Origin of the sequence: Micromonospora sp. NPDC050784, assembly GCF_044456765.1 — a bacterium.
Lineage (GTDB): Bacteria > Actinomycetota > Actinomycetes > Mycobacteriales > Micromonosporaceae > Micromonospora > Micromonospora foliorum.
In genome coordinates, this window is sequence record NZ_JBITGG010000014.1 from 56,202 (window position 1) to 113,349 (window position 57,148).

General features: G+C 70.3%; 52 protein-coding genes (2 of these 52 only partly in view). 21 read left to right on the forward strand and 31 right to left on the reverse strand.

Annotation, left to right across the window (positions count from 1 at the left end):
- Together ACIBD9_RS19935 and ACIBD9_RS19940 are read left to right on the forward strand one after the other, a co-directional pair.
- Window positions 1–120: the end of a protein kinase gene (locus tag ACIBD9_RS19935; RefSeq protein ID WP_396719596.1), read on the forward strand. Its footprint begins 1,167 nt before the window's first position; the window shows 120 of its 1,287 coding nt (coding positions 1,168–1,287); its start codon lies beyond the left edge, outside the window; it ends in the stop codon at window positions 118–120.
- Between the two features lie 84 nt (window positions 121–204).
- Entirely contained in the window at window positions 205–1,995 is a 1,791-nt protein-coding gene (locus tag ACIBD9_RS19940; protein ID WP_396719598.1) for an extracellular solute-binding protein, read from the forward strand.
- 95 nt (window positions 1,996–2,090) lie between these two features.
- Here ACIBD9_RS19940 and ACIBD9_RS19945 read toward each other — a convergent pair whose 3' ends face one another.
- The 10 genes from ACIBD9_RS19945 to ACIBD9_RS19990 form a co-directional block, all read right to left on the reverse strand.
- The gene (locus tag ACIBD9_RS19945; protein ID WP_396719600.1) at window positions 2,091–3,107 is read right to left on the reverse strand and encodes a hypothetical protein; all 1,017 of its coding nucleotides are present in this window, start codon (window positions 3,105–3,107) and stop codon (window positions 2,091–2,093) included.
- A complete protein-coding gene (locus ACIBD9_RS19950) occupies window positions 3,104–3,985 on the reverse strand; it encodes an ABC transporter ATP-binding protein (protein ID WP_396719602.1) in 882 nt (293 codons plus the stop codon). Before ACIBD9_RS19950 ends, ACIBD9_RS19945 begins: the two co-directional genes overlap by 4 nt.
- Window positions 3,982–4,371 (reverse strand): GntR family transcriptional regulator, encoded by a 390-nt coding sequence (locus tag ACIBD9_RS19955; RefSeq protein ID WP_366341689.1) that lies wholly within the window; start codon window positions 4,369–4,371, stop codon window positions 3,982–3,984. The genes ACIBD9_RS19950 and ACIBD9_RS19955 overlap by 4 nt, the downstream gene beginning before the upstream one ends.
- A 135-nt stretch (window positions 4,372–4,506) precedes the next feature.
- Window positions 4,507–5,331, reverse strand: coding sequence for a 5-deoxy-glucuronate isomerase (gene iolB / locus ACIBD9_RS19960; protein WP_396719604.1), 825 nt, complete (start codon window positions 5,329–5,331; stop codon window positions 4,507–4,509).
- 44 nt (window positions 5,332–5,375) lie between these two features.
- On the reverse strand, window positions 5,376–6,560 hold the full coding sequence (locus tag ACIBD9_RS19965) for a glycoside hydrolase family 88 protein (RefSeq protein WP_396719606.1): 1,185 nt from the start codon (window positions 6,558–6,560) through the stop codon (window positions 5,376–5,378).
- Between the two features lie 84 nt (window positions 6,561–6,644).
- A complete protein-coding gene (locus ACIBD9_RS19970; protein ID WP_396719607.1) occupies window positions 6,645–7,322 on the reverse strand; it encodes a hypothetical protein in 678 nt (225 codons plus the stop codon).
- Between the two features lie 5 nt (window positions 7,323–7,327).
- Complete coding sequence (locus ACIBD9_RS19975; RefSeq protein WP_396719609.1) at window positions 7,328–8,224, reverse strand: carbohydrate ABC transporter permease; 897 nt, start codon at window positions 8,222–8,224, stop codon at window positions 7,328–7,330.
- Window positions 8,224–9,087: a carbohydrate ABC transporter permease gene (locus tag ACIBD9_RS19980; protein WP_396719611.1), complete on the reverse strand. Its 864-nt coding sequence runs from the start codon at window positions 9,085–9,087 to the stop codon at window positions 8,224–8,226. Before ACIBD9_RS19980 ends, ACIBD9_RS19975 begins: the two co-directional genes overlap by 1 nt.
- Window positions 9,088–9,203: 116 nt before the next feature.
- Window positions 9,204–10,508 (reverse strand): ABC transporter substrate-binding protein, encoded by a 1,305-nt coding sequence (locus tag ACIBD9_RS19985; protein WP_396719613.1) that lies wholly within the window; start codon window positions 10,506–10,508, stop codon window positions 9,204–9,206.
- A 43-nt stretch (window positions 10,509–10,551) separates the two neighbouring features.
- Window positions 10,552–12,549: a DUF2264 domain-containing protein gene (locus ACIBD9_RS19990; RefSeq protein WP_396719615.1), complete on the reverse strand. Its 1,998-nt coding sequence runs from the start codon at window positions 12,547–12,549 to the stop codon at window positions 10,552–10,554.
- Between the two features lie 401 nt (window positions 12,550–12,950).
- Between ACIBD9_RS19990 and ACIBD9_RS19995 the strand changes: the two genes are divergently transcribed.
- From ACIBD9_RS19995 to ACIBD9_RS20010, 4 genes are all read left to right on the forward strand, one after another.
- Entirely contained in the window at window positions 12,951–14,090 is a 1,140-nt protein-coding gene (locus ACIBD9_RS19995) for a substrate-binding domain-containing protein (protein ID WP_396719617.1), read from the forward strand.
- Between the two features lie 1,184 nt (window positions 14,091–15,274).
- Window positions 15,275–15,478 (forward strand): hypothetical protein, encoded by a 204-nt coding sequence (locus ACIBD9_RS20000; RefSeq protein WP_396719619.1) that lies wholly within the window; start codon window positions 15,275–15,277, stop codon window positions 15,476–15,478.
- Between the two features lie 196 nt (window positions 15,479–15,674).
- A complete protein-coding gene (locus ACIBD9_RS20005) occupies window positions 15,675–16,283 on the forward strand; it encodes a response regulator transcription factor (protein WP_396719621.1) in 609 nt (202 codons plus the stop codon).
- A 120-nt stretch (window positions 16,284–16,403) separates the two neighbouring features.
- Window positions 16,404–16,988, forward strand: a complete 585-nt coding sequence (locus ACIBD9_RS20010) for a response regulator transcription factor (RefSeq protein WP_387174906.1) — start codon at window positions 16,404–16,406, stop codon at window positions 16,986–16,988.
- Window positions 16,989–17,008: 20 nt separating this feature from the next.
- Here the strand turns inward: ACIBD9_RS20010 and ACIBD9_RS20015 are convergent, their stop codons facing one another.
- From ACIBD9_RS20015 to ACIBD9_RS20035, 5 genes are all read right to left on the reverse strand, one after another.
- A complete protein-coding gene (locus ACIBD9_RS20015; RefSeq protein WP_396719623.1) occupies window positions 17,009–18,790 on the reverse strand; it encodes an ATP-binding cassette domain-containing protein in 1,782 nt (593 codons plus the stop codon).
- Entirely contained in the window at window positions 18,787–20,514 is a 1,728-nt protein-coding gene (locus ACIBD9_RS20020; RefSeq protein WP_396719625.1) for an ABC transporter ATP-binding protein, read from the reverse strand. Before ACIBD9_RS20020 ends, ACIBD9_RS20015 begins: the two co-directional genes overlap by 4 nt.
- A gap of 72 nt (window positions 20,515–20,586) precedes the next feature.
- Window positions 20,587–20,706 (reverse strand): SapB/AmfS family lanthipeptide, encoded by a 120-nt coding sequence (locus ACIBD9_RS20025; protein WP_013734295.1) that lies wholly within the window; start codon window positions 20,704–20,706, stop codon window positions 20,587–20,589.
- Window positions 20,707–20,711: 5 nt separating this feature from the next.
- On the reverse strand, window positions 20,712–23,309 hold the full coding sequence (gene lanKC / locus ACIBD9_RS20030; RefSeq protein WP_396719627.1) for a class III lanthionine synthetase LanKC: 2,598 nt from the start codon (window positions 23,307–23,309) through the stop codon (window positions 20,712–20,714).
- Window positions 23,310–23,441: 132 nt separating this feature from the next.
- Window positions 23,442–23,987, reverse strand: a complete 546-nt coding sequence (locus ACIBD9_RS20035; RefSeq protein ID WP_396719629.1) for a carboxymuconolactone decarboxylase family protein — start codon at window positions 23,985–23,987, stop codon at window positions 23,442–23,444.
- 468 nt (window positions 23,988–24,455) lie between these two features.
- Here ACIBD9_RS20035 and ACIBD9_RS20040 point away from each other — a divergent pair, with 468 nt between their 5' ends.
- From ACIBD9_RS20040 to ACIBD9_RS20055, 4 genes are all read left to right on the forward strand, one after another.
- Entirely contained in the window at window positions 24,456–25,034 is a 579-nt protein-coding gene (locus ACIBD9_RS20040) for a hypothetical protein (protein WP_396719630.1), read from the forward strand.
- Window positions 25,035–25,301: 267 nt separating this feature from the next.
- On the forward strand, window positions 25,302–25,907 hold the full coding sequence (locus ACIBD9_RS20045) for a lytic polysaccharide monooxygenase (RefSeq protein WP_396719632.1): 606 nt from the start codon (window positions 25,302–25,304) through the stop codon (window positions 25,905–25,907).
- A gap of 288 nt (window positions 25,908–26,195) precedes the next feature.
- The gene (locus tag ACIBD9_RS20050) at window positions 26,196–27,353 is read left to right on the forward strand and encodes a glutathione-independent formaldehyde dehydrogenase (protein ID WP_396719634.1); all 1,158 of its coding nucleotides are present in this window, start codon (window positions 26,196–26,198) and stop codon (window positions 27,351–27,353) included.
- Window positions 27,354–27,529: 176 nt separating this feature from the next.
- Window positions 27,530–28,651, forward strand: coding sequence for a hypothetical protein (locus ACIBD9_RS20055; RefSeq protein WP_396719636.1), 1,122 nt, complete (start codon window positions 27,530–27,532; stop codon window positions 28,649–28,651).
- A gap of 58 nt (window positions 28,652–28,709) precedes the next feature.
- Here the strand turns inward: ACIBD9_RS20055 and ACIBD9_RS20060 are convergent, their stop codons facing one another.
- From ACIBD9_RS20060 to ACIBD9_RS20070, 3 genes are all read right to left on the reverse strand, one after another.
- The gene (locus tag ACIBD9_RS20060) at window positions 28,710–29,885 is read right to left on the reverse strand and encodes a zinc-dependent alcohol dehydrogenase (protein WP_387174924.1); all 1,176 of its coding nucleotides are present in this window, start codon (window positions 29,883–29,885) and stop codon (window positions 28,710–28,712) included.
- Window positions 29,882–30,370, reverse strand: a complete 489-nt coding sequence (locus tag ACIBD9_RS20065; RefSeq protein WP_387174927.1) for a hypothetical protein — start codon at window positions 30,368–30,370, stop codon at window positions 29,882–29,884. The genes ACIBD9_RS20060 and ACIBD9_RS20065 overlap by 4 nt, the downstream gene beginning before the upstream one ends.
- A gap of 155 nt (window positions 30,371–30,525) precedes the next feature.
- Window positions 30,526–31,368 carry an aldo/keto reductase gene (locus tag ACIBD9_RS20070; RefSeq protein ID WP_396719639.1) on the reverse strand — a complete coding sequence of 281 codons (843 nt, stop codon included), beginning with the start codon at window positions 31,366–31,368 and terminating at the stop codon, window positions 30,526–30,528.
- 230 nt (window positions 31,369–31,598) lie between these two features.
- Between ACIBD9_RS20070 and ACIBD9_RS20075 the strand changes: the two genes are divergently transcribed.
- The 6 genes from ACIBD9_RS20075 to ACIBD9_RS20100 all read left to right on the forward strand — a co-directional run bounded on the left by ACIBD9_RS20075 (window position 31,599) and on the right by ACIBD9_RS20100 (window position 36,688).
- Window positions 31,599–32,180 (forward strand): type 1 glutamine amidotransferase domain-containing protein, encoded by a 582-nt coding sequence (locus ACIBD9_RS20075; protein WP_396719641.1) that lies wholly within the window; start codon window positions 31,599–31,601, stop codon window positions 32,178–32,180.
- Between the two features lie 212 nt (window positions 32,181–32,392).
- Complete coding sequence (locus ACIBD9_RS20080; RefSeq protein ID WP_396719643.1) at window positions 32,393–33,382, forward strand: SRPBCC family protein; 990 nt, start codon at window positions 32,393–32,395, stop codon at window positions 33,380–33,382.
- Window positions 33,379–34,554 carry a zinc-dependent alcohol dehydrogenase gene (locus ACIBD9_RS20085; protein WP_396719645.1) on the forward strand — a complete coding sequence of 392 codons (1,176 nt, stop codon included), beginning with the start codon at window positions 33,379–33,381 and terminating at the stop codon, window positions 34,552–34,554. Before ACIBD9_RS20080 ends, ACIBD9_RS20085 begins: the two co-directional genes overlap by 4 nt.
- A gap of 191 nt (window positions 34,555–34,745) precedes the next feature.
- Window positions 34,746–35,375: a TMEM175 family protein gene (locus tag ACIBD9_RS20090; RefSeq protein ID WP_396719647.1), complete on the forward strand. Its 630-nt coding sequence runs from the start codon at window positions 34,746–34,748 to the stop codon at window positions 35,373–35,375.
- A gap of 73 nt (window positions 35,376–35,448) precedes the next feature.
- Entirely contained in the window at window positions 35,449–35,856 is a 408-nt protein-coding gene (locus ACIBD9_RS20095) for a DUF2267 domain-containing protein (RefSeq protein WP_396719649.1), read from the forward strand.
- A gap of 118 nt (window positions 35,857–35,974) precedes the next feature.
- Window positions 35,975–36,688, forward strand: a complete 714-nt coding sequence (locus ACIBD9_RS20100) for a hypothetical protein (protein ID WP_396719651.1) — start codon at window positions 35,975–35,977, stop codon at window positions 36,686–36,688.
- A gap of 55 nt (window positions 36,689–36,743) precedes the next feature.
- On the opposite strand, the gene ACIBD9_RS20105 is transcribed toward ACIBD9_RS20100, so the two are convergent.
- Window positions 36,744–37,832, reverse strand: coding sequence for a glycosyltransferase family 4 protein (locus ACIBD9_RS20105; RefSeq protein ID WP_396719653.1), 1,089 nt, complete (start codon window positions 37,830–37,832; stop codon window positions 36,744–36,746).
- A 424-nt stretch (window positions 37,833–38,256) separates the two neighbouring features.
- On the opposite strand from ACIBD9_RS20105, the gene ctaD reads away from it, so the two are divergent.
- Complete coding sequence (gene ctaD / locus ACIBD9_RS20110; protein WP_396719655.1) at window positions 38,257–40,263, forward strand: cytochrome c oxidase subunit I; 2,007 nt, start codon at window positions 38,257–38,259, stop codon at window positions 40,261–40,263.
- Window positions 40,264–40,336: 73 nt separating this feature from the next.
- Here the strand turns inward: ctaD and ACIBD9_RS20115 are convergent, their stop codons facing one another.
- Entirely contained in the window at window positions 40,337–41,347 is a 1,011-nt protein-coding gene (locus tag ACIBD9_RS20115; RefSeq protein WP_396719657.1) for a mechanosensitive ion channel family protein, read from the reverse strand.
- Window positions 41,348–41,574: 227 nt separating this feature from the next.
- Here ACIBD9_RS20115 and ACIBD9_RS20120 point away from each other — a divergent pair, with 227 nt between their 5' ends.
- Window positions 41,575–41,919: a hypothetical protein gene (locus ACIBD9_RS20120; protein WP_396719659.1), complete on the forward strand. Its 345-nt coding sequence runs from the start codon at window positions 41,575–41,577 to the stop codon at window positions 41,917–41,919.
- Window positions 41,920–41,940: 21 nt separating this feature from the next.
- On the opposite strand, the gene ACIBD9_RS20125 is transcribed toward ACIBD9_RS20120, so the two are convergent.
- The 11 genes from ACIBD9_RS20125 to ACIBD9_RS20175 form a co-directional block, all read right to left on the reverse strand.
- Window positions 41,941–43,593 carry a serine/threonine-protein kinase gene (locus ACIBD9_RS20125; RefSeq protein WP_396719661.1) on the reverse strand — a complete coding sequence of 551 codons (1,653 nt, stop codon included), beginning with the start codon at window positions 43,591–43,593 and terminating at the stop codon, window positions 41,941–41,943.
- A 68-nt stretch (window positions 43,594–43,661) separates the two neighbouring features.
- Window positions 43,662–44,390: an anti-sigma factor domain-containing protein gene (locus ACIBD9_RS20130; protein ID WP_396719663.1), complete on the reverse strand. Its 729-nt coding sequence runs from the start codon at window positions 44,388–44,390 to the stop codon at window positions 43,662–43,664.
- Window positions 44,387–45,004 (reverse strand): sigma-70 family RNA polymerase sigma factor, encoded by a 618-nt coding sequence (locus ACIBD9_RS20135; RefSeq protein ID WP_396719822.1) that lies wholly within the window; start codon window positions 45,002–45,004, stop codon window positions 44,387–44,389. The genes ACIBD9_RS20130 and ACIBD9_RS20135 overlap by 4 nt, the downstream gene beginning before the upstream one ends.
- A 60-nt stretch (window positions 45,005–45,064) precedes the next feature.
- Window positions 45,065–45,808: a class F sortase gene (locus ACIBD9_RS20140; protein ID WP_396719665.1), complete on the reverse strand. Its 744-nt coding sequence runs from the start codon at window positions 45,806–45,808 to the stop codon at window positions 45,065–45,067.
- Complete coding sequence (locus tag ACIBD9_RS20145; protein ID WP_396719668.1) at window positions 45,768–46,556, reverse strand: hypothetical protein; 789 nt, start codon at window positions 46,554–46,556, stop codon at window positions 45,768–45,770. Before ACIBD9_RS20145 ends, ACIBD9_RS20140 begins: the two co-directional genes overlap by 41 nt.
- A gap of 135 nt (window positions 46,557–46,691) precedes the next feature.
- Window positions 46,692–48,272, reverse strand: coding sequence for a molybdopterin-dependent oxidoreductase (locus tag ACIBD9_RS20150; protein ID WP_396719670.1), 1,581 nt, complete (start codon window positions 48,270–48,272; stop codon window positions 46,692–46,694).
- A gap of 2 nt (window positions 48,273–48,274) precedes the next feature.
- On the reverse strand, window positions 48,275–48,913 hold the full coding sequence (locus tag ACIBD9_RS20155) for a fasciclin domain-containing protein (RefSeq protein WP_396719672.1): 639 nt from the start codon (window positions 48,911–48,913) through the stop codon (window positions 48,275–48,277).
- Window positions 48,914–49,079: 166 nt separating this feature from the next.
- Window positions 49,080–50,003 (reverse strand): serine hydrolase, encoded by a 924-nt coding sequence (locus ACIBD9_RS20160; RefSeq protein WP_396719675.1) that lies wholly within the window; start codon window positions 50,001–50,003, stop codon window positions 49,080–49,082.
- Window positions 49,996–50,610 carry a hypothetical protein gene (locus ACIBD9_RS20165; RefSeq protein WP_396719677.1) on the reverse strand — a complete coding sequence of 205 codons (615 nt, stop codon included), beginning with the start codon at window positions 50,608–50,610 and terminating at the stop codon, window positions 49,996–49,998. The genes ACIBD9_RS20160 and ACIBD9_RS20165 overlap by 8 nt, the downstream gene beginning before the upstream one ends.
- Before the next feature lie 146 nt (window positions 50,611–50,756).
- Window positions 50,757–51,257 (reverse strand): SigE family RNA polymerase sigma factor, encoded by a 501-nt coding sequence (locus ACIBD9_RS20170; protein ID WP_396719679.1) that lies wholly within the window; start codon window positions 51,255–51,257, stop codon window positions 50,757–50,759.
- Window positions 51,250–52,134: a hypothetical protein gene (locus ACIBD9_RS20175; RefSeq protein ID WP_396719681.1), complete on the reverse strand. Its 885-nt coding sequence runs from the start codon at window positions 52,132–52,134 to the stop codon at window positions 51,250–51,252. The genes ACIBD9_RS20170 and ACIBD9_RS20175 overlap by 8 nt, the downstream gene beginning before the upstream one ends.
- 461 nt (window positions 52,135–52,595) lie before the next feature.
- Here ACIBD9_RS20175 and ACIBD9_RS20180 point away from each other — a divergent pair, with 461 nt between their 5' ends.
- The 3 genes from ACIBD9_RS20180 to ACIBD9_RS20190 form a co-directional block, all read left to right on the forward strand.
- Window positions 52,596–52,850, forward strand: coding sequence for a three-helix bundle dimerization domain-containing protein (locus ACIBD9_RS20180; RefSeq protein WP_387174962.1), 255 nt, complete (start codon window positions 52,596–52,598; stop codon window positions 52,848–52,850).
- Between the two features lie 247 nt (window positions 52,851–53,097).
- Window positions 53,098–57,012 (forward strand): Pls/PosA family non-ribosomal peptide synthetase, encoded by a 3,915-nt coding sequence (locus tag ACIBD9_RS20185; protein WP_396719683.1) that lies wholly within the window; start codon window positions 53,098–53,100, stop codon window positions 57,010–57,012.
- Window positions 57,009–57,148, forward strand: the beginning of a protein-coding gene (locus tag ACIBD9_RS20190; protein WP_396719685.1) for a M1 family metallopeptidase. The gene runs 1,201 nt beyond the window's last position; 140 of the gene's 1,341 nt are visible here — the first part of the coding sequence; its start codon is at window positions 57,009–57,011; its stop codon lies beyond the right edge, outside the window. Before ACIBD9_RS20185 ends, ACIBD9_RS20190 begins: the two co-directional genes overlap by 4 nt.

Consider the following 57,148-nt stretch of genomic DNA (forward strand, 5'->3'; position numbering starts at 1 on the left):
TACGTCGCGTCGAGCGCGGTGGGCCCGGCCGCCGCGGTCGGGGCGGTGGCCTTCGTCGTGGTCTACCTGGTTCGGCTGCTGGTCGCGACGGCGATCGGGAGACGGTCCGACGACGAGTGAGCGGTGCGTCGGGGTCGGGGGCGCCGACTGGCGCCGGATCGATAGGTTGACTGCCACCAGCCCCCCGCCGAGGAGGACGTCCCGATGGCCCCAACCGCTAGGCGTACGCGGCAGTGGTTGCCGTACACCGCTGCCGTCACCGCCGGGCTGGTGGTCATCGCCGGGGCGTTCGTGTTCGTCCGGCAGCGCGAGGCGGGCAACGAGGGGGCCGGCACCGACTGTGCCACCATCCTCCAGGTCAACTCCTCCACGGAGAAGGCGGCGCTGCTGGTCGACCTGGCCGAGCGCTACAACCGCAGCGACCGGTCGATCGATGGCGGCGGCTGCGCCCAGGTGCACGTCAGCGCGTTGAACTCGGGCAAGGCCACCGAGGCGCTGGCCACCGGCTGGACCCACACCGGCCTGCCACAACCACAGGTCTGGCTGCCGACGTCGAGCCTGTGGACCGGCCAGCTCCGGCTGCTCGACGAAGCCGCCGGGCGGGAGCTGCAGACCCCGGACCACTACCCGTCGATCGCGAACAGTCCACTGGTGATCGCAATGCCGCAGCCCAAGGCCGAGCTGGTACGCCAGCGCGGGCCGCTGGGCTGGGGCGAGATCCTGGGCCTCTCCGGGCGGGACGGGTGGGCGGACTTCGGCAAACCGGAGTGGGGCCGCTTCACCTTCGGCAAGGACAATCCGAACCTGTCCACCTCCGGGCTGGCGGCGACGATCGCCACCTACTACGCGGCGGTGCAACGGGCCAGCGACCTGACCCGGTCCGACCTGGCCAACCCGACGGTCACCCAGTTCGTCCGCCGGATCGAGGCCAACGTGTCGCACTACAGCGACGACTCGGTGGACCTGCTGCGCAGCCTCGCCGAGGCGGACCTGGCCGGCGGGGCGGGCAGCACGGACGACATGAGCGCCATCGTCCTGCAGGAGGAGCTGGTTGACCTCTACAACACCGGCGCGCTCAGCCCTCGGCAGGACGGGCAGGAGCGGGGCCGCCGGCCGAACGTCCCGCTGGTCGCCGTCCACCCCAAGGAGGGCACGTTCAACCTGGACCACCCGTTCGTGGTGCTGCCCTCCGCCGATGAGCGGCAGCGCGCGGCGGCGACCGACTTCCAGAAGTTCCTGACCGAGGACGACCAGCAGGAGAGCTTCGCCCGCCTCGGCTTCCGGGACCACGAGCGCCAAGCCTCTGCGGAGCTGCTCGCCAGCGTTGGCGCCGAGCCCAGCGGCGGGCTGACCTACTTCGAGCCCCCGGATCCGGAGGTGGTCGGCGCGATGCTGGACGGCTGGCGCACGCTCCGCAAGAAGGCCAACATCCTGATCGCCCTGGACACCTCCGGTTCGATGCAGGCGAAGGTCGGCACCCGTACCCGCTTCCAGGTCGCCTCGGCGGCGGCGGGCAAGGGCCTCGCGCTGCTCAACGCCGAAGACCGGGTGGGGCTCTGGTCGTTCTCCTCGGAGACCCAGCAGCGGCCGGAGAGCCCCTACCGGGAGGAGGTGCCGCTCGGCGGGTTCGACCAGAAACGGATCAACAGCAAGATCGCCGGCCTGCACGTCGAGGGCGGCACCGCGCTCTACGCGACGGTCCGGGCCGCACACCGAGAACTGCTCGACCGGTACGACCCGCAGCGGATCAACGCGATCGTGGTGCTGACCGACGGCAAGAACGAGTACAGCCGGGACAACGACCTGGCCCGGTTGCTCGCCGAGGTCGCCCTGGACCCGCGGCGTCCGGTGAAGGTGTTCTGCATCGCCTTCGACCGGGAGTCGGACTTCGCCACCCTTGACAAGATCGCCAAGGCATCGTCGGGCAAGGCCTTCGACGCCACCGATCCCGCCAAGATCGACGAAGCGTTCGTGAAGCTGGTCAGCAGCTTCTGACGCTCCCCTGGCCTACGCCTAGGTGTCGCGGCAGAAACCATGGGTTGACAGGCCGGTGGGGGCAGGCGCTCCGCCCGCCCCCACCGGCTGTGCCGTCACACCAGTCGGCGGCGGACCCACCAGAGGGAGAACAGGGACAGCACGACGGTCAACGCGACCAGCACGCCGAACTCCCGCCATTGCAGGTTCCAGAACTTCGAGCCGGGCACGTAGGTCACTTTCAGGCTGAGGTTCTGCTCGCCCAGCCATCTCTGGCACGCCCCGCGCCCACCGGGCGCCCTCGGCCCGCACTGGGTCATGTCGGCCGGACCAGTGAATTCCGCGCCGGTCGAGGTGATCGTGGTGCTCGACACGATCCAGTCACCCCTGCGGTCCGGCTGGGCATGGACCGTCATCCGACCGGTGTCGGAGCTCATCGAGATCCCGTAATCACCGTCGAACTCCAGAGGGCTGACCGTGGTGACGGGCTGAGCCAGCCAGGGGCGCACCACGAACGGCGCGGCGATCTGGAGGCTGACCACCACCAGCAGGGTCACCGCCATTGCGGCGAGGGTCCGCCGCAGCAGCAGCCCGGTGGCGACACCCACCACGAAGGCCAGCGTCGCGTAGCCAATCGGCACAATCCCCCGGGCCGCGAACACCAGCGGGTTCATCCGGTCCGCCGAGGCCCCGTCGATCGGCTGCGCCCACTCGGTCAGCACCAGGCTGAGCAGGCCGGCACCGAGTGCGGCGGCACCGCAGCCGGCCGTCAGTTTGACCAGCAGCCAGCGGCCGCGGCTGACAGATTGGCTGAAGACCATACGGTACGTGCCGGTCTCCAACTCCCGGGCCACCAACGGCGCGCCCCAGAAGATGCCCACCAGGGCGGGCAGCAGGTACAGGGCCCCGATGGCGGCGATGTGGAACTCACTGGCCCATCCCGGTTGCAGCGCCTGGAGGAATGCCTCGCCGGCGTCACGGCAGGCGTCGCCCTGGCAGCCGGTGTACCCGGTCTGCGTGGCCAGCTCCGTCACCTCCGTCCAGGTCAGCGCCAGACCGGCAAGGAGCACCAGCAACAGGGTGCCGGTGGCCAGGGCCGGGGTCCGGAACTGTCGCCAGGTCATCCAGATCATCGCTGTCCCTCCAGAACCCGGTTCGGCCCGTCGCCGGCGGCGCCGCTCATGTACGCCAGCACGATGTCCTCCAGGTCCAGCCGGTCGACCTGCCACGTCGGGTCGACGATCGGTGCGGTGCTGCGCACCACCAGGGTCGACTGCACCTCGGTGTGGCTCTGCTCGACCAGGGCCCGCCCGGCGCCCAGGTCCGCGGTGTCGCGCCGCTGCCCGACCAGGCGGTGGTGGGTGGCGAGCAGGTCGTCCACGTCGCCGGCCACCCGTACCCGGGAGGCGACCAGCACGATCAGGTGGTCGCAGACCCGTTCCAGGTCGGCGACAAGGTGCGAGGACATCACGATGGTCATGCCCTGCTCGGCGGTCAGCTCCATCAGTCCCTGTAGGAAACTGCGCCGGGCGAGCGGGTCGAGTGCGGCCACCGGCTCGTCGAGCAGCAGCAGATTGGGTCGCTTCGCCGCGGCGACGGTCAGGGCCAGTTGGGCGCGCTGGCCGCCGGAGAGCTTGCCGGCCTTCTGTGTCGGGTCCAGGCCGACCTGGGCGATCCGCCGTTCGGCGAGCGCACCGTCCCAGGAGGGGTTGAGGTGCGCGCCCATCCGCAGGTGATCGGCGACGGTCAGGCCGGCATAGACCGGGGTGTCCTGCGCGACGAACCCGACCCGGGGCGACCCGCTGACCGGTCGCTCGCCGAGCACTTCGATCCGCCCCGAGGTCGGATCGAGCAGCCCACAGGCCAGTTGCAGCAGCGTGGACTTGCCGGCGCCGTTCGGCCCGACCAGGCCCACGACGTGGCCGGACGGGATGTCCAGACTGCAGTCCTTCAGCGCGGAACGCCGTCCGTACCGCTTGCTCAGACCGTCGGCGGTCAGGGCACTAGTCATCCTCGGGCCTCCGAAAAGACCCGAAAGCTGCTGAGGAAGAGCGCCTCGATGCTCTCGTCGTCCAGGCCCGCCTCCCGCGCCTCGGTCAGCCAGCGCGTCAGGTCCCGTCGCAGTGGCTCGTGCTTGCTCAGCGAGTCGCCGCCCAGCGTGCGGGTGACGAACGTGCCCAGTCCTGGCCGGGCCGTGACCAGGCCCTCGTACTCCAGCTCGCGGTACGCCTTGGACACCGTGTTCGGGTTGATCGCGACCCGGGCCACGACCTCCTTCACGGTGGGCAGCTTGTCGCCTTCGTTGAGAACCCCGAGCCGGAGCGCGTGCCGTACCTGTCGGATGAGCTGCATGTACGGCGCAACCCCGGACCGTGCGTCCAGGTGAAACTCGATCACCTCATCACCCCATTCTACTAGTTACCTAGCACAATAGGGCCACGGGTGGTCCGTTGGCTACCGAATGACGTCACGTCGGAACGTCCGGCCACCCCCAGGTCGACGACGACGTTGCGATGGGTCCCACCAATGTCACTACAGGCCCAGGCTCCCCAGGGTCGGTACGGTCTGGCCCACCCAGGCGAGGTCGGCGTCCTCGCGAGCACCCTGGGTGCGTTGTGTGCCGGCCAGGAACCACAGGAAATAGGTGGTGTAGCCGGGTGCGCTGACCACTGTGTGGTACCCCTCGGGCATCATCTGCATCACATGGTTACGAATGGTGACGTTCTCCTCGTACCCGTCGTCGGTGTAGACCCGGCTGATGCCGAACCCGTTCGCTGGGTTGACGCGGTAGTAGTACATCTCCTCGTGTGCGGCCTCGGCGGGCAGGTCGTCTACCTTGTGCCGGTGCGGCGGGTAGGTGCTCCAGTTGCCCGAGGGCGTGTAGGTCTCGCCGACGATGAGCCGGCGGGCGGGCAGGTCCGGCTGGGAGATCTCGGTGAGGATCTGGTGGTAGGTACGGCCGAAGTTGGCCGCTCCCCAACGACCGCTCGCGACCTGATCCGGTGCGATGACGTAGGGGTCTGTGGCCAGTTCGCTGGGTGCGCTGGGTAGGGCTATCTCCACGGCGCTGAACGCCTCGACGGTCACCGAGGAGCCGGCCGGGATGTAGACGGAGTGCGGCTTGCCGGAGAAGACGTCCGGACGCTGGCCGACCTGCGGGAAGTGGCGGCCGGCGACGGTGAAGCTAGCCGTTCCACCGAGGATGACGGCCAGGATCTCCCGATCACCGGACTCGCCGGTCCAGGACTCGCCGGCCGACAGCCGCAGCAGGGTGAAGTCCAGCAGCCGGCAGGGATTGACGGGCAGGGTGTTCCGGCCGTCGGCGGCGGGAATGGTGCAGTGATAGCGGTAGTCCATGGTCACCTTTCGGGATGCGGGGCGGTGCGGGTCGGTCGCGGCGGTCACCAGGGGCTGATCCAGCCGGGGACGGTGGCGCGGGTGAGGGCTTCCAGGTAGAAGTAGTCGCCCCACAGGGTTCCCTCGTCGACACCGACGCTCTTGGGCTTGTCGTAGACGCCGTGCAGGATCAGCGCGTTCGAGACCGGATGGCCGCCGGTGGAGTAGTGGTCGATGAGCGAGCGCAGGATCTTGGTGGCGGCTGTCCGGTACCGGTCGGCGCTGGCCGTGTCGGTGAGGCCGTCGGCGAGTTCGACCAGGCCGCAGGCGGCGATGGCCGCGGCCGAACTGTCCCGCTCCTGGCCGCTGCCGTCGCCGAACTCCAGATCCCAGTACGCGACGTGGTCGTCGGGCAGGTGGGCGAGGAAATGGTCGGCGCAGGTCCTCGCGGCGGCGAGCAGCGCGGGGTCACCGATGTGCCGGTGGTTGAGGCTGAACCCGTAGATGCCCCAGGCCTGCCCGCGCGCCCAGCAGGAGTGGTCGGCGTGGCCCTGTTCGGTTTCCCCGCGCAGTGGCGCGCCGCTGTCCGTGTCCCAGTAGAAGGTGTGGAAGGTGGTGCCGTCCGGGCGCAGGATGTGCTGGCGCAGTTGAGCGGTGTGCCGGCGGGCCGCGGCGGCGTAGCGGTCGTCGCCGGTGGTCTGGCTGGCCCAGAAGAGCAGCGGCGTGTTCATGAGACTGTCGATGATCGTGCGCCCGCGTTGGCGCGGGTCGTTCAGGTCGCCCCAGGCCTGGATGATTCCGGCGGGTTCGAGGACCCGCGTCATCAGGTGGTCGGCGGCGGCGAGAGCCGCGTCTCGGGCCTGCGGGTCGCCGGTACGACGGGCCGGGGTGACGCAGGCGAGGGTGTAGAGGAACCCGAGGTCGTGGGTGTCCAGGTCGATGCCGTGGGTCATCCGGGCCGCGAAGCTGTCCACGTGGGAGAGCGCTGCCCGCAGGTGCCGTTCGTCGCCAGTCAGGTCGTGTGCCAGCCAGAGCATGCCGGGCCAGAAGCTGGTGGTCCAGCCGACGTTGGCGCCCTCGGGCTGGCCAGCACTCGGTGGCCGGAGCGGGTAGCGGTTCGCGTCGGTGGTGTCCGCGGGGTACCGGGCGCCGAAGGTGGCGATGTTCGCGTCGACGGTACGTATCGCGGCGGCCACCGCGGCCGCCATGGCCTCTGCGTCGGAGTTGGGACGGACGTCGGTCGCCGTCATGGATGCTGTTCTCCCTCGTGGGTCCGGTCCGGTGCCGGGCAGGTTTGTCGTCGGCGTCCCGGCTCGGTGGCCGGAACCTGGTGTTCAGGTGGTCTGGGGTGTGGTCGTCGGTGGGTCGAGGGCGGCGCGCAGGGTGAAGCGGCTGTTGGCCCAGACGACGTAGAGCAGTGGCGCGGCGGCGAGGCCGAGCGCGATCGCGGGGCGGGCCGCCAGGATCTGGGCGAGCAGCACGAGCACGAGCAGCGACGCGGCACTGAGGTACCACCGGCGCACCGCCAGATACACGCAGGCACGAGCCACGTCACGCAACCGCGCGGCGGGTCGGTCGACGATGGTCACCAACCCGAGCAGCGTGGTCGCGACGGTGAGGACGATCAGGGTCGCGAGGACCGGCAGGGCCAGTGCGCCGACCCGGTGGCCCCAGGCGGCGCGGGCGTCGACGGCGAGCACGACCAGGGTGGTCATGGCTGCCGCCGTCCAGAGCATCGCCGGCCGGGCGGTGGCTCGCCAGGCACGGCCGTAGGTGCGCAGCACGCCGCCGGAGTCGCCGACGGAGTAGGCGGACATGACCGCGAAGACCGCACAGAGCCCGGGCGCACAGAGCGGGGCGGTCAGCGCGTACAGCGGCCAGGAGCGCGCCGCCTCGGTGGTGAACGCGAGCGTCACCAGTGGCAGGCAACCGAGCACCAGCAGCAGGTTGGTGACGAGCGCGACGTAGATCCCGTCGAAGACGGCGGTGATCGTGTTGTGGCGCGAACGCATGGGCCTCAACCCTTCAGTCCGGTCGAGGCGACGCCCTCGATGAAGTAGCGCTGGCCGAGCAGGAAGATGACGGCGACGGGCAGCACGGACAGCACCGAGCCCGTCATGATCAGCGCGTACTCGGCGTTGTACTGGGAGATGAAGGTGTTCAGCCCCAACTGGATGGTGCGCAGCTCCGGACTGCGCAGGTAGATCAGCGGGCCGAGGTAGTCGTTCCAGGTGGTCGTGAACATCAGCAGGGCGAGGCTGGCAAGCGCCGGCCGGGACAACGGCAGAATGATCCGTCGGTAGATGCCGTACTCGCTGAGCCCGTCGACCCGCGCCGCTTCGCTGAGCTCCTCGGGGATCGTTTCGTAGAACTGCTTCATCAGGAACACGCCGATCGCGCCGAACGCCTGTATCGCGACGATCGACCACAGCGTGTTCGACAGGTGCATCTTCGACATGAGGATGAACTGCGGGATCATGTACGACTGCCAGGGCACCGCGATCGTCCCGACGTACGCCAGGAAGAGCAGGTTACGGCCGGGGAAGCGGACGCGGGCGAAGCCGTAGGCCGCGAAGCTGCCGGTGAACACCTGCAGGAAGGTGACGGTCACTGACAGCAGCAGGGTGTTCCGCAGCCACGTCGTCATGTCCGAGCGCTGCCAGATGTCGACGTAGTTTCGCCACACCACGGGGTCGGGAAGCCAGGTGATCGGGATGGTGAAGACGTCGTTGTTGGTCTTCAACGACGCCACCACCATCCAGAAGAACGGCAGCAGCAGCCCGACCGCCGCGAGCACGAGAACGGCGTACCCGACGAGCCGCCAACCCCGGGACCGGACCGGCCGGCGGGGCGCGCTGCGGTTGTCTGGCGCGGCGACGGCCGGGGTAGGCAGGGAGAGGTCGGTAGCGGTCATCAGCTGTTCCTCCGCTTGTTGACCCAGAACTGGATGACCGTGATGCCGAAGCAGATGGCGAACAGGACGATGGAGACCGCCGAGGCGTAGCCGAACTGGTTCTCCTCGAAGCCCTTCTGGTAGATGTACTGCGAGAGCACCAGTGTCGACTGGCCCGGTCCGCCGCCGGTCATCACGAGGATGAGGTCGAAGACCTTGAAGCTCTCGATGGTGAGCAGCACCGTGACGAAGAAGGTGGTGTGCCGCAGGCCCGGGAGGGTCACGTGCACGAACCGCTGCCACGGTGAGGCGCCGTCGGTCTCGGCCGCCTCGTAGAGCTGGGCCGGGATGGTCTGCAGGCCGGCGAGGAACAGCAACATGTAGTAGCCCATGTACCGCCAGGTGCCGACGATGATGACCGCCGGCATCGACCAGGTCGCCGACGCGGTCCAGCCCGGCGGATTGTCCACCCCGACGGCGCCGAGGAGAGCGTTGATCGGGCCGTACTCCGGGCTGAACAGCTGGTTCCAGACGACCGCGATCGCCACGATCGAGGTGATGTAGGGGAAGAAGGCGACGGTGCGGAAGAACCGTACGCCGCGCAGTTTGCGGTTGAGCAGCAGCGCCAGCCCGAGTGCTGCCGCGAGGGTCAGCGGGATGTGGAAGACGGCGTAGTAGACGGTGTTGCGCAGCGCGGTCCAGAAGCTCGCGTCGCTCCACATCCGCCGGAAGTTGGCGGTGCCCGTCCACTCGGCCACCCCGAAGACGTTCCAGCTGGTGAAAGCCACGTAGAACAGCACGACGACGGGTAGCAGGGTGAGCACGGCGAAGCCGACGAAGTTGGGCAGGATGAACGACCAGCCGGCGACCGTGTTGCGCGACACCAGCCGCCGGTTCCTGGGTCTCGTGCGCGGCAATGTTGCCATAGGGAGTCTCCGGAAGCGTTCGGCGTGGCGGCGGGGCCGGCGTGCGATTCAGGCGCGCCGGACCCGCCGTCAGCTCACTGGTTGAGGACCTCGTTCTTCGCGCGGGTCTGCGCCTTGCTCAGCTCCGCGTCGACGCCCTTGCTGTCGGAGAGGATCGCCGAGTGCGTCTCGTTGAGGAGGTTCTGCAGGCCGGCGGTGTGCTTCGACACCGGGTTCTCCGGCTTGACGGTGTGCTTGGCGTAGGCGAACTTCGACAGGTCGTCCTGCGGTACGCCGTCCAGCCCGAACAGCGTCGCGGTGACCGCGTCGGTGACCTGGGCCGGAGTGATGCCGATCCCGGCCAGCGCCTTGGCGGCGTCCGGGCCGGCCGCGTACTGGAGGAAGGCCTTGGCTGCGGCGGCCTTGGACTTGCTGATCTTCGGGTTGATACCCAGGCCGGTCGGGTCGCCGAAGGTGACAGGTGTGGCGGAGGTGCCGGTGGTGGACTTGTCGAACTGTGGGGCCGGGGCGATCCCCCACTGGAACTTGTCGGCGTCACCGCTCTGTCGCTGGTTGAGCAGCGTGGCCACGTACCAGGTGCCCATCAGCAGCATCGCCGACTGCTGCTTGCCGAACTGCGCCTGGTAGGTGAGTTTGTTGGTCTTCGCCGTGCCGAAGGTCGGCTGCGCGCCGGCCGCCTGCAGGTCCAGTGACCGCTCGTAGTACGGCTTCAGGTAGCCGAAGTCACCGGAGAGCAGGTCCGCGTTGGGGGTCTGGGCGAGCGCGAACCCCTGCACTGTCGACTGGAAGGTGTGCTGGTACGCGCCTGTCGCGTTCGAGCCGGCCCCCTTCAGCCCGGTGTGCAGTCGCTTCGCCGCGTCGGTGTAGTCGTCCCAGGTCCAGCTGCCGTCCGGCGGCGCCACCTTCGCCTTCGCGAACAGGTCCTTGTTGTAGAACAACACCCACGAGTCCTGCCGGTACGGCACCGCGTACGCCTTGCCGTCCACCTGGTACGGCGCGAGCGCCGGGCTCGAGCCGAGACCGGAGGCGGCGTCGGAGACGTCGAGCAGCTGACCACCGCTCTGGTAGGTGTAGAAGTTCTTGAGGGTCTTCATGACGTAGACGTCCGGGGCGGTGCCGGCGGCCAGGTCCGTGATCATCTGGGTGTCGTAGTCGTTGCCCGCGGCGTACTCCTTGAGCTGCACCGTCACGTTCGGGTGGGTCGCCTTGAAGCCGTCGGCGAGCGTCTTGAACTCGGGCGTGGACGACAGGGTCCAGCCGGCCAGGGTGATGGTCACCGGGGCATTGGGGTCGACTGGCTCGTCTCCGCCGCCGCAACCGGCGAGAACGAGCGTCAGGGCCGTCGCAGCGCTGATGACGGCCGGTATCGCACGCTTCATCCCTCTCTCCTTCGGGTCAAGGGGCCCGGACGGGCCCGCACTGCTACCAGGACGCCTGGGTGGGCCTGGCCTGCTCCGTGTCCAGACGGATCAACGTGCTGATTCCGTCGGGCCAGTCGACCGCCAGGTGGAGGCCGTGGCCGTCCTCGTCGATCACGGCCTGGCATGCCTGCCCGGCCGTGGCCACCGGCACCCTGGACAACTCGGTGAACGTGGCGACCCATGCGCGCGGCCGGACGGGGTGGTCCAGCCAGGGCACGACCAGCCCACCGGCCAGGGGCCCGCCGTGCGGAACGGCGGTGACACCGGCCGTTCCGCCACCGTGAACGCTGTCGAGCCGGCTGGTCAGGTCGGCCCCGGTCACGACCGCCACACCGCCGCCGGCGGTGGCCGTCGCATCCCCGGCAATGGCCCAGCCGCCGATCCGTAGTCGCAGCGCGCCCGCCTCGACGCCGTCGGCGAGGCCGTCGACGCGGGTCAGACGTACCTCCCAGGGGCCGCGGACCAGCGAATACACCGTGAGGTGCCCGGCCGGTCGGTACCGGCCCACGCGGCCGCCGCCGTGATCGCGCTGACCCGGATCCGGGTCGACCCAGTGGGCGAGGGCACGGGACCCGGCCACGCCCACGCCGTCGGTGTCGACGCGAACGGTCAGCAGGCGCATGCCGGTGCGGTGGGTGACCCGGCCCGCGTCGTCGACGAGAGTGACGGACTGGTCGAGCGGACTGGCCCAACCGCTGTCGTCGAGGACCGGGGTGGTGGCGGTGGAGTAGCCCAGTCGGGCGTAGAGCGGGGAATCTGAGACGGTGGCACCCTCGACGGCGTGGTCGGTGCCGTGGTTGACGACGCGGACGATGCCGTCGGCGCGGGTGCCAGAGACCAGCCAGCCTGGCGCGTGTATCGCCCGCACCGCGTCGCGCTCCTCCACCGGCAGCGGCTCCTCGGAAGCCGTCCACACCGGATGGTCGGCGGGTAGCGCGATGCCGAGCAGGCCCTTGCTGGCCCAGTACGGCGAGCCCGGCCCGGAGTACGACTGGGCCAGACGCGGCCACGGCCCGTGCCAGCCGAGGGTGAGCAGGCCTCGTTCGTCCAGGGCGCCGTTGGCGACGAAGTGACGCACGATGCGGGTGGCCGCGCCGCGCAACCGGCCGGGGCCGACCGAGGGCACGCCGGCGATGGCGCCGACCCAGAACGGCGCCGCCGCGGCGAAGCGGTAGGTCAGGCTTCGCCCCTGGATCAACGGTGAGCCGTCGGCGCCCACGAGTGCGACCGCGTCGCTCAGGAAGCGGTCGAGGCCGGCCAGGTCCCGTTCGCGGCGCTGCTCGGCCAGGTCCGCGGCGCCGGCCATCCGGGCCCACAGTGTCGGGTAGAGGTGCAGGGCCCAGCCCACGTAGTGGTCGTAGGCGCGGTGCGGCCCGTCGGACATCCAGCCGTCCCCGCGGGCGAAGCCGTCATGGGTGGTCAGGTCCTCGTTCATCTCGTCGAGCGAGTGCGGCCCGCCCACCGAACGCAGAAACGTCTGTACGACCAGCCGGAACCAGACCCAGTTGATCCGTGGGTACGTGTCGTCGCCGACCGCCGGGCGCAGATAGTCCACTACCCGCTCTCGCACCGGGGACGGTAGCCGATCCCAGATCCACGGGCGGGTCATGTCCAGGACCAGCGCGATGGAGGCCGCCTCCACCTTCGCCTGGGGGTGCTCGTCCAAACGCACCCAACGGTCGGGAGAGCTCGGGTCGGTGCCAGCGGTGATGCCTGCCGTGTACCGGTCCACGAGCTCGTCCAGGCCCACGCCTCGTGCACCCGCGATGCGGAACCCCGCCAGCAGGAACGTGCGGGCGAAACCCTCCAGTCCGTCGACGGCCCGTCCGTAACCGCCCTCCGGTCCGGGAAAGGTGACGAGGGCGTGTCCGGGCGACGCGAACGGCCGGGCGGCGGCGAGCATCCGGTCGGCGAGGGCCAACCAGTCATCCCGGCTCCAGGTCGCGGCGGTAGCCACATCCGAGTCCGCCGCCACCTGGCCCGTCGTTCCGAACATCATCCGTGGTCCTGTCGCATCGATCCGTCTCCGTCGACTGTGGCGAGCGGGGCGTTGCCCATGAATGTGACGCGCAGGCATCCGCAGGGTTTCCGAAGTAAAACGCTCACAAAGGAGCAAGTCAATGCCGTTCCCAAACCGATGTGGACACATCTGATCAAGAGCGCGCGCATGACCGCCTTGACACATCAAATGCTCTGATACGATCACAATCGTTCATAGCCGCTCTACCGTCCGAGGAGTCATGACCGTCGCAGGCGGAGCACGACTCCTATGCTCTTGAACGGATGGGGAGATCAACCGATCCGGCTCGCGATCGTCGTCACCGCGTTCGACAGGGCCGGCGAGTTCGCCCGCACCAGGCAAGAGCTCTCGCCGCACGAAGCGTTTCCCGGAGGTCCCCCATGACCAAGGACAGTCCTGCCGTCGCCACGGCGGAGGGGTCCCGAGGGCCGCTTCAGGTCGCCCGCCGCCAGCAACTGTTGGCAGCCCTGCAACGCGACGGCTCGATGCGCATCTCTGACCTGTCCCGCGTGCTTGGCGCCGCGCCGGTCACCATCCGGCGCGACATTGCGGATCTCGCCGCCGAGGGCTTGGTCCGCCGGGTCCACGGTGGGGTCGCCCTGATCCTGCCGGACGACGTCCCGGCAGCCGACGAGCCACCCGCCGCAGGCCCGGCCCCGCTGGTCGGGCGCGCCCTCGGCATGCTCGTACCCTCATTGGACTACTACTGGCCGGACGTGGCTCGCGGCGTCGAGGGGGCCGCCCGCGAACTCGACATGCGCGTGGTTCTGCGCGGCTCCTCCTACGACAGTGAGGACGACCAGCCGCAACTGGCCCGCCTGGTGGAGCGGATGGGCGTCGACGCGCTGATCATCGCGCCGAGCATGGACGCACCGACCGCCGAGCGCACCATCGAGTGGCTCGACCAGGTCGGCGTCCCGGTCGTCCTGCTGGAACGCACCGCCACGGTAGGCAGCCACCATGCCGTCATGGAGTCGGTGGTCACCGATCACGCGCTCGGTGCGGCCATGGCGGTGCGGCACCTCACCTCGCTCGGACACCGCAAGGTCGGGTTGGTGCTCGACGCCAACAGCCCCACCAGCCAGCACGTACGGCGCGGCTGGCTCGACGCCACGACCGAGTGCGGCCTCGACCCGGACGCCACGGTGGTGGCTCTGGTACCCGACGCACGGTCACCGGAGCGAGACAGCGTGCTCAACAGCATCCTCGACCAGTGCCAGGCGACCGGGACGGCGGCGTTGCTGGTGCACGCCGACGCCGAGGCGATCGCGCTGGTGCAGCACTGCGAGGAGCGGCACCTGTCCGTTCCCGGTGACCTCTCCATCGTGGCGTACGACGACGAGGTCGCCGGGCTCTTCAGCCCGCCGCTGACCGCGGTCCGACCGCCGCGACGCTCGATCGGACGAGCCGCCGTGCGTCTCGTCGCCGACCGGCTCGCCGACCCCGACCGTCCCACCCACCGGGTCGTCATCAGCCCATCGCTGCGGGTTCGGGGGTCGACCGCGCCGCCACCCGCGTAGACGGTCTTCCCGGGTGCGGAACGTTCGGGCAGGGCAGGCCAGGGTGATCCGGACCGTTTCCCTGACGCTGACGGGTCGGCCGTGACCCTGGTCCTGGCCGCCGGTGGACTCGCGCCCGGGGTCCGGTGGCCGGCCGCACCCCGCCGAGGAGCGCGCATGTCACCGGATGCGATTACGTGAGCGCATCGCTACTATGGGTCAGCAATCCATAGGGAAGGGGTCGTGCCCGCGTGCGAAGTCCCGTCACCGAGACCGCGTCGGCGTCTGCGCCGGGCCGATCCGCGCCGCTTGTGGCAGGCCGGCTGCGCAGGTTCGCCCGGCGGCTGGTGCTGATCGCGGTCGCCGTCGGGGCCGGTTTCGTCGTGGCCGCCCTGTTCCAGGGCCCGGCCGAAGCCGACGGGTTGCGCAGTGGGTCCGGTGACGAGCCTCATCGGACGGTCGGAGGTCTGGTCGAGTCGGTCGCGCGGCTCACGGTCGCCGAGCGCCCCAGCCAGGACCGCCCGCGAGCCGCGGGTGCCGATGACCGTCGCAGGGACAGGCTCGGTGCCCGGCTGGCAGGGTCCACCGGCGTCGTCGCCCCTCGCGAGGCCTCGACGGGGCCTCGGTGGTTGACGGGCGCGTCGCCCGAGCCCGTGTCGCTGCCCCGGGTCGGCGGCCCCCTCTCACCCCACGCGGCGGCGGAGCGCGAGAAGCTCCCGCCGGCCTCGGTAGCTCGCGCGGCTCACCGTGTCGACCGGTCGCGGCCGGCCGCTGATCCACCACGACGGCCAGCCACCGCCGTACCCGAGCCGCCCGCGCTGCCCGGGCCGGGCGATTCGCCCGTGGTGGGCCTGATCACCGCCCCGCTGCCGCACGTCGTCGACATCCTGAGCACGGTGCCGATCCGGCCAGTCGTCATGGCACTTCGTTGTGTCGCCGATGCCGTTCTGCCACCCGCTCTCGGCGAGGTGATCGTTCCGGCGGCGACACCTCCACCGCCCGCTCCCCCAGCGGTCGGACCGCCCGCCGTGCCGGTGACTCACCCGACGCCCGCACCGACAGTTGCGACGCCACCGACGGATCCGGCGCCTGCTCCGGTACGCGCCGCGGCGCCGCCAGCCCCGGCCGCGCCACCGCGGTTGTCCGTCCTCGGCCCCACGCGTGCCACGGCCCCGACGGGGCGCCTCGCCGCACACCCGGCACCGGTGGACGCGGAGGATGAGCTCTCCGGCCAGCCCGTCGCGCCCGCCGACCAGGATGCCGCTGGCGTCGACAACGGATCGACGCCCGGGCCGGGGCTGGTCCGACCGCTCGACCGGCAGTCGCACCTCGGTGCTGGGCAGCCCTGCGATCTCGTGCCGCTTCTGGTCGACACCCGAACTCCGTCGGCGATCGCCCGCCCGGGCTGAGGCGGGTCGACCGACCCCGGTGACTGGCCTCGGCGGCCTGTCCCACCGCTTGTCGGTCGACCAGTGCCTGCGCCCGTCCGCCGTGACGGTGCCGCGGGCCGATGCCCACCCGTCTGTAGCGCACGACCGCCCTGACCAACCGTGGATGTTCCGGGATCGCTGGCCGTCGTGACGCGTAGCTGAGATCGGAGAAAACGTGGTGATCCACGTTGTCATCGCCGAGGACATGGGTTTGCTCCGCGGGGCGCTCTGCGCCGCGTTGTCACGCGAGGAGGACATGGAGGTGGTCGCCGACGTCGAGGGTGTCGGCGAGCTGTTGACGGTGGTCCGGCGGTGCCGACCGCAGGTGGTGGTGCTGGCACTGACACCGGAGCTGCCCAACCCGGTGGAGGTGGTCGCCCGGATCCACGTCGAGGCGCCGCACGCCGCTGTGCTGGCGATGAGCCCCCGGTGGAGTCCGGCGCTGGTGGAGGCGGCGCTGGCGGCCGGCGCGCGCGGCCTGGTCGGGAAGGACAGCTCACTGGCCGAGTTGGTGCGGGCGATCCGCGCGCTCGCGGCCGGGGAGCGGGCGATCGACCCGGCCGCGGCGGTGGCGGTGCTGAGTCCCCCGCAGATGCCGTTGACGCCCCGGGAGATGGACGTGCTGCGGATGGCGGCCGAGGGTCTGCCCCTGAAGGAGATCGCCGTCCGCCTCTACCTGGCACACGGAACGGTGCGCAATCACCTGTCGGTGATTCTGCGTAAGACCGGTGCCCGCAACCGGTTGGAGGCGGTGTCGCGCGCACGGCGTAACGGCTGGCTGTGACCGTCGGGGGCGGGTCCGGTGGAGATGACCGGACCCGTCCCCGTCACCGTGCGGCCCCGCCGCACCCGTGTTTGAATGTTGACGTTGTGTAATCACCATCGGAGTGCGGGAAGGTTCATCGTGATCCGTACCCTGCTCGCCTTGGACGGTGCCCTGGTTCTGGGTGCGCTGTCGTTCGTCCTCGCCGCCGAGGAGGACATCCGTGTCGTGGCGGAGGTCGATCGCGGCGACGCGGTCTCCGCAGCCGTCCGCGCCCAACGCCCCGACGTGGTGGTGGCCGATTTCGACTTCGTCGAGGGAGTCGACCCCGACCACCTCGGCCGGTGCCCCGTGTTGGTGCTGGCCCACCCGCATCGGGCCCGGCGACTGCGAGGCATGTTCTGCCCGACCAGGGCGGTCGGCCTCCTGCGCAGTGACGCCGCCCCCCAGCGGGTGATCGACGGGATCCGCCGGCTCGCCCGCCGGGAGCCCGTGCTCGACGCGGATCTCGTGGTCGCGGCGCTGCGCTCGGACGGCCCACTGACCAGCCGCGAGACGGAGGTGTTGAGGCTGACGGCCGCGGGAGCGCCGGTCGCGGAGGTGGCGGCGTCGCTCGGGCTCACCCGGGGCACCGTGCGCAACCATCTCGGTCGGATCGCCCGTAAGGTGGGTGCGCGTACCCGGGTGGAGGCCGTGCGGATGGCGGGCGAGGCGGGCTGGATCTGACCGGCGCGGTCGCCCGGGGTTCAGCCCTGCCGCGTCGGCGCCGCCGGGAGTGGCACTGCCGACTCGTCCCAGCAGCCGACGAGCATTCGGTAGGTGGCCGAGCGGGTCAACAACTGTTCGTGCGTCCCCAGCACGGGCTCGTCGCCGTCGAGGACCAGCACCCGACCGGCCCGCAGCGCGGAACTGATCCGGTGCGCGATCACCACGAGACTGCCGGGCCGCCGGGCGAAGGCCGCCTCGACCGTCGCTTCCAGCGCCGGGTCCAGGTGACAGGTCGCCTCGTCGAGGATCACCAGCGGGGCGGGCGCCAGCCAGGCCCGGACCGCCGCGATGAGCTGCCGCTCGCCGGCGGAGAGCAGGGCCGGCGCGACCGGCGCGCCCAGGCCGCCCAGGCGGGTCGCCAGGGCACGCGCGCCGAGCGCGTCGAGAGCGACCTCCAGGGTGTGGTCGTCGGCGTCCGGCCGCAGGTAGCGGAGGTTGTCGGCGAGACTGCCGGTGAACACGTACGCCTCCTGGGGCACCAGCACTCGCATCCGGGCGAGGACGGCCGGCTCGACCTCGGCGACCGTCGTGCCGGCCAGGTGGACCGTGCCTGCCTGCGGCGGCACCAGACCGGCCATCAGGGCGGCCAGTGTGGACTTGCCCGCACCGCTCGGCCCCACCACGGCGAGATGGTCTCGCTCGGCCAGGGTCAGCGAGAAGTTCCGCAGGATGGGCCGGGCGTGCGGACCGTAGCCGAAGGTCAGTTCCCGGACCTCGACGGCTGACGAGCCGTCGGCGGGACCGGTGGACGGCCGGCAGCGGGGCGCCCGGGCGGCGGCGGGGACCGACGGGCGCCCGTCGTCGGGGACCGGGTAGGTGCGCAGGATGTTCTCCAGGGTGACCGCGTACCGGAGCCCGCCGCCGCCGAGACCCTGCACCAGGGTGTGCAGGGCCGGTTGCAGCCCGGTGGAGACGTAGATCAGCGCCCCCAGCACCGCACCGGCGGTGAGACCCCGCTCGACCAGCCACGGGGCGGTCACCATCAGCACCAGCAGTGGCAGCCAGCCGCCGATGCCGAGGCTGAGGCTGCGGATCGCCGCCATCCGGGCGAGCATGCGTTCGGCGGCGGCCTGCGCCGACACCCAGCGCTCCACGTCGGCCGTCACGCGGGTCTGGGCGCCGCAGGCCAGCACGTCACGGTGACCGGCCAGCGCGGTCGCCGCCGACTGGCCGAGCTGCTCACCGGCCCGGACGTATGCGCGCTGGTGCGTGACCATCGCCGGCAGCGCGGCGAGGAACACGCCCAGCCCGACGACCAGCGGCACGGCGGCCAGCGCCGCCACCACCGGTGCCAGGGCGAGCAGGCCGAGTAGGGCCGCGCCCGCGGAGAAGAGGAAACCGCGGGTCACCATCAGCAGACCGGCGAAGGTGTCACGGACGATCTCCATCTGGTGGGTCAGCCGGGTCACGGCCGCGCTGTCCGGACGGCCACCCGCCCGGGTGGCGTCGCGTAGCGCACCCCGGACCACCTGAGCCGCCACCTCGTCGCGGAACGGCTCGACCACGGCGCCGAGGCTCCGGTACGTCCGACCGGTGGCCGCCGCGCCGACCAGCACGGCCACGGCGAGGACCCCCAGCCAGGCCAGGCCGTTGAGGAGCCGTCCCGCCAGGAAACCCTCGTCGACGGCGCGGGCGACCAGATAGCCGGCCAGCAGCGCGGGCAGCGACTCGACAAGCGACCAGCCGCCGAGCCCGGCCAGCTCCCGCCGGCGGGCCCGCAGCGCCCGCCAGGTCACTCGGCGTACGCCGGGACGGCTCACGGCCCACCGCCGGCCGGCTGGAAGACCGCCCGGTAGTCCGGGTCGGCCCAGAGGTGCCGGTGCGGTGCCAGGCCGCGCAGCCGTCCGCCGTCCAGCCAGGCGACGAGGTCGGCCGCCGCGGCCGCCGCGGTCCGGTGGGTGACCACCAGTCGGGTACGCTCCCCGGCCCGCCCGAGCACCGCCTCGGTGATCCGGTGTTCGGTCGCGGTGTCGAGGCTGGACGTCGCGTCGTCCAGGATGAGCAGCCGCTCGGCGGCGAACGCGCGGGCCAGGCCGAGGCGCTGGGTCTCGCCCCCGGAGAGCGGTGTGTCCACCAGCGGGGTGCGGTAACCGCCGGGCAGACGGTCGATCACGTCGGCGACCGCCGCCATCCGGGCCGCCCGCAGAACCGCCGGCGTGGCCGGGCTCCGATCGGCTGGCGGCGCCGCCGCGTCGACCGGCAGCGCCAAGCCGATCGCGTCGTGGACTGTCGCGCCGATCAGCACCGGCCGGTCGAAGGCGTAGCCGACGGCTCGACGCAGCGCCGCCGCGTCGAGGTCCCGCAGCGGCACACCGTCCAGTCGCACCTCACCGCCGTCGGGGTCGTACAGCCGTCCCGCCACGGCCGCGAGGGTCGACTTGCCGGCACCGGACGCTCCGACGACGGCCACGGTTGTGCCGGCCGGCACGTCCAGGTCAATCCCGTCCAGGATGGTCCGGCCGTCGTCGGCGTACACGCACACCCCGCGCAGTCGCAGGGCGCCGCCGCCGGGTGGAAGGAGCCGATCGCCGGCACGCGTGGCAGGTTGCGTCAGCACCTCGGCGACCCGGTGTGCTCCCGCGCGGCTGCGGACCAGATGGTTCAGGGTGGCGAGCACCGCACCGAGCCCGGCGCCCATGGCCGCGTACCGGACCGCGGCGACCAGTTCACCCGGTGTGAGCCAGCCTGTGGTCAGGGCGTACCCGCCGACCGCGATGACGCTGAGGTTCAGCAGCGGCGCCACGGCCGAGGTGCGCGCACTCGCCCGGGCCAGCAGGTCCCAGGTGCGCCGGCCGTGCAGGTCCAGCTCCGGCAGGGCCGCCAGCACCCGGTCCTCCTCGCGACGGGTGGTGCCGGCGGCGGCGATGGTCCGGGCGCCGCTGAGCGACTCCAGCAGTCGGCCGGCGATGGTGCCGAGCACCCGTTGGTACCCGGCGGTCGCGGCGGAGGCGTCGGCCACGAAGGCGCGCATGAGAACGGCGAGCAGGCCGAGACCGGCGAGCAGGGTGACCCCGAGGACCGGTTCGATGATGGCGAGCGCGACGACGCTGCCGAGCGGTGGAAGCACCGCCACGCTGGCCAGGACCACGGCGTTGCCGGCCTGTCCCGCGTCGGCGGCCTGGCCGACCAACCGGCCGACGAGATCCCCCACCGGGTGCCGGCGGGTCGCGCGGACGTCCACGTTGAACAGGTGACGTAGGAGACGCCGGCGCAGCCCGGCGGTGGCGCGCGCCGCGCCGAACCCGCTGGCCAGGTCCGTCAGGGTGTCGACGCAGATGAGGACGACGACCAGGGCGCAGGCGGACACCGCCCACCAGCCGGAGCCGCCGGCGAGGGCGGCGTCGACGGCGCGGCCGAGGGCCGCGGGTAGCAACAGTTCGGCGGCCGCGCCGAGTAGCGCGACCGCCGCGAGTCCGGCGGTCCAGCCGCCGCCCGCCAGGACCGTCTGCCGCAGCAGCCTGTCCCCCACGGCGAACGTCGGCATCGGTCCTCCCGTTGGTACGCGGTTGCCCTGGGTGGGCACGTCTACCCACCCAGGGCCCCACGTGTGCGTGGATCAGTTGCAGGTCGTGACGGAGAGCGAGCTGTCGCCGCAGAGCAGCAGGCTCGCCCGGCTACCGCCACCGGTGCGGTCGGCCGGAGCCATCTCCAGGCCCTGGAGGTCCAGAAGTGCCATGTCGTTCACCTCCCTTCCATCCGTTCGCCGATCAGGTCGCCCCCGCTGCCGCGGGGGAGTCTCTTCGCGCCCGGCAGGGGCGCGAGGAAGGGCAGCGCCGGCGGCTGGTCGTGCCGCGCGCTGGCCAGCGCGTACAGCACGCCGGCGGTGCCGGTGCCGAAGTCCATGGAGAGCCGCAGCAACTGCTCACCGGGGAAGGCGATGCCCTCCCGGTACGGCAGCGCGTGCCAGGCCAGCCGATCCAGCTGCGCGCGGAGTTCGCGGCGGTCGGCGTCGTTCGTCGAGGCGGCGAGGTAGGCGATGATGCCGGCCCGGCCGGCGAAGAGCCCGGACTGCGCGTAGAACGGTGAGCGTGCCGCGCGGCGGACCCCGGCGCTCGCCTCGGTGAACTGGTCGTCGGCCCGGTGGCGCAGGTACTGGTCGAGGACCAGCCCGATACCGACACTGCCGTGTGCCAGGTAGGGCATGGTGCGCCAGCCCTCATTGACCTCGAGGGCGCCGTCCGGGCGCAGCACACAGCGGCGCAGATCCTGACGCAGTGCCGTGGCGGCGTGCCCCAACAGCTCCTCGTCGCCGCTGAGCTCGTAGAGCCGCAACAACATCAGCGCCGGGCCGGTCCGGCCGCGCAGCAGCCCGGCGTACGGGTTACGTCCGCCGCTGACGTCCGGGCCGGGGTCGTCGGCCAGCTGCCCGATCACCCGCTCGGCGGCCCGCCACGCGGCGTCGTGCAACGACACCTCCCCGGTACGCGCAGCCATCTCGGCCAGGTTGAGCGCGATCCCGGACAGTCCGCTGGCCAGGCTGTGGTCGAGCCCGTCCAAGGGTTCCCGCAGGCAGATGTCGAGAACGTCCAGCGCGTCCTGCCGACGTCCGAGGTGAGCAAGCGCGTAGGCGACGCCGTGCAGCCCGTCGTAGAAGCCGCAGCGGGTGCCGGACGGGGGTGCTGTCGCCCGCCGCACCAGCCAGTCTTCGTGCTCGGGCCACCGCCCGGCGCCGCTCTTGTCGAGCGCGTACAGCACTCCCGCCGCCCCGTGGGCGAGGTTGAGGCCGCCACTACGGAACTGCTCGATGTCACCGGGAAAGAGCCGGTCGTCGCGTTCGGGAGTGGCGCTGGCAACGATCGCCGTCGTCAGCCGGTCCCGCATGGTGCGGAAGTCATCCGCGCCGAGGGCTGCTCGTGGGTCCGCGGTGACCCGCGGCTGACCGGTGATCTCCTCGACCGCCGGGTCGAGGAAGGACCTCGGCACCGGGAAGTTCGCGGCGATGATGTCGGCCAGGTGGGTCACCTTCGCCGGGGCGAGCCGGACCAGCTGGGTCAGTGGCAGGAACAGCGCCAACCGCAGGCACGCCAGGGCGTACCGGTCGACCGCCGGCCCGCTGCGGTCGCGCGGTGCCGCGAAGCCCTGGTTGCGCAGCCCGGGTCGACGGTGCCCGGCGATCGGCGCGGCCACCTCGAAGTCGACAAGGGCGACCCGGTCGTCCGGCCGGATCATGATGTTGAACAGGTGCAGGTCCCCGTAGACCAGGCCGCGCTCGTGGATCGCCGCTACGACGGACTCGACCTGCTCGTAGGTCTGGCGGGCCCATTGGGCGTACGCGGCCCGGTCGCTGTCGGTCGCGTCGGCGTCGATCAGCGGGTACCGGTCGACCAGCACCTTGTTCAGCGGTCGGCCCTCGATGAACTCGAGCGCGAGGAACCGGTGCTCGCCGAGCGCGAACTCGTCGTGGACCCGCGGCACCTGCGGCAGGTCGGCGAGTTGCCGCAGGGCCTGCGCCTCGCGGGCCAGCCGGGCGACCGCATCGGTGCCGTCGGCGTCCAGGCCGGCGTGCGGTCGGGCCTCCTTCAGCACCACCTCGGTGTCGGTACGCAGGTCCCTGCCCACGTACAGCCCGCCGCCGTTCGAAAAGTGGATCACCCGCTCGATCCGGTACGGCACCTGGTCGGTGCTGGTACCGCTCCGGGCGGCCAGGTGCGGGCCGAGGAAGTCGGGCAGGGTGATCCAGGACGGTACGTGGAAGACGGGCTCCCGGCGGTCCGGCACCAGCGTGCCGGTGTCGTCCTCGATCGCCGGCACCACCTGGCCGTCTGGCGAGTGGCAGTAGCGGGCGGCGAAGCCGCCGTAACGCACGTGGACCGGGCCGGCGCCGTAGCGGAGGTCACTGAGGATGTACGGTCCGGTTTCGCCGGTGAGCAGCTCGTCGAGCTCCTTGCAGGCCAGCTCCAGCTCGGCGTCGTCGCGCGGGTAGACGGTGACGAACTTGCCGCTGGCGGCCCGGGCGGCGTACTTGGAATTGCGCAGCAGCAGCGTGCGCGGCCCGCGCAGGAACTTGAAGGACAGGCCGCGGGGGACGCAGTAGTTCCAGACCGCGTCCAGCACCCGTTCGGCGTTCGCCAGACCCGCCGAGATGTGAATCTTCCAGCCCTGCTGCGGCAGCGAGCCGCCGTCGGGCGCGTAGATCAGCCAGTCGTCGAGCGGCTCGCGGCGCCAGCCGTCCGGTATCGGCCGTTCGGCGGCCGGGAAGACGGGCTGTGCGACGGCGCTGCCGAGCGAGTCGTAGAACAGCGGGTCTGCGGCGCAGTAGCTGTCGTAGCGTTCGTCCACCGTCCCGCCGCCCCTCGAATCCGGCCGGCTGTTGTTCCGGCGTCGAATCGAGTCTCATCGACAGGACGGGCGGGCTCCAGTGCGCTTAGTCACGACGTTCGATGCGGGGTGCACAGGTACTCATGACATTAGTCAGGCCCGCCCACCGTAGACGGCGGCGCCCATCGGCTCGTCGACTTCCAGGTCCGTTACCGCGGCGACCCGAGCGATCATCATGTACTGCCCGATCACCATCAGGAGTTCGACCACCTCGCGCGGGGAGAGCACCCCGGTCAGTGCGGTGACGGTGTCGTCGGGCGGGCGGACGTCGCGGACGACTTCGGTCGTGAAACGCAGGACGATCCGCTGGTCTGAGGTGAAACAGTCGTCCCCGATCTCGTTGCGCCCGAGCGCGTGGATCATCTCGGCCGTGGCGCCGACGGAGCGGGCGATGGGCTCATGCTGGACCCACTCGTAGGGGATGTCGCTCAGCTGGGCAACTCGCAGGATCGCGATTTCGCGGAGCAGCGGGTCGAGGGCCAGGTCCGTGAGCAGCGTGCCTCCCCAGCGCATCCAGTCCGGAAACGCCGTCTCGGCGTTGGCCATGACGCGGAAGAAGTTCAGGGGACGAGCGGCCTGCAGCGCGTCACGGACCGGCGTCGGGACATCGGCAGGGTTCACATATGGCAGACGGCTCATATTTTCCCTTTACAAGCGGCAAATCGGGTGTTACGGACCATATCCGATCCCGGTTGCGCTCGCCGCGGATCTGTTCGGGGAGACCAGCGGCGGTACGGCGATGAGCATTCGTGTGCGTCGAAGGTCCGGGCCGCCCGGCCAAATCCACGCTGATGCCCGTCGATGTTGCCAGAGCGGGCCCAGACGTGTTGGAATGGCTCATATCGCCGCAGCGCGGGGGCAACCGCGCTGAGAACGGCCAGCACGGGAGCATCGCAGCGCCGGCAGCGCGCCGCCCTTGGCGGACGCCCGCCTGCCGGATCGCCGGGCCATCTCCACGACGACGGGCATAGCCGGGCAGTCATCCCCGCCCGCCGTCGGTATACCCCGACACGCGCCCCGACAGCCGACGCGCTCGACGCCCGACCCGCCGGGGGCGTCCGATTCGGCCTGCCAGCACCAGAACCGGCGACGAGGTGAGAAGCAATCATGATTTCCCGAGAGAGTCTCGCGGGGTGGTACCGAAACCGCTTCGTATGGGTGGCGGTGATCCTGCTGGTGGTGTCGGCCGGCGCGTTGGTTCTGGTCAACCGGGCCGACCCAGAGGCCGAGCCGGCGGACCTGCAAGCGCAGATCACGGCCCGGATGCGCAGCACGCTCGAACAGGCGGACCCGGGGCAGCACAACCACACCGGACACAGTGCCCAGCAGGCCGCCAGCACGGCGAAGCCGGCAGTGATCTGCGGGGTTCGCGTCTACGGCTACGAGCCGAGCGAGGTCACCGCGCTCGCCGATGTGCAGACGGTCTACGGCTTCCACCTCTGCGGGGTCGCCGAACAGAAGCGCCCCTGGGACGTGGCGGTCAAGCTGGCCGGCCCCGTGATCATGGACATGTCCACCGACCCTCCGGGCATCCAGGTGGTCGAGGCGACCGCCGAGGTCATGTTCACCGACCGGGTGCGGCAGATGCTCCCGCCCAAGTACGCGGAGTTGGCACTCAAGGAGGCGCTGACGGAGTCGGAGATGGCCGACCAGCGCCGCCGGTACGACGTCGCAGCCGGCCTTTGAGCATGCCGGGCGGCCGGCGGCGCGGTCGCACCCGCACCCCGATCCGAACCGGGCGGCTACGGACAGCCCGGTCAGCTCGATCCACATCCGACCATAAATAGATGAGTATTGATATCTAGCCCAATAGATGTAACAGTTGGTTTGGGAGCGTTCCCATACTGATCTGCAGTCCTGAAGAGCGGAGGATGAACAGTGCGTTCACTCAAGTCCGATCGATCCGGCGGACGATCCCGGTCACCCGTCCGTCGGTCCCTTCGAGCGCTCGTCATGGTGTTCGCCATCGTGGCCGGCATGCTGCCCTTCACCGGGGCAGCCCAGGCCCACGGCACGATCATCAACCCGATGAGTCGCGCCTACCAGTGCTGGAAGACCTGGGGCAGTCAGCACATGAACCCGGCCATGCAGCAGCAGGACCCCATGTGTTGGCAGGCGTTCCAGGCCAACCCCGACACCATGTGGAACTGGATGAGCCAGCTGCGGGACGGCCTCGCCGGCCAGTACCAGGCTCGCACCCCGGACGGGCAGCTGTGCAGCAACGCCCTGTCCAGGAACGACAGCGTGAACCAGCCCGGGGCGTGGAAGACGACCACCGTCAGCCGCAACCTCACGGTCCAGCTGTACGACCAGGCCAGCCACGGCGCCGACTACTTCCAGGTCTACGTGACCAAGCAGGGGTTCAACCCCGCCACCCAGAAGCTCGGGTGGGGCAACCTCGACCTGCTCACGACGACCGGGCGCTACGCGCCGGCGCAGAACATCTCGTTCAACGTCTCGCTCCCGGCACGCAGCGGGAACCACATCCTGTTCGTGCTCTGGAGGGCGTCGCACCTGGACCAGACCTACATGTGGTGCAGCGACATCAACGTCACCTGATTGGCACGACCGACAGCTACAGCACCACTCCGGCTCAGGGCGTTCGCGCCCTGGGCCGGGCTGTTCTTCCGGTAGCAGTCCGCCACCCGTGGCTGCCGAACAACACCCGCACGCCCAGGGATCGCAGAGTGATCAGCCGACAGGGAGGTCGATGGGTCCAGAGCAAGACGTCGTTGGGCCCCGATCCAGGGGGTGCAAACCGGCAATAAGGGTCGGAACGGTCTGCGAGGATGTGGGCGCCGGAACGGCATGGCTCAACAGCGAGCGGATTCTTCACGGGGGAAACAGATGAAGGCTGTCGTGTACGAGGGACCGAGGACGGTAAGCGTCAAGGAGGTTCCGGACGCGAGAATCGAGAGACCGACCGATGCGCTGATCCGGATTACGACGACGAACATCTGCGGCTCGGACCTGCACATGTACGACGGGCGCACCGACATGGAGCCCGGGCGGGTGCTCGGCCACGAGAACATGGGTGAGGTCATCGAGGTCGGCGAAGGGGTCGATCTAGTCAAGGTCGGCGACATGGTGTGCCTGCCGTTCAACGTCTCGTGCGGATCCTGCGCCAACTGTAATCAGGGTCTGACCGCGTTCTGCCTGGTGGCCAACCCGGCACCCGGCATGGCCGGCGCGGCCTACGGCTACGCGGACATGGGTCCTTACAGCGGTGGTCAGGCGGAGTTGTTGCGGGTGCCGTGGGCGGACTTCAACTGTCTGGTCCTGCCGCCTGATGCGCGGGACATGAGCAGGCAGAAGGACTACGTCATGCTGTCGGACATCTTCCCGACCGGCTGGCACGCGACCGAGCTCGCCTGCGTGCGGCCCGGCGACAGTGTGGCGGTGTACGGCGCCGGGCCTGTCGGCCTGCTGGCTGCCTACTCTGCGATCATCAAGGGTGCCAGCAAGGTGATGGTGGTCGACCGGCATCCGGACCGGCTGCGCCTGGCGGAGCAGATCGGCGCGATCCCGATCGACGATTCCCAGGCGTCACCGGTGGACCAGATCCTGGAGCAGACCAACGGGATGGGCGCGGACCGCGGCTGTGAGGCCGTCGGTTACCAGGCGCACGATCCGCAGGGGCAGGAGAAGTCGGGGCTGACGTTGAACAACCTCGTGCACTCCGTGCGGTTCGGGGGCACGATCGGCGTGGTGGGCGTGTACATGCGGCAGGACCCAGGAGCGCCGGACTCGCTGCAGAAACAGGGCAAGGTGCCGTTCGACTACGGCATGTTCTGGTTCAAGGGGCAGAGCATGGGCACCGGCCAGTGCAACGTGAAGGCCTACAACCGGCAGCTGATGAACCTCATCGAATCGCGCAAGGCCGAACCCTCTTTCCTGGTGTCCCACGAGCTCACGCTCGACGAAGCGCCAACGGGGTATCAGAACTTCGATGCCCGCAACGACGGCTGGACCAAGGTTCTGTTGCACCCCGACGGTCGAGGCTAGAAGAGCAGCCGCCTCCTGGGGGTCGCCGGGTGGGTTGCCGCACGTGCTGCTCACCCGGTGGCCCGGTCTGCCTGGTCCTCGTCGCCGAACGGCTCCGGGCGCTGCTCGGCGTTATGGCTTCCGACAGCCGGCATTGGTGATGATGGACGGCGACGAGCCCGGCTGGAGGAGCAGCGATGGCCCACAGCGAACAGCAACGCCCGGAGATCGTCGTCGGGCTGGTGGCAACCCCACCGGACCACCCTGCACGGGTGGCCGCGCGGCTCACCGACGAGCTGGCCAACCGGCTCACCGAGCGGGTGAGCGCGGACGTGCGGTGGACCGTGCGGGAAGGCTGGGGGGAGGTGGCGCCGCGCCGCGACGGTGGCGCCGAGGCCCTGCTCGACGATCTTGCTAGGCGGCGCGCCAGCGACGAGTGGGACGTCGCAATCTGCCTGACCGACCTGCCGCTGCACGCCGAACGGGTGCCGTTGGTCGCGCAGACCTCCGCCCGGCGCCAAGTAGCGGTGGTCTCCCTGCCCGCGCTGGGACTGGACCAGCTGCGAGCGACCCGCGCGGCCGTTCCGGATCTGGTGAGTCGACTGCTGACCGACGCCACCGACAGGCGGGTGCCGCCAGCCGGCTGGGCACCGGCCGAGATGACAAGCCGGATTCCCGCCGTCCACCGAGTGGTTGGCGAGGCCGACGCCGGTGAGCGGCGCTACGTCGCCTCGGGGCTGATCGGCCGGGTGCGACTGTTGACCGGCATGGTCCGAGCCAACCGCCCCGGGCGCGCGCTGCTGGGCCTGTCCAAGCTGCTGGTCGGCGCGTTCGGCACCGCCGCGTTCGCGCTCACCACGGACACCATCTGGCAGATGGGCGATGCGCTCGGCGGACTCCGACTCGCAGTGATCATGCTGCTCGGGCTGACCGCGTTGGTGGCCTGGCTGATCGTCGCGCATGACCTGTGGGAGAAACCAGACCGTGAGACACCGGCTGAGCTGGCACGGCTGTTCAATCTGGGTACGGTTCTCACCCTCACGCTGGCCACGGCCGTGTCCTACGTGGTGCTGTTCGTGGGAACGGCGCTTGTCGGGGCCCTGCTGATCGACACATCCGTGTTCGAACAGACCTTGCAGCGACCGGTCAGCTTCACCGACTATCTGACGCTCGCCTGGATCACCAGCTCGCTGGCCACCGTGGGCGGCGCGATCGGTTCCGGACTGGAGAACGAGGAAACGGTCCGGGCCGCCGCCTACGGCTACCATCCCGAACCCGGCGGCTGGCGGGACGAAAAAGGCGGGCAGCCACAGCGGTAGGCCAGCGAGGTCAGCTAGCTACCGGGGCGCAGGGTGACGGTGGCCCCGGCGGTACGGGTCAGCTGGTGGGCTGGAAGACGGCCCGAACGCAGCCGTCGAGTTTCCGTTTGAACATGTCGTAGCCGCGCGGCGCCTCGTCCAACGGCATGGTGTGCGTCGCGAGGTGCTCCGTGACCAGCTCGCCGCGGGCCATCCGTTCCAGCAGCATGGGAATGTAGCGCTGTCCGTGCTGCTGTGCGCCACGCAACGTCAGCCCCTTGTTCATCACCGCCCCGAGCGGGAACTTGTCCACCAGCCCGGCGAACACGCCCAGCACGAACACACTGCCGCCCTTGCGGCAGTTGTAGATCGCCTCCCGGGCAGCGATCGGACGGTCGGACTCGATCCGCAGCTGCTGCTTGACCTGGTCGTACCAGAATTGCGGACCGCTGCTGTGCGACTCCATACCGACCGCCTCGATGCACACGTCCGGGCCTCGACCGCCGCTGCGTTCCAGCAACTCGCCGCTGACGTCCTGCCGCTCGTAGTTCAGTGTCTCGACGCCGAGATGCGTCTCGGCCATCTGAAGCCGGTTGTCGAGTCGGTCGATCACGATCACCCGAGCGGCGCCGAGCAGCACGGACGCCCGGGCCGCCATCTGCCCCACCGCACCGGCGCCCCAGACCGCCACGACATCGCCCGATTTGACCCCGGCGAGGTCGGCGCCCATCCAGCCGGTCGGCGCGGCGTCGGAGGCGAACAGCGCGCGCTCGTCGCTCACCCCGTCCGGGACGGTGAAGGCACCCTGGTCCGCGTAGGGGACGCGAATGAACTCGGCGTGGCTGCCGGCGAAGCCCCCGAGTGCGTGCGAATAGCCGTAGCAGCCTCCGGGCGCGGAACCCCAGACGTTCTCGGTGATCATCGGGTTCGTGTTTCCGTTGTCGCACAGGGAGAACTGCTGTTGCTGGCAGTACCAGCACTTGCCGCAGGAGACGAACGAACAGACGACGACCCGGTCGCCTACCTTGTGGTTGCGAACCTGCGGACCGACCTCGACGATCTCGCCAAGGAACTCGTGCCCAAGGACATCGCCACGCTCCATGAACGGGATGTACCCGCCGAGCAGGTGCAGGTCCGAACCGCAGGTGACCGTCCGACGGACCCGGACAATGGCGTCCTGCTCGTTGCGGAGTTGCGGGTCCGGAACCTGCCGCACCGCGAGCTCGTTGGCTCCCTCCCAAACCAGCGCCTTCACAGTCGTCCCTCCCGCCGACCCTCTTGGGTGGCCATCCGCAGTGGCTTGTTCACCGGAGTCGGCTCGGTGGTGGGCGGATAGTCCGGGTGCAGGACTTCACTGGTCTCGATGAGCTGCTTCGACTCTCGCAGCGCAGCCCGGATCGCCTGCTCCGGGTCCCGGCCGGTGGCTCGTCGAGCGGCGGCGGCAACAGGTGGTCGGGCACCGTCGCGCAGCCGTACAGCGATCTCTGTCCCCCGGTCGCCGGGGGCGGGCCGCAGCTGGACCTCGACGGCGTCGCCAAGCCCGGCCAGCGGCTCGGGGAGCTGTCCGCCGGGGGCGACGTCACTGGCCGGTCGATTCACCGTCGCCACGTGCCACCGCGGCCGGCGACTCCGTGCCTGGCCTCGTCGCCGGTGGCCGTCACCCTGGTCAGTCCCGCCGAGCAGGCGCCGCGCGACCATCCCGCCGGCCACCACGACCGCTCCCCCGATCAGCAACCTCATGTCCGCCCCTGTCGCTTGGTCTGCTCGTGTGGGTCCCGTCGTTAATTGGCGACCTTCAGAACAAACCCTTTCATAAAGGGCGGGCCCCCGGGGCGATTCTGATACTGAGTGAGTTTCCGGTGGTCAGTTGACTCACGCCGAAATGGCCGCTGGCCCTACAACATCTCCAGCGGTTGTGGGCCGGCCGGCGGCGGGAACGCCGTGTCGAGTGCCGCCACGTCCTCCTCGGTCAGCTGCACGTCGCGCGCCTCGGCGTTCTCCCGGGTGTGTTCGGACTTCGACGATCGGGGGATGGCCGCGACCGTCTCCTGCCGCAGCAGCCAGGCCAGCGCGACCTGAGCGGGCGTGGCCTCGTGCCGGGCGGCGACCTCCGCCACCTGGGGGTGGCCGAGCAGTCGACCCTGCTCGATCGGCGAGTACGCCATCACCGGAATGCGGTGTTCGCGCAGCCATGGCAGCAAGTCGTACTCGGGACCGCGGCGCGTGAGGTTGTAGAGGATCTGATTGGTCGCGCAGGCGCTTCCGCCCGCCTCAAGGAGGTCGGTCATGTCGGAAAGATCGAAGTTGCTCACGCCCCACTGCCCGATGTCACCGGCGTCGACGAGTTCGGCGAACGCCTCGATCGTCTCCGCGAGTGGATGCGTGCCGCGCCAGTGCAGCAGGTAGAGGTCGATGTGGTCGACGCCGAGCCGTTGCAGGCTGCGGCGGCATGCCTGCACGGTCCCCCGTCGGCTGGCGTTGGACGGCAACACCTTGTCGACAAGGAAGACATCGGCGCGTCGTCCGACGATCGCCTCGCCGACGAGTTCCTCGGAAGCGCCGTTACCGTACATCTCCGCAGTGTCGATCATGGTCATGCCCAGGTCGAGCCCGGTGCGCAAGGCGGTCAACTCGTCCTGCCGCCTCGCGGGGTCGTCGCCGAGGTACCAGGTTCCCTGGCCGAGCACGGGCATGGTTTGGCCAGACGGTAGCTCGATCGCGTCGGCAGGCAGCGTCATGTCGACCTCTCCGGTTAACAGCAGGTGGTCTGGGTTACCCGCCGCGAGGGGCAGCACACGCCCGCCGCGGGCCTCTCCCGCAGGCAGTCGCTGTGCAGCGGGCACGGTCCCGGATTGTCCGCCCTCGGTCGGGCTTCGCTGCCCAGTTTGCCGGTTCCCGCACCGGGAAGGCGACCGCGCACTAGCGATGCGCCGCCGCCGGGGTGGCGCCGAACAGGGAGGCCGCAGCAATGGCGCAGAGCCAGCAGCCACTGACCGGCAAGCGAGTCGCTTGCCTCGCCGCCGACGGAGTGGAGGACGTGGAATACACCCAGTCCCGAGCCGCCGCGGAGCAGGCGGGAGCCGAGGTCCACCTGATCTCGTTGCAATCCGGCGAGATCCAGTCGATGAACCAGGACATCAACCCGGCCAACCACTACCGAGTGGATCGGACCGTGAACGACGTCAATGCGGCCGACTACGACGCCCTGCTGCTGCCGGGCGGGACGGTCAACCCCGACCGGCTCCGGATGAACCCGCAGGCCATGGACTTCGTCCGGGCGTTCTTCCAACAACAGAAGCCGGTGGCGGCGATCTGCCACGGCCCTTGGTCGTTGGTCGAGACCGGCATGGTCAACGGCCGGACCCTCACCTCGTTCCCCAGCCTGCGCACAGACATCCGCAACGCCGGCGGGAACTGGGTAGACCAACAGGTGCAGGTCGACAACGGCCTCGTCACCAGCCGCAGCCCCAGCGACCTTCCGGCCTTCTGCGCGAAGATGGTCCAGGAGTTCGCCCAGGGCGAAGACGTCCGCCAGATGGCGACGGCCTGACCAGTGGGGTTCAGGGCCGGGAGGATCAGGCCGGTCCTGAGCCCCGCCGCATCGGCTGCCCCGTCCGCCGAAACGCCGTCGCTCTCCACGCAGCGGCCGGTGGGCGGGTTGAGGTGGTTTCCGAGGGGTATCCGGGCCGTCACGGGTGTCGCGCCCCGGACCGTCCTGACCGGAATGCTCGGCCGGGTGCGACCGGAATACGGAGGCTACCGGTGACTCAACTAGCAACCCGAGAAGCAGCGAAGGCCAGGCAGGACGAGGTTCAGCGGCGGGGGCGCGGGCTCGGCTGGATGAGTCTCGGCCTGGGCGTGGCACAGCTGGCGGCACCGGACACGGTGCGCCGGATCAGCGGGGTGGACGACTCCGCGACGTCCAAGACGGTGGTGCCGCTGGTCGGGGCGCGGGAGTTGGTACATGCGGCCGGGCTCCTGACGAGCCGGCGAAAGAGCATCTGGGCGTGGACCCGGGTCGTGGGCGACGCAATGGACCTGGCCTCCCTCGGGGTGGCCATCGCCCACCGGAGCGGGCGCCGCCGGCGTCGCCTTGTCGGTGTCACTGGCGCCATCGTCGGAATCACGGTGGTGGACCTGCTGACCGCCGTCCAGGCCACCCGCGCGAAAAGGATCGGGGCGGTACGAGGCGTACGCGAAGGAGGACCCATGGAGCTGACAGCCACGACAACCATCCGCAAACCCCCGCCCAAGGTCTACGCGTTCTGGCGCGACCTGGACAACCTCCCGACGTTCATGGCCCATCTGGAGGAGATCCGCACCACCGGCGACCGTACGAGCCACTGGTCCGCCAGCGCTCCGTTCGGCACCAACGTCGAGTGGGACGCGGAGATTGTCGACGAGACGCCCGGCGAGAAGATCGCCTGGCGGTCGACCGGGAAAGCCGACGTGCCGAACGCCGGTACCGTCCGGTTCGTTCCCGCCCCGGACGGGGTGAGCACCGAGGTGCACGTCGTTCTCTCGTACGACATCCCGGGCGGCGCGATCGGCAAGGCAGTCGCCAGGTACTTCGGCGAGGAACCGCACCAGCAGCTCGACGACGACCTGCGCCGGTTCAAGCAGGTGATGGAGACCGGTCAGGTGGTCCGATCCGACGGCGCCCCGTGGGGCAAGCGAGCCCGCAAGGAGTTCCCGCAGCGTCCGGCGCAACCGCTGTCGGATGCCGAGCTCGCTAAGGGGGCGGACAAGTGAGGGCGAACACCTGGGCCGGCCGCAACAAGGTCAAGGTCCGTGACGTGCCGGACCCGAAGATCCTGAACGACCGCGACGCCATCGTACGGATCACTTCCACCGCGATCTGCGGGTCGGACCTGCACCTGGTCGACGGGTACGTGCCCACGATGCAGGACGGCGACGTCATGGGTCACGAGTTCATGGGCGAGGTGACCGAGGTCGGCCGGGGCGTCGATCCGGGTCGGCTGCGCGTCGGGGACCGGGTCGTCGTGCCGTTCCCCATCGCCTGCGGCGCGTGCGAAGCCTGCGCCGCCGAGCTGTACTCCTGCTGCGAGAATTCCAATCCCAACGCTGGGATCACGGAGAAGTTTTTCGGTCATCCGGTCCCCGGAATGTTCGGCTATTCGCATTTGACCGGCGGCTTCGCGGGCGGTCAGGCACAGTACGCGCGGGTGCCGTTCGCCGACATCGGCCCGCTGAAGATCGAGTCCGACCTGACCGATGAGCAGGTGCTGTTCCTCTCCGACATCCTGCCCACCGGCTACATGGGTGCCGAAATGTGCGACATCCAGCCCACCGACGTGGTGGCGGTATGGGGTGCCGGCCCGGTCGGGCAGTTCGCGATGGACAGCGCCCGGGTGCTCGGCGCCGCGAAAGTCATCGCCATCGACAAGGAGCCGTACCGGCTGCAGATGGCCGAACGGGCGGGCCACACGCCGGTGAACTTCGAGGAGGTGGACGTGCGGTCCCGGCTGCTGGAACTGACCGGTGGGCGGGGCCCGGACAAGTGCATCGACGCGGTCGGCATGGAGGCCAGCCACGGCAGCGCGCACGTGTACGCCTACGACCGGGTCAAGCAGGCCGTCCGCTCGGAGACCGAGCGTCCGCACGCGCTGCGGCAGGCGATCCTGTCGTGCCGCAGCGGCGGCATCGTGTCGGTGATCGGCGTGTACGGCGGCTTCCTCGACAAGTTCCCGGCCGGGGCGTGGATGAACCGGGCGCTGACCCTGCGTACCGGCCAGTGCCACGTGCAGCGCTACATGAAGCCGCTGCTGCAGCGCATCGAACGCGGGGAGATCGATCCGACCCGGGTCATCACCCACACCCTGCCGCTCGACCAGGCAGAACGCGGCTTCGAGATCTTCAAGAACAAGGAGGACAACTGCGAGAAGGTCGTCCTCAAACCCTGACGACCGCCCGTATCCGGCCACCGTGGCACGCCCGGTGGCCGAATACGCGTCTGTCCTGAGGTACAGGCCGCAGGACGCCAAGCATTCCCATCCGGGGCGACCAGCTGTTTGCCACGGACGACCCTGGGTAGGCGCAGGCGGTGAGCGAGCCAGGCGCAGAGCTAGGTACCCGGTCGGACACCAGCCGCGCCGTGGCGTTCAGCGACGCCATCTTCGCGATCATCATCACGTTGCTGGTCCTGGACCTCCGAGTGCCGGACGTTCCTCCCGGCCGCCTCCTGTCTGGCCTACTCAACCAGTGGCCCTCGTACGTCGCGTATCTCGCGTCCTACTCGTATGTGGCCGTCGTCTGGCTCAACCACAAGGCGGCGTTCAACCGCATTCAGCAGGTCGATCGCGGCCTGCACTGGATGAACCTGTTCGTGCTGTTCAGCACGGCGCTGCTACCGTTTCCGACCATCGTCGTGTCGCATGCGCTGCAGGAACACAACAACCAGGACCAGCGTGTGGCCATCGCCTTCTACGCGCTGATCGGCGCGTTGCTGTGCGCGACGTGGCTGGCGTTCTACCACTACCTCGCCCGGAACCCCGACCTGCTGAAGGACCAGGCCAGGGACGGCTTCTTTCCCGTCGAGCGGGTCCGGGCCATCGCCGGGGTCGTCCTGTACGTCCTCGCCGGGATGGTCGGTTATCTGGTGGCCCCCTTGATCGGCCTGGTCATTTTCCTTCTCCTGCCCGTCTTCTACGCGGTCACCAGCGCCGGCCTGTACCAGTTGCGGGTGACCCGACGTATCACCCACCGCCCTCCCCCACCACGGTGAGGGCGGGCGAACCGCCGTTTCACCCCGGCGGCGGCGGGTACCCGCCGCAATCTGGTTCGAGAGGGGATCCGAGGTGAACTACAGCGAGTTCATTCAGTCTGTGGCAGCGCGACCCAAGGTTCCGTCGGAGCAGGCGGAACCGATCACCCGCGCCACGCTCGAGACGGTGGCAAAACGGATCACTGGTGGCCAGGCAAGGGACCTCGCCTCCCAGCTCCCCGATGAGCTCCGAGGCCTGGTGTCCAGGCAAACCGAAGATCCGGAACGGTTCGGGTTCACCGAATTCCTCGATCGGGTGCAGTCCGGGGCAGGCGTGGATCGCCAGGTGGCCACCGACGGAGCACGGGCCGTGCTGGACACCCTGCGTGAGGCTGCCAGCGCGAAGGAGTACGGGGACTTTGTCGACCAGTTGCCGCAGGAGTTCTGGCAGTTGACCGGGCCAGGGTCGGGACAGCTCCAGCCCCGCCGGATCGGCACCTAGGCCACGCCCTCGCCGCGGTGGCGCTCAGACTGATCAGCAGGAGCCGAGGACCGGAGGCCACACACCGATGGCGGGCTCCATCCGGTCCGGACGTCAGGCGAGGCCCGAGGAGTGCGGGATGACCGAACCGGAGAGTCGTGACACGGGCGCACGGGAATCGCCCGCGCAATCGCACGGCCTTCCTCAGCCGGCCGGCGGGCACAGCAGCAAGACGATGTCCGACCCCGACGTCGTCCTCCAGATTCCGCAGGTCAAGGTCGAACAGATCTACGTCGAGGTCGACAATCTGGACGCCTCTGTTTCCCTGCGAGCCCGGCTGGGCAGTCTGCTCCAGCTCGACGTGGGCGTTCAGGCGCATCTCGGGACGGTGAAGATCGACATCAAGGGCGTCGAGGCCGAGGCGATGCTCGAGGTCCGGCTCGATGAACTCCGGGGCATTCTCGACAGTGCCCTCCGCACAATTGAGCGCAACCCACAGATCATCGAGTCGGTGGTGAAGACGGTGGACACGGCCGTGAACCAGGTCGGGCAGACAGCGCAGGAGGCGCTGGGGCCCAATGGGCCGCTGTCACAGACGCTGCAGCAGGCCACCGGGCAGCTCGGTCAACAACTTGGACAGGCCGCCCAGCAGCTCGGACAGAGCACCCAGCAACTGGCTCGGAACAGTGGGACGGCGGCAGGTGGCGGTGTGGATGGTCTCGGCAGCGTGCTGGGCAGGTCTCCGGCCCGAGCGGCGTGGCGACGGATGAAGAGAACCGTCCACAACAGTCAGCCTCTGCGGCAGGTCACGACGCGGCTAGCAGGACCGCAGGGGCAACCGCCGCAGAGCTGATCGACGTCTGTCGTGGTGGTGGCATAGCAGCTCGCCAGGTCCCGCCACTGCATGCCTACGTCTGACCCGGCACGGCGCTGGCCAGGAACCGCCGGTAGACCGCCTCGTAGCTGTACGCCATCCGGGTGGTCGAGAAGTTCTCCGCCACGTGCGCCACGCAGTCCGCCGGGTCGAGCTGCTGCACGGCGCGCAGCGCGTCCGGCAGTTCCTCGGACCGCTCGCAGACCAGCCCGGTCACCCCGGAGCGGACCAGCTCCGGCACCGCGCCTCGGGCGAGCGCGACCACAGGCGTACCGGTCGCCATCGCCTCCACCATCACCATGCCGAACGGCTCCTCCCACCGAATGGGCATGATCAGGCACCGGGCATCCACCAGCATCCGCAGGGTGGCCTCCCGGTCGGCGTTGAAAACCACTGTGACGTCCTCGCCGAGCATCGGCTCGATCACCTCGTCGTAGTACTGGCGTTCGGCCGGCTCGTTGCACTTGCCCGCGAGCAGCAGCGGCAACCCGGCCGCCCGGCACGCGCGGATCGCCACGTCCGGGCCCTTGTCAGGACTGAACCGGGCCAGCCACAGCACCGGTCCGGCGCCGGGTTCGGCCTTGTGCGGGATGCTCCGGGGGTCCAACGCATTGTGCACCGTCCCGGCCCACGGCAGCCCCGGGTTCAGCCGACGCTGCCCGTGCGAGATGGCGACCAGGCCGACTCCCGGGTCGGTGTCGCTGAGCACGTCGCCGTGCTCGCCCACCGGATTGCCGTGCACGGTGGCCACCGTCGGCACGGCGCGGCGCCCGGCCACCAGCGGGCCGACCACGGTGTGGTCGTGGATCAGATCGAAGTCCGCCGCCCCGATCAGGTGTTTCACTCGGGCCAGATGTGCGAGCTCAGGCAGCGACTCGCCGAGCCGCGCGAATTGCACATCGGGCGTGGTGGAGACGAAACTACGGGCCGCGGTGCCGTGCTGGTCGCCCGCGCCGAACAGGGTCACCGCGTGCCCGTGCAGCACGAGGGCGTCCACTAATCCGGCGACGACCTGCTCCACCCCGCCGTAGCCCGGGGGCGGCACAGGCAGCCAGGGTGGCACTACCATCGCGATGCGCAGTGGACGATCACGGGTGAGGGCACCTGCTTGGTTAACGACCATGAGTCCTCCGATCGGGGTCACCGGTACGCCTGGTCGACCGCTGGCTTCCCGCCAGACGGCACCACTAACCGGCCACTCAGTGTCACGGTAGCTGACTAATCAGTCACTCAGTGTCGATTCCTGTGCGTTAACCAGTCACTCACCGCTGCACAGTCGTGAGCGCCATGGTGCTGGCCGACCACACAGGATGGTCGCCCGCCCGTCGGAACTCCGCAGGCGCCGGGTCGCGGCCCGACGACGTCGTCGGTGACCGAGCGGGCACACCGGACGAGGTGCCGACCGGCGCTCGAATCCAACGTCACCACGACCACCAGTCGAACATCAACGTGCGATAGGAGGGAGTTGCCGGATAAGCGGGTTTCGTTGTGGTTCGACTCGTTTACGATCGTTGAGCGTCTTACGGAGCCAGGTCTCGGAGTGAGTCATGCCAAAGTCAGCGAGTACTGAGCCTGGTCAAGATCGTCCGGTGGCGATCCTCGCTCGGGCGGAGTTCGGCGGCTACCCTGGGCCGCTGCGTCGCGCAGTGCCCGGCAACACCCTGCTCAGGCTGCTCGCCACGACCGACGCCAAGCAGATCGGCCTGCTCTACCTGATCTCGTCGTTCTTCTTCTTCATCGCCGCGGGCATCGAGGCGCTGCTCATGCGCGGCGAGTTGGCCCGCCCGGGGATGCAGTTCCTCTCTCAGGAGCAGTACAACCAGCTGTTCACCTCGCACGGCACGATCATGATGTTCCTGTTCGCCACGCCGCTCGCCTTCGCTTTCGGGAACTACCTCGTACCCCTGCAGATCGGCGCACCTGACGTCGCCTTCCCCAGGCTGAACGCGTTGGCCTACTGGCTGTACCTGTTCGGCGGCCTGATGGTGCTCGGTTCCTTCATCAGCCCGGCAGGTGCTGCAGACTTCGGATGGACGGCCTATCCGCCGCTGAGCCAGGTGGAGCACACACCGGGGGTGGGCGGCAACCTCTGGGCCATCGGGCTGGTGCTCTCGGGCGTCGGCACGATCCTCGGATCAGTCAACCTGATCACCACCACCCTGACCCTGCGCGCCCCGGGGATGACGATGTGGCGGATGCCGCTGTTCACCTGGGCCATGTTCATCACCGCGTTGATGGCGATCGTGGTGTTCCCGCTGCTGTCGGCGACGCTTCTCGCCCTGCTGTCCGACCGCGTGCTCGACAGCCACATCTACGACGCCGCCAACGGTGGTCCGGTGCTCTACCAACACCTGTTCTGGTACTTCGGCCATCCCGAGGTCTACATCGTGGCGCTGCCGTTCTTCGGCATCATCAGCGAGGTGCTGCCGGTCTTTTCGCGGAAACCGCTGTTCGGCTACAAGGGCATGGTCCTGGCACTGTGGGTGATCTTCTTCTACTCCCTGAACGTGTGGGCGCACCACATGTTCGCCACCGGCCAGGTCCTCCTGCCCTTCTTCTCAGCGACCACCTTCATCATCGCCGTGCCCACGGGGGTCAAGTTCTTCAACTGGATCGGCACCATGTGGAAGGGGCAACTGACCTTCGAGACCCCGATGCTGTTCGCCATCGGGTTCCTCGTCACGTTCCTCTTCGGCGGCCTCACCGGCGTGCTGCTGGCCAGCCCACCGGTCGACTTCCACGTCCACGACACCTACTTCGTCGTAGGGCACTTCCACTACGTCCTCTTCGGCACCATCGTCTTCGCCGCGTTCTCCGGCGTGTACTTCTGGTTCCCGAAGATGACCGGCCGACTGCTCGACGAACGAATTGGCAAGGTCCACTTCTGGACGATGTTCGTCGGTTTCCACACCACCTTCCTGGTCCACCACTGGCTGGGTAACCGCGGAATGCCCCGCCGCTACGCCGACTACCTACCGCAGGACGGCTTCACCACCCTGCACACCATCTCCACCATCGGGTCGTTCCTGCTCGGCGCGTCCACCCTGTTCTTCATCTACAACATCTGGAAATCCTGGCGCTTCGGCGCCGCGGTCACCGTCGACGACCCCTGGGGGTACGGAAACTCCCTGGAATGGGCGACGACCTGCCCGCCGCCGCTGCGGAACTTCGACCGCATGCCCCGGATCCGCTCCGAACGCCCCGCCTTTGACGCCAAGTACGGCATTCTGGTCGCCGACCTCGGCCGTGACCTACCGCAACGCGCCGCCAAGCCCCCGCAGAGCGTCGGCGAGGAACTGCACCGCGAGAAGCACCTGCCGGAGGCGCCCGGTGTTGACGGTGCCCACCGCGGTCGGGCCGTGGCCAGCGACCAACAGACTCCACAGTCCGGTGCCCGTCCCATCGAGGTACCCGAGCCGGAGCAGACCCGCCGCCCGAGCTTCGAGCGGACCACGGAGGCCGACGAGAACCCGCTGGACTCTCAACGGGGTGAGGAGGCCCCGCCGCCGTGGCGCCATCCGGGCGACGAGGGCGAGGCGAGGGCCGGCAACTGATCATCCGCGACCCACCGGCGGTCGTCCTTGGACTCAAGAAGGACCATGGGCGGGCGGCACGTACGACCTGTGGTCAGGGTTGGTACTGACTGCGGGTGCGGGGCAGCCACTGGGGATGGTGGTCGCGCAGGTAGCAGATGAGTCCCTCGCGCAGGTCGCAGCGCAGGTCCCAGGCGCTGGCGCCGTCGGCGGCCGAGGCCTGCACCTCGACGACCACCGTCTGCGGGGTGGAGTCGACCATCTGGAGCACCCACTGGTCGCGATCCCACAGTGGCGAGGACTCGACCAGCCGGCGTGCCTCCCGGCGTAGGTCGGTCAGATCGGCGGTGTGGTCGACATGAATCTGGACTTTGCCGACGACCCGAGACTCGTTGCGGGTCCAGTTCTGAAACGGCCGCTCGGTGAAGTACGTGGTCGGCAGGATGAGCATCCGCTCGTCCCAGAGCCGGATCACCACGTTTGTCAGCTTCACCTCCTCGACCCGGCCCCATTCGCCGTCCACCACCAGCACGTCGCCCACGTGCAGACCGTCGGCGAAGGCGACCTGGACACCGGCGAACGCGTTGCCGAGCGCGGTACGGGCGGACAGGCCGATCAACGCGCCGACCACTCCCGCCGACGTCAACACGGAGACGCCGAAGAGGCGTACCGGCCGGAAGGTGATCAGGATCAGGCCGATCGCGACGATCGTGACCACGGCGACGGTGAGCCGCCGCATGGGGCGGATCTGGGTGCGAGCCCGCCGGACCCGCCGACTGGCGACCGCGTCATCCCGCAGTCGGCTGAACGCGACCCCCTCGGCGACGTGCAACGCTTTGATCACCAACCATGCCCCGGACACGACCAGGGCCACCAGGACGACGTGTCGCAGATGACCCTGCCATCCGGCCGGCCCCAACGGCAGCACGTAGTTCAGCGCCCCGACCAGCAGGACCGCTGCCGCCGGGCGGCGGCAGGCGCGCCGCATCGGCTCCAGTAGCCACTGGTAACGGCCATGGGCTACGCGGCGGACCAGCACGCCGGAGATTAGGTCCACGACCACCGCCGCCGCCAGCGTGGCTACTACGATCAACGCGGTACGCATCAGAGGCCGTTCACCGTAATCCCGACGCCAGCTTCCCCGGGCTCCCTGCCCAGTCCACGTGCCCAGGGTGCCATCCGACCTGGTGATGGGCGGCGAAGATGGCAAACAACCCCCGACGGCCAGCGGGCCGGCGGCCCATCCGATTTCGCCCCGAGGACACTTTTGCCGCCCTATTCTGACCTCATCCCGGCCGGTCGACGCCGGGTCCGAGTCGGGGGATTGAGACCTTGAAAGAATCTGACGGTGCGGACAAAGGCTCCATGCCAGGCGGCGGGTCGTTCGACTTCTTTGTTGTCAACATCTCCAGCGAGACACTGACCGGAAACGTCACCTGGACCGGCGGCAGCAGGTCCGAGAGCCTTGACGTCGACGGCTTGGCGCCCGCCACCATGTCGCAGTTGCAGTCCTTCTCGCCGCAGTCCGGCAAGAACGACTACTGGCAATGGTCGGAAAAGGGCGAGCAATATAAGCTCAACGTGTACGACAAAGACCGCTACGCCGCCGTGATTATCAGCGACTACGGCATCGGCGTTCTGGTGACCAACACCAGCCCCGGCACCTGGGCCTGGTGACGCGATCTGAACGGGAGAGCGTCAGTCTCGGCGGAAGCTTGCCAGGGCTAGTCGTTGGAAAGTCTCGGTCTCGTTCCACTGGCTGTCCTGGGTGATCCAGGACAGGCTGTAAGCGCGGATCTTGTCCTCGTTGACCACCAACCGGCGGACGTGCAGCCGCTCACCGCCGGCCTGATCGCAGGTGTACTCCCACTCCGCGGCGCCGCCCGGGCGGATGACCGGCCCGATGCTGATCTTCTGGTAGCCGAGCAGCGCCCCGCTGTTCAGCGCGTCGCGCTCCGCGGCCTCCCACCGCTTCGACGGTACGGACGAAGCTGTGGCGGCGGGGTCGGCTGCGATGGCCCGCACCTCGGCGGGGTCGCGGAAGCACACCAGCGCTCCCTCGGTGTGCCGGGTCCATCCCTCGGGCACCGCCAGCAGAAAGCCGGTGGGGTCCTGGTGCCACGCCCACCCGTTCGGCAGGGCATACGGCAGCGGCACGCCGGGCTCCTGCAGAGGCTCGGCCGCACTGGAGGCGGCCTCGTCCAGGCAAGGGTGAGCCGGCGGCGCCGCCGCGGTCGACTCCCCCGCGCCGGCCGCCGCGCCGCCCGGTTCGGCCACCGGAAGGCTGTCCTGGCCGCGCAAGCCGCCCATCACGGCGCCGGTTGCCGTGACGACGACGGCCACGACCGCCAGCAGACCGACCACGGCGCCGGCGAACGCCCAGCCGGTCGTCCGATCGCGGGTGGTTGGCGCCAGAACCGGAATGACCACGGTGGTTGCCGCGTCCGCGGCGATTGGGACCGTCGGCCGACGGCGCGCGGTGGCGCGCACAGCCCGCCAGCGGCGCGCTCGGGACGTCGGCACGGGCTCGATGGGTACGGTCGCCGCGGCCACCTGCTCCAACTGGTCGCGGGCCTCCCGCGCGGACAGCCGTTGGCGGGGGTTGCGCAGCAGGAGCCCGGTGATCACGGGTTCGAGCGGCCGGGCGGTCATCCGGTCCGGCGTCTCGGTGGCCAGGGCGGCAAGCGTGGCCAGGGTCGAGGGCCGATCCCACGGCGGGCGGCCCTCCGCGGCCAGGTAGAGCGTCGCGCCGAGGGCCCACAGATCGGTGGCGGGGGTGGATCTCCCGTCGCGGGCACACTCCGGTGCGACGTACTGGACCGTCGGCAGGGTCGCCCTGGTGACGGTCGCCGGATCCCGGGTGTCGAAGATCGACAGACCGAACCCGGCGAGCATGACCCGACCGTCGTCGGCGAGCAGTACGTTGTGCGGTCGGACCTCCCGATGCATCATTCCCCCCGCGTGGGCGGCACTTAGTGCGGCGATCAGGTGCAGGCCGACCCGCGCCACCTCGACCGGTGCCAGCGGACCGTCGGTGGCAACCACCTCGGACAGGGAACGGGAGGGTACGTGCTCCATGACGAGCCACAGGTATCCGTCGGTGCTCAGCACGTCCCACACCCCGACCACACCTGGATGATCCAGACCGGCCAAACCGCGTACCTCCGCGAGCGTTCTGTCCCGCAACCGGGACCGCTCGGCGTCGCTCACCCATCCCGGTAGAGCGATCTGCCTGAGCGCGACGTGCCGGTCGAGCACCTCGTCGCGGGCCAGCCAGACGCGCCCCGGGGCCGCGGTGTCCCCCGTCAGCAGGAGCCTGCGGTACCGGCCGGCGAGCAACTCGTCATCCATGTGAGTGATTCGGAGCGGTCCGCCGTCCGGATGGGTGGAGGTGACGGACCGGCCCGGCCCGGCTGCGCTCAGCTCAGCTCGACCGTACCCACGATCCGGGTGGGGGCTGCGGAGCCACCGACGGGCTCGTTGGACACGCCGAACGTGCCCGCGTCGGAGACCGGGCCGATGACAATTGTCGACGCCCTGTCGCCCTCGGCGAGCTGTCCCACCTTACGGGGCTCGCTGCCCCGGATGAGCCAGAGCTCGTAGATCCGCCCGGCACCGGGCGCGGGCAGGTCGCGCAGCAGCACCACACCGCGGTCGCGGTCGCGGGAGACCACCACGGTGGCGGCGCCACCGGGCTGCAGCGGCCGCTCGAACACCCGGGCGTCCGGGGCGTCCAGGACGGCGGCGATCTGCCGGGCCTGCTCGCTGCTGGCCTGCTCGTCGCTGATCCGGTCGTTGCTGACGGTCCAGGTGACCGCGCTCGCGCCGCCGGCCACGAGGACGGCTGCGGCGGCGGCCACGGTGAGCTGCCGCCACCTGCCTGCCTGCCGTCCGCCGCTGGCACCCGCGGCGTTGACGCGCAGCTGCGGGGTCCGGGCCGCCTGGGCGAGGGTCCGCTCCCGCAACCCCGGCGGGGTCGCCTCGATGACGGTGTCGTCGGCGAGGCGCGCGACGGTCTCCCGTAACTCGGCCACCTCGACGCGACACGGTTCGCACTCGGCCAGGTGCCGCTCGAACGCAGCCCGCTCGACGTCGTCGACCGCGTCCAGGACGTACGCACCAGCGAGGGTGTGAACATCGGCGCTCATGCCCGTCCCTCCATCTCGATGCCCAGGCAGTCGCGCATCCGGATCAGCCCGTCGCGCATCCGCGTCTTCACCGTCGGCAGCGGTGTCTGCAACTTCTCGGCGACCTCTCGGTAGGTGTGACCGCCGTAGTAGGCCAGGGTCACCGACTCCCGCTGCACCGGCGTCAACCGGCTCAGGCACCGGCGGACCTGTTCCCGCTCCAACCGGGCGGTGACATCCTCCACCACCTCGTCGTACGGGACGTGCGTCTCGCTCGCGGCGACCTGCTGGGTGCGGTTGGTGTGGGCCTGTTCGGAGCGCACCCGGTCCACCGCGCGGCGGTGCGCCATGGTGAGGATCCACGCCGAGGCGGAGCCGCGGCCGGCGTCGAAGCGGCCGGCGGTGCGCCACACCTCGACCATCACCTCCTGCGTCACCTCCTCCGCCTGCGCCGGATCGCGGACGACCCGCCGGGCCAGGCCGAGGACCCTGCCCGCCATGGCGTCGTACAGCGTGGCGAACGCCGCCTCGTCACCCCGCGCCACCCGCGGCAGCAGCTCGTCGGCGTTCGGTGGGGTCGCGGTGTCCGGCGGCACCGGTCGCAACCGCCGCGCCTGTTCCGGGTCACCGCTCATTCTCGGCATGTCCTCTCCTGTGCGGGCGACGGTTTCGGTGTGCCGCCGCGTTCTCGGTGCTTAGGCGGGATGAGCGTGGGCCAGGCGCGCGTAGACGATGACATTGTCGCGGTAGTGCTGGGTGGTGTCGTCGAACTCGCCGCCGCAGGTGATCAGGCGTAGCGCCGCGTGGTCGGTCGCCCCGTACACCTCGGCGGTGGGAAAGCGGTCCTTGCGGTGCTGCTCGACCTTGGTGACGGTGAACGTCGCGGTGCTGCCGTCCTGACGGTCGACGGTGATCCCGGCGCCGACGGGCAGCTTGCCCAGGTCGAAGAACGTTCCGCGGCGGCCCTTCCAGTCGACGTGCCCGGCCAGCACGGCCGGGCCGAGAGCGCCGGGCATCGGTGCCTTGGTGAACCAGCCCACGTCGGTGGCGCTGTCCGGAACCTGCATCGCGCCGTCCGCCCGCAGGCCGAGGGGGACGATCGCGGCGGTGGCCTTCAGTGACGGGATCGACACCCGCGTCGGCGGCGATCCGGCCATCAGCGGTCCCGACGTCAACTCCCCCGGCCTGGTCGCCGGGACCGGCGACGCGTTGGCGGCGGGTGCCGCGGCGGACGCGTCGGGTCGGGGTGGGTCGCCGCCCCGGTTGGCGACCGCGACGCCGATCGTCAGGGCCGCCGTCACGGTGAGGATGCCGGCCGCCGCCAGGAGCGCGTGTCGCCCCCGGCGGCGGCCGGCCGGCAGTGGCGCGTCGCCGGTGTCCATCACGATCGCCGTCGGCTCAGCGCTCGCCGGCGAGCCGGCGTCGCGCGACGACCGCACCGGCGGCGCCGAGCAGCGCGAGGCCACCCACGGCGTAGATCATCATCGGCGATCCGCCGGAGGTGCTGCCGTCGCCGGTGGCGACACCCCCTGCGGGTACGGAGCCAGCGGCCGCGCCGCTGACCATGCCGCACGTCGCGGGGTCGGTGGCCTCGGCGGGGATGCCGTTGACGCCGACGGACTTGGCGAACGTCGACTCGCCGAGCGCTTCCAAGTCGTACTTGCCGTTCTTGTTGGCGTCGATGCCGTGCTGCACGAGGTGCAGGTCCTTCAGGTGCGCGATCGTGCCCGTGGGCAGGTCCGCGGCGGGGATGGTGCGCTCGTAACTGAGGTTGCCCCTCGCGTCGGCCGTGGGCATCCGGTCCACCGCCAGGCCGCTGGCCTTGGTCGTGTCACCGGTGGTGGTCAACGAGATGAAGATGTCCCCGTACATCTTGAGGCCCTCTTCGGTGCTGACGTAGCCGTTGCCGTTGGCGTCGGCGGACTTGTCCGGGCAGTGGAAGTCCATGCCGTTCGCGGCGCCGTGCACGTGCTGGGCGTGCGGCGAGTTCGGCGTCATGCCCTTCGACCGGATCATGACCTTCAGGTCGCCGCTGCTCGTCGCGGTCAACGTCGCGGTACCGGTCGCGCCGGTCTCGTTGAGGTCCTGCAACTGGACCTGCACGCTCTCGTCGGCGTGCGCGACGCCCGGAAACGCGAGGACCAGCGCGGCCGCGGGCACGGCAAGCAGGGCTCGGGACAATCTCACAACAAGTCTCCGTCTCCGCCGGGGTACGGCGTTGATGCTCAGGTGCTGTCGTGAGGGATTCGTCGCCTCCCGTCCACCGGATTGGTCCCGGCCCGGATTCTTTTCCGGGGTCCGGACGGCGACCCGTCGGCCGGGTCAGGTGATGGTGACGGTGGTGCTGTGCCAGCCGGTCGCACCGTCCGGGAAGGGCGCGGCCCGTTGGTCGGTCTGGGTGGTGCCGGTGGCGTCGGTGGCCCGTACCCGCAGGGTGTGGCTGCCGGCGGTGGCGTCCCAGCGGTAGGTCCACTGCCGCCACAGGTCCGGTGAGGGGCCGTCGGCGAGGCGGGCCTGCCGCCACGGCCCGTCGTCGATCTGCACCTCCACGGCGGTGATCCCCCGACGTTGCGCCCACGCGACACCGGCGATCATCACGGGGCCGGCGCGCCGTCGGGCGAAGGGTTTCGGGGTGTCGATGCGCGACGCGGTCTTGACGGGTGCCTCGGCGGCCCACCCGCGTCGCACCCAGTAGGGGTCGAAGGCGTCGAAGGTGGTCACCTCCAGGGAGGTGAGCCACTTGCACGCGCCGACGTACCCGTACAGGCCGGGGACGAGCATGCGGACGGGAAAGCCGTGCTCCAGGGGCAGGGCTTCGCCGTTCATGGCCACCACCAGGAGCGCGTCGCGACCGTCGAGGACCGCCTCGAGCGGGGTGCCGATGGTCATGCCCTCCACGGAACGGCTGACGAGCTGGTTCTGCCCGGCGCGGATGCCCGCCTCGCGTAACAGCGGCGCCAGGGGGATCCCCGTCCAGCGGGCGGTGCCGACGTAGGGGCCGCCGACCTCGTTGGAGACGCAGTTGAGGGTGATGTCGCGCTCCACCACGCCGCGGGCGAGGAGGTCGTCGAATGTCCAGGTACGGGGCCGGTCGACCGCGCCGTCCAGGGTCAGCCGCCAGGTTTCCACGTCGACCTGCGGAACGGTCAGGGCGGTGTCGACCCGGTAGAAGTCCCGGTTGGGGGTGAGGAACGCCGAGACCCCGTCCACGCCGGCGGAGACGCCACCGGGTAGCGGCGGCGCGGGTTGCGCTGGCGGCGGTATCCGAACGGCGGCGCGGGACCGGGCACCGACGGCGCTGCGACGACCGACGGTCTGGCCGATGGCTGCCGTGGCGCCGGCGGTGAGCGCTGTCCCCGCCGCCGTGGCCAGAAACTGGCGGCGGTTGAGCAGCCGCGGCCGACCCGGTCCCGGGCCCGGGACCGTCCGAGCGGCACGCGCCACCACCAGCATCGCGGCCATCCCGATGCCGGCGCCCGCCAGCACCGGCAGGACGTCCACCGGCGTCGCCGTCGGGCGGGACAGGACGGCCGCGACACCGACACCGGCGAACGCGGCGAGGCCGGCCAGACCGTAACGGCGTCGTCGTAACGTCGCCGCGCCGAGCAGGACCGCGCTCAGGGCCAACAGGGTGTAGACGCCGGCGAGGAGGGCGACCTTGTCGTTGGTGCCGAAGGTGCGGATGGCGAATGCCTTGACCGGTTGCGGTGCCAGGTCGACAGCGACACTGCCGACCGCCAGCACCGGATCGGCGGCCGTATTGACCAGCGCCGCGACGAGATGCGCCACGCCGAGGGCAACCCCGGCGCTCAGCACGCCGACGACGAGGCCGCGGACGGCGGGCACGCTCCGGGACGGCCCCGGCCGGCGAGTCGCCGGCCGGGGCTCGTTGGTGGTGGACACCATCAGCTCTTGGGCATCAGGACGCTGTCAACGATGTACACGGTGGCGTTGGCCGTCGAGACGTTCCCGCAGACCACCATCGAGGTGCCGTTGACGGTGAACGACGTGCCACCACCGGTCACCGTGACGTCGTCGCCCTGCAACGTCTTGTGGGTGCCGGCCAGGGTGTCCGGAGACAACTGGGTCGGCACCACGTGGTAGGTCAGGATCTTCTTCAGCATGGCGTCGTCGGCCAGGACCTTGTCCAGGTCAGCCTTCGGAATCTTGGCGAACGCGTCGTTGGTGGGCGCGAACACCGTCACGCCCTGCGCGCCGTTGAGTGAGTCCACCAGGTTGGCCTTCTTCACCGCCGTCACCAGCGTCGACAACAGCGGGTTACCGGACGCGGCGGTGGCCACCGGCACCTTTGCCATCGCCTCGAAACTTCCCGGGTTGGACGGATCGATCGGCACCGCCGCGCAGCCCGAGCCGAACTGACCCGACATCATCATCGACGGCGACGCCGAGACCATCGGCGCGCTGGCCGACGTGCTCGGCGCGCCGCTCGCGCCGCTGGCGGTGCCCTCGGTGTCGGTGCCGCCGCAGGCGGACAGGGCCAGCACCGCGACTACGCCGACCGTGGCAAACAGGCGCCGCTTCATACGAACTCCTCAGATGCTTGTACTCAATTGCTGCTGTCATCAGGCATTCGAGGCCGACCCGCAGACGGATGGGTACAAGATCTGAGTTCTTTTACTGCCGACGGTGACGAGCGCCCCGGCCCGGGCAGGTCGACCAAACCACGGTCGGCCTGCCCCGACGTCGGGTCTACCCCGGGGAAGGACCGTCGCCCGCTGTGGCGGCGCGCATCTCCTTGAGCACGTACGTGGCGACCTTCTCGACGACGCGGATGCCCTCCTTCTGGCTCACGTGATGGTCGGAGAGCACGGCGATCAGCCAGTCATGACGGGCCTCGACGATGCGTCCGATGCTGTTGACGAGCCAGCGGCCGCCGTCGACGTCAACGGTGTCCCAGCCGTTCTTGACGTACACGGAACGATTGCCCGGCTCCCGCGCGGCGGTGACTCCCCATCGTTGCTCGGGGATCACCTTCTTCATCAGGTCCATGACGAAAGCACGGTCCTGCGGGGTCAGCGGTCCCGTCGGCGACGTCAGCGCGGTCAGCAGGCGCAGCTGGTCGGCAGCCGTGGTCGTGGTGAGCCCCCAGTGCGGGTTGGGTTTGGTCTCCCGCAGACCGAGTGCGCGGTTCGCGGCGGTGAGGCCGCGCGAGCCCTCGATCCGCTGCCACAGGGCGACCGCCGCGTCGTTGTCACTGGACACGATCATGGCCTCGGCCCACCGTCGGGTGTCAGCACCCAGGGCCTTGCCCGGCGGTCGCTGGCGCAGCAGAAGGGCCGCGAGGATGTTGACCTTGACGATGCTGGCGGTCTCGAACCGTCTGCTGCCGACCGTCACCGCAGCCGTTCCCTGTCGATCCAGTGCCGCGACCGCCACGCGGCCGTCGTACCGCTGCAGGTAGGCCTTGATGCGCGTTGTCGCCTGCTCGATCCGGTCGACGGCTGGCGTCGTGGGGACCGGCTGGGCAGGGGACGAACTGCGCGATGGGCCGGCTCCGTCGCCGGAGCCACCCCGCGTGGCACCGAAGGCCGCCGTCGCGACGCCGGCGAGAGACAAGGTGACCGCGGAGACGACCCAGCGGCGGGGCAGCGGCCGACCTCCCCCCTCAGCCAAGACGGGCCACCGCCTTCGCCGCGATCGCGTCCACCGCAGCCTGGCTGCCCGAGTCGGGCAGCCTGACCGTCGAGACCGTCTCGCCTCGTCTCAGCAGCACGACGTACGTGACGGTATCCGGGAGTTCGGCATGCGCGATGCGTCCTCGAATGAGCATGCCGACGCCCTCCAGATAATGTGGATCGACGACGTCGAACGAGACCTGCGATCCCAGCACCAGGTAGCTCGCACACCGCAGGAGGACCTGACGGACGTCGTCGACATTCCGCTCGGCCCATCCAGGCTCGTACGTCTCCACCACGTGGTGGGCCGGCGACGAGCCGTCGGACGGCCGGTAGGAGCGCTGCACGGCAGCGCGCCGATGCGACTTGGCCGGGTAGTCGCTGCTCTGATAATTGGGGCAGCTGTCCTGCTCCCACGGCCAGGGCGGCAGACCGGTTCGAGCCTCGTCCTCATGCCAGCCCGAACCCAGATCGCCCGCCCCCAGCAGCATGCTCGAATCGGCCCGTTCCGCGGTTGCGGCGTGTCGTTCATCGGGGCCGACGTCGGGCTCCGACCGATGACAGCCCGCGGCCATCACCGCCAACGCCAACAGGACCGCCGGCACGACAGCGAGCGAGCCTCGGCCTCTGCCGCGGCTCCGGCCTCGGCACCTTCTGCTGCTCGATACGGACACCGAAAACCTCCCCAAACGCAGACAGTTGCCACCGACACCACCGGGATCCGCCGCACCCCGGCCGCCGACGGGACCGGTCAATGGCGTTCCTCGGCGAACAGCTCGGAACGGGTCTCGCCGAGCAACTCGCGCAGGCGGTTGAGGGAGCGCATGCTCTGGCTCTTGACGACGGCGGTGGAGACGCCGACAACCTCGGCAGTCGTCTCCACGCTCAGGTCGTCCCAGTAGCGCAGGACGATGATCGCCCGATCCCGTAGCGGCAGGGTGGCGACCGCGTCCAGCAACGTCATGCGCAGCTCGGCCGGATGTTCCTCGCCCCGATCCGGGGGCGCCGACATCGCCAACTCGCGGCTGGAGCGCCGCCGCTGCTGGTCGATCATGCAGCGCAGCAGTACCTTGCGGGCGTACGCGTGGGGGTCGTCGGCCCGGCGGACCCGCCTCCAGTGGGCGTACACCTTGGCCAGCGTCGTCTGGGTGAGGTCCTGGGCGAGATGCCAGTCGCGGCACATCAGGAACGCGGCGTCGCGCAGGCGGCCAGCGGCCGCCTGCGCGAACTCCACGAAGTCTTCGTCAGCCATTCGACCGGGCCAGCGTCGGGAACCTCTTGGCACCGCTGATGACGAACTCGGCCGGCAGTTTTGTCCCCCAGCTCGGGTTGGCGGCGATCGAGGTCGCCTCCTTCACGGAGAGGACGGGCGCTGCCGGCGACGTCCCCTTGCCCTCCCAGACCAGACAGGTGGAGATCATCAGATCGACCTGGAGGCCACCGCCGTGGTGCACGGTGACCACCTTGTTCCGCACGCAGTCGTCGGGTACTTCGGTCAGCTCCACCGTCCCCGTGGGCGGGTCGCCGCCGAGGTTGTCCTGGTAGATGGAGAGCCGCACCATGCCCGGTCCATCGCCTCGATCCAGGAAGAGCTGGACGTACGGCATGCCGGGACCCGCCCCGCCGCTCTGCAGGTTCGCGAAACCGCTGGTGTCCCCCTTGGGCAGAAGGCGGCCCAGCAGATCCAGAGCGCCCTGCGGTGTGGCGGTCAGCAGCTCGCCGTCCGGCTCCGGCCTCATCCTCACGGTATCGATCACCGTGGTCGGCGGCACCGGCCGATAGGGGTCTCCTCGCGGATCCTCGTCGGCGCCCCCCTCGAACCGGCCCGGAGCGGCGCTGTCCGGGACCCCAGCCGGAGACGGTGTGGCGGTGTCGACCGACCCACCCGGCGAACCGACACTCAGCCCGCCTGGCTGACCGGCGTCATCCGCACCGACGCCGAACGGCCCGGCGGCCAGGCCGATCACGAGCAGCACCGCCAACGCCGATCCGCCGGCGCCGAACTGCGCCAGACGGCGCTGGCGGCGCAGCCGGCGGCCCTGCACCACCGACTGCTCGACCAGGTCACCCAACGGCGGCGCAGGGTGTCGGGCCAGGTCGTCCCTGAAACGCCCACGAACGTCGCCCATGTCCCCTGCCCCCTCCTCGGCCCGACCGCCCGCGGTGGCGATCCGTCACCTGACTGACGGGTCGACCGGCCGGTTTGGTTACCGATTTTGGGCGCGAATTTTCAACCGCTCCTGACGGCTACCGCGGTCCTTTCAGCACGTGAGCGGCCAGATCCGTAGCGTCACGCTTCTCGGGCAGAGCGCTACGCCGGAAGGGCGGACAGCCGGGGTCGGACACCGCTTCGAGGCCCGTGCGCCGGCTCACCGTCACCGCCGGCCTGGGACATGCAGTGCGCTGTTCGGAATCGCGGATGACGCGAGCCGGTTGGAGCACAACCCGTACGGCATCCTAGGAGGTTAGGTTGTTGGATGGCCGCTTGGTGGACAGCGCCGGAGGTGAACTTTGCGCGAACGAATGAGTGCCGAGCGGATGTTCGGGGCAACCATCGTCAAGACACAGAGGACGACAGGCGAGGTGTGTGATGACCGAACCCGCAGCCACCGGCGGTCTCGTTGACCCGGAGATCGCCCTACAACGTCAGGTCGAGACACTGAAACAACGCTTCCCGGACGCCGACGACGCTGAGCTTTCCGCCCGCGTCCACGAAACGCACGCGCGGCTCAAGGACGAGGCGACCGTCGACTCGCATCTTGTCGCCCTGACCGAGAAGCAGGTGACGGAGGATCTGCGCAGCGGCGGCGGGACCGTTCACATCCGCAGCGACGACACTGCCTGAGTAGGCACGCGAAGTCGTCGGCCGCCTCCGTAGGTGCAGAGGGCTGCGGCATCGGTGTCGGTCGGTTGGCGGCATGTCGCAGCGCTCGACGCCCCCCGCAACGGGTCGCTGTGGTGGTGGACACGAAGCCGTTGCTTACCCGCCTTCTCGACCGGGTGCGACGTAGCGTTGAGGGCTGCCCAGGGCGGGTCCGCATGCCGCACGCCTGGTTGACGCCGATCCGTGAGGTGAAGATGGTGAACGCCCGGTGCCCGTGACGAGTGATCTGCAGGTGGTCGCGCTACCTCCGGTAGCCACCGCACCGGTGACCCCGGCGGTGTTCCGATCCCCCTCGGCCCCGGCCCGCCGCACGCTTGTCGACATTCTCGACGACTCCGTACGCGCGCACCCCGAGGCTCCTGCCCTCGACGACGGCGCTACGGCGCTGACGTACCGCGACCTGGCCGACCAGGTCGAGGCCGTACGGAGGTCGCTCTCCGGGCACGGCATCGGTGTCGGGGACCGGGTGGGCGTCCGGATCTCCTCCGGTACGGCCGAGCTGTACCTGGCGATCCTCGGCGTTCTCGCGGCGGGCGCGGCCTACGTGCCGGTCGACGCGGACGATCCGGAGGAACGCGCCGAACTCGTCTTCGCCGAGGCGGGAGTCGTGGCGGTCCTCGGTGACGGGCTGACGGTGTCGTTGCGCCGTACCCCCGCGGGTCGGACCGGCCCGCCCGGCCCGGACGACGACGCCTGGATCATCTTCACCTCCGGCTCGACGGGCACCCCGAAGGGGGTTGCGGTCAGCCACGGGGCGGCGGCCGCTTTCGTGGACGCCGAGGCGCGGTTGTTCCTCGCCGACGAGGCCAGCGAGGCGATCGGCCCGCAGGATCGGGTCCTGGCCGGGCTGTCGGTGGCGTTCGACGCGTCCTGCGAGGAGATGTGGCTGGCGTGGCGGCACGGCGCGTGTCTGGTGCCGGCCGCGCGGTCGCTCGTCCGCAGCGGCGTCGACCTCGGTCCGTGGTTGGCCGAGCAGCGCATCTCGGTGGTGTCGACGGTTCCGACGCTCGCCGCGCTGTGGCCGGTCGAGGCGCTGGAGGAGGTCCGGCTGCTGATCTTCGGTGGGGAGGCCTGCCCACCGGAACTCGCACAGCGCCTGGCCGTCGAGGGCCGGGAGGTCTGGAACACGTACGGGCCGACCGAGGCGACCGTGGTCGCCTGCGCCGCGCGGATGACCGGCGAGGGACCGGTACGCATCGGGCTGCCGCTGGCCGGCTGGGAGCTCGCCGTGGTCGACGGCTCCGGCACTCCGGTGGCGATGGGCCAGACCGGCGAGCTGGTGATCGGTGGGGTGGGGCTCGCCCGCTACCTGGATCCGGGCAAGGACGCCGAGAAGTTCGCGGCGCTGCCCGCGCTCGGTTGGCAACGGGCGTACCGCAGCGGGGACATCGTCCGGGCGGAGCCCGAAGGGCTCCTGTTCGTCGGCCGCGGTGACGAGCAGGTGAAGCTCGGCGGACGCCGGATCGAGCTGGGTGAGATCGACGCCGCGCTGCAGGCGCTGCCCGGCGTCGCCGGTGCCGCCGCAGCGGTGCAGCGCACCGCCGCGGGCAACCAACTGCTGGTGGGGTACGTGGTTCCGCACGACGGCGTCGCCTTCGATGCCGCGACGGCGGCGCTGCGGATCCGTGAGCAGCTGCCGGCCGCGCTCGTGCCGCTGCTGGCCGTGGTGGACGCGCTGCCGACCCGGACGTCCGGCAAGGTGGATCGGGCCGCGCTGCCCTGGCCGCTGGCCACCGCCGAGAACGCAGCGGGTGAGCTGACCGCGACGGAGGAATGGCTCGCGGGCGGTTGGGCGGAGATTCTCGGTGTACGCCCCACCGAGGCGGACGCCGACTTCTTCACCCACGGCGGCGGCAGCCTGAACGCGGCGCAACTGGTGGCATGGATCAGGCGCCGGCACCCGCGCGTCTCGGTGGCCGACATCTATCTCCACCCGAAACTGTCGCGGCTCGCGGCCGTGCTCGACGCGCTCGACACCACGGCGGCGACGCGACGAGAGGTCCGGCCGGCGCCGAGGCGCGCCGGGCTGATCCAGGCCGCGCTGATGGTGCCGATGCTCGCGCTGGTCGGGCTGCGCTGGCTGACCGTCCTGGCCGCCCTCGGCAACGTCCTCGTCCTGCTCGCGCCGGCGCCCTGGGCACCTGCCGTGTCCTGGTGGTGGGTGGCGCTGGGCTGGCTTCTGCTGTTCAGTCCGCTGGGCCGGATCGCCCTGGCCGCCGCGGGAGCGCGACTGCTGCTGCGCGGTGTACGCCCCGGCAGCTACCCACGCGGTGGCGGCGTGCACCTGCGGGTGTGGGCCGCCGAACGCCTCGCCGAGCTGACCGGTGCCACCAGCGTCGCCGGAGCATCCTGGATGATCACTTACGCCAGGGCTCTCGGCGCACAGATCGGGGCCGACGTCGACCTGCACTCCGCGCCGCCGGTGACCGGCCTGCTGAAGCTCGGCCGCGGCGCGGCGATCGAGCCGGAGGTCGATCTGTCCGGCCACTGGGTCGACGGTGATGTCGTCCGCATCGGCAGGGTTCGCGTCGGTGCCGACGCCCGGGTCGGATCCCGCAGCACCCTGATGCCGGGCGCTCGGATCGGCAAGGGCGCCCGCGTCGCCGCGGGCTCGACGGTGGCCGGCGCCGTACCGGCCAACCAGCGGTGGGCGGGCTCCCCCGCCGCAGCCGCTGGCAAGGACTCGGACGGGTGGCCCGGGCAGCGTCCCCCTCGGTCCCGGATGGGGGCACGCCTCTGGCCGCTCGCGTACGGGATGACCGCCCAGGTGCTGGGGTTGGTTCCGGTCGTGGCCGCCCTGCCGGCGCTCGCCCTGCTCGGCTGGACGCTCGCCGTCCGACCGGCGGTCGGCGCCGTGTTGGCCGCTGTCGCGGTGGCGACCGTTGTCTACGTCGTGGGCTATGCGCTGCTGGTGCTCGGGGCCGTCCGGGCGCTGAGCATCGGCCTTCGCGCCGGGTACCACCCTGTGCAGGGGCGGGTGGCGTGGCAGGTGTGGACGACCGAGCGGCTGATGGGGATGGCCCGGGTCGGGCTGTTCCCGCTCTACGCCAGTCTTTTCACGCCGGTGTGGTTGCGGTTGCTGGGCGCGAAGGTGGGGCGCGGGGTGGAGGCGTCCACCGTGCTCGCACTGCCGGCGATGACCACTGTCGCCGACGGGGCCTTCCTGGCCGACGACACCATGGTGGCGACATACGAGTTGAGCCACGGGTGGTTGCGGGTAGCCCCGGCCCGCATCGGTAAGCAGGCGTTCCTCGGCAATTCGGGAATGGCGGCGCCCGGGCGTTCGGTGCCGAAGCGTGGGCTGGTCGGGGTGTTGTCGTCGGCGCCGTTCAAGGCGAAGAAGGGTTCGTCGTGGCTCGGCGCGCCGCCGATGCCGCTGCGCCGGACCGTCGAAGCCGCCGACACCAGCCGCACCTTCGACCCGCCGCTCCGGCTGAAGCTGGCACGGGCCGCGATCGAGCTGTGCCGGATCGTGCCGGTGATGTGCGCCGGCGCACTGGCGATCGGCGTCCTGGCCGTACTCGCGTTCGTCTGGCGGGCTGCCGGGTGGTGGGCGGCAGCGCTCGCCGCCGGGCCGGTGCTGCTGGGCGCGGCGATCGTCGCCGCCGCCATCGCGACGGCCGCGAAGTGGCTGCTGGTCGGGCGCTTCCGGGTGGCCGAGCGGGCGCTGTGGACCTCCTTCGTGTGGCGCAACGAGCTGGCCGACACGTTCGTCGAGGTCCTTGCCGCGCCGTGGTTGGTCCGCTTCGCGACCGGCACGCCACTGCTGACGGCGTGGCTGCGCACGCTCGGTGCGAAGATCGGCCGAGGCGTCTGGCTGGAGACCTACTGGCTGCCCGAGTACGACCTGGTGCGCCTCGGCGACGGCGCGACGGTGAACCGCGGTTGTGTGGTGCAGACCCACCTGTTCCATGATCGTGTGATGAGCATGGACGTGGTGACACTGGGCGCGGGAGCCGCGCTGGGCCCGCACGGCATCGTCCTGCCGGGCGCGAGCATCGGGGCGCGGACCACCGTCGGGCCCGGTTCGCTGGTGACCCGCGGCGACGCCGTGCCGTGCGACAGCCGGTGGTTGGGTAACCCGATCACCACCTGGGCGGCGCCAGCGGCGCGGTCGGCGTGAATCCGAAGGCGTCGGCGTCGGGCGGCGCAACGCCCGGCGCCGGTCGCTCCAGCGACTCCTACCTGCCCGAGCACGGCAACGGCGGCTACCGGGTGCTGCACTACGACCTCGAGCTCGACTACCGGGTCGTGTCGAA

What these genes read in the sequence shown, in the direction of transcription:
- ACIBD9_RS19950 (WP_396719602.1), bottom strand. Translation starts at nt 3,985, where the DNA reads ATGACTAGTGCCCTGACCGCCGACGGTCTGAGCAAGCGGTACGGACGG.
- ACIBD9_RS19965 (WP_396719606.1), bottom strand. Translation starts at nt 6,560, where the DNA reads ATGACGGCGACCGACGTCCGTCCCAACTCCGACGCAGAGGCCATGGCG.
- iolB (WP_396719604.1), bottom strand. Translation starts at nt 5,331, where the DNA reads ATGGACTACCGCTATCACTGCACCATTCCCGCCGCCGACGGCCGGAAC.
- ACIBD9_RS20130 (WP_396719663.1), bottom strand. Translation starts at nt 44,390, where the DNA reads ATGAGCGCCGATGTTCACACCCTCGCTGGTGCGTACGTCCTGGACGCG.
- ctaD (WP_396719655.1), top strand. Translation starts at nt 38,257, where the DNA reads ATGCCAAAGTCAGCGAGTACTGAGCCTGGTCAAGATCGTCCGGTGGCG.
- ACIBD9_RS19990 (WP_396719615.1), bottom strand. Translation starts at nt 12,549, where the DNA reads ATGATGTTCGGAACGACGGGCCAGGTGGCGGCGGACTCGGATGTGGCT.
- ACIBD9_RS19945 (WP_396719600.1), bottom strand. Translation starts at nt 3,107, where the DNA reads ATGATCTGGATGACCTGGCGACAGTTCCGGACCCCGGCCCTGGCCACC.
- ACIBD9_RS20135 (WP_396719822.1), bottom strand. Translation starts at nt 45,004, where the DNA reads ATGAGCGGTGACCCGGAACAGGCGCGGCGGTTGCGACCGGTGCCGCCG.
- ACIBD9_RS20035 (WP_396719629.1), bottom strand. Translation starts at nt 23,987, where the DNA reads ATGAGCCGTCTGCCATATGTGAACCCTGCCGATGTCCCGACGCCGGTC.
- ACIBD9_RS20045 (WP_396719632.1), top strand. Translation starts at nt 25,302, where the DNA reads ATGGTGTTCGCCATCGTGGCCGGCATGCTGCCCTTCACCGGGGCAGCC.
- ACIBD9_RS19975 (WP_396719609.1), bottom strand. Translation starts at nt 8,224, where the DNA reads ATGACCGCTACCGACCTCTCCCTGCCTACCCCGGCCGTCGCCGCGCCA.
- ACIBD9_RS20020 (WP_396719625.1), bottom strand. Translation starts at nt 20,514, where the DNA reads ATGCCGACGTTCGCCGTGGGGGACAGGCTGCTGCGGCAGACGGTCCTG.
- ACIBD9_RS20175 (WP_396719681.1), bottom strand. Translation starts at nt 52,134, where the DNA reads ATGGGCGACGTTCGTGGGCGTTTCAGGGACGACCTGGCCCGACACCCT.
- ACIBD9_RS20180 (WP_387174962.1), top strand. Translation starts at nt 52,596, where the DNA reads ATGACCGAACCCGCAGCCACCGGCGGTCTCGTTGACCCGGAGATCGCC.
- ACIBD9_RS20070 (WP_396719639.1), bottom strand. Translation starts at nt 31,368, where the DNA reads ATGACGCTGCCTGCCGACGCGATCGAGCTACCGTCTGGCCAAACCATG.
- ACIBD9_RS20075 (WP_396719641.1), top strand. Translation starts at nt 31,599, where the DNA reads ATGGCGCAGAGCCAGCAGCCACTGACCGGCAAGCGAGTCGCTTGCCTC.
- ACIBD9_RS20055 (WP_396719636.1), top strand. Translation starts at nt 27,530, where the DNA reads ATGGCCCACAGCGAACAGCAACGCCCGGAGATCGTCGTCGGGCTGGTG.
- ACIBD9_RS20125 (WP_396719661.1), bottom strand. Translation starts at nt 43,593, where the DNA reads ATGGATGACGAGTTGCTCGCCGGCCGGTACCGCAGGCTCCTGCTGACG.
- ACIBD9_RS20115 (WP_396719657.1), bottom strand. Translation starts at nt 41,347, where the DNA reads ATGCGTACCGCGTTGATCGTAGTAGCCACGCTGGCGGCGGCGGTGGTC.
- ACIBD9_RS20065 (WP_387174927.1), bottom strand. Translation starts at nt 30,370, where the DNA reads ATGAGGTTGCTGATCGGGGGAGCGGTCGTGGTGGCCGGCGGGATGGTC.
- ACIBD9_RS20155 (WP_396719672.1), bottom strand. Translation starts at nt 48,913, where the DNA reads ATGAAGCGGCGCCTGTTTGCCACGGTCGGCGTAGTCGCGGTGCTGGCC.
- ACIBD9_RS19985 (WP_396719613.1), bottom strand. Translation starts at nt 10,508, where the DNA reads ATGAAGCGTGCGATACCGGCCGTCATCAGCGCTGCGACGGCCCTGACG.
- ACIBD9_RS19995 (WP_396719617.1), top strand. Translation starts at nt 12,951, where the DNA reads ATGACCAAGGACAGTCCTGCCGTCGCCACGGCGGAGGGGTCCCGAGGG.
- ACIBD9_RS20050 (WP_396719634.1), top strand. Translation starts at nt 26,196, where the DNA reads ATGAAGGCTGTCGTGTACGAGGGACCGAGGACGGTAAGCGTCAAGGAG.
- ACIBD9_RS20100 (WP_396719651.1), top strand. Translation starts at nt 35,975, where the DNA reads ATGACCGAACCGGAGAGTCGTGACACGGGCGCACGGGAATCGCCCGCG.
- ACIBD9_RS19970 (WP_396719607.1), bottom strand. Translation starts at nt 7,322, where the DNA reads ATGCGTTCGCGCCACAACACGATCACCGCCGTCTTCGACGGGATCTAC.
- ACIBD9_RS20025 (WP_013734295.1), bottom strand. Translation starts at nt 20,706, where the DNA reads ATGGCACTTCTGGACCTCCAGGGCCTGGAGATGGCTCCGGCCGACCGC.
- ACIBD9_RS19940 (WP_396719598.1), top strand. Translation starts at nt 205, where the DNA reads ATGGCCCCAACCGCTAGGCGTACGCGGCAGTGGTTGCCGTACACCGCT.
- ACIBD9_RS20105 (WP_396719653.1), bottom strand. Translation starts at nt 37,832, where the DNA reads ATGGTCGTTAACCAAGCAGGTGCCCTCACCCGTGATCGTCCACTGCGC.
- ACIBD9_RS20170 (WP_396719679.1), bottom strand. Translation starts at nt 51,257, where the DNA reads ATGGCTGACGAAGACTTCGTGGAGTTCGCGCAGGCGGCCGCTGGCCGC.
- ACIBD9_RS20040 (WP_396719630.1), top strand. Translation starts at nt 24,456, where the DNA reads ATGATTTCCCGAGAGAGTCTCGCGGGGTGGTACCGAAACCGCTTCGTA.